Source organism: Pseudomonas putida (assembly GCF_030159595.1).
Classification (GTDB): domain Bacteria; phylum Pseudomonadota; class Gammaproteobacteria; order Pseudomonadales; family Pseudomonadaceae; genus Aquipseudomonas; species Aquipseudomonas putida_AC.
The window spans coordinates 1-55156 of record NZ_BSKJ01000016.1 but is presented as its reverse complement, the minus strand read 5'-3'; the positions used below and the strand labels follow the sequence as shown (position 1 = coordinate 55156).

Annotated in this window: 57 protein-coding genes and 2 pseudogenes (1 of these 59 cut by a window edge); 26 read left to right on the top strand and 33 right to left on the bottom strand. The window is 62.8% G+C overall.

Annotated features, from left to right (window positions below):
• Window positions 1–485, bottom strand: partial view of a LysR family transcriptional regulator gene (locus tag QQL85_RS25600; RefSeq protein ID WP_284357149.1) — the 5' portion only. It extends 466 nt beyond the left edge of the window; only the first 485 of its 951 coding nucleotides appear in the window; the start codon lies at window positions 483–485; the stop codon falls past the left edge of the window.
• A gap of 132 nt (window positions 486–617) precedes the next feature.
• On the opposite strand from QQL85_RS25600, the gene QQL85_RS25595 reads away from it, so the two are divergent.
• Window positions 618–2144, top strand: a complete 1527-nt coding sequence (locus QQL85_RS25595; RefSeq protein ID WP_284357150.1) for a CoA-acylating methylmalonate-semialdehyde dehydrogenase — start codon at window positions 618–620, stop codon at window positions 2142–2144.
• Between the two features lie 9 nt (window positions 2145–2153).
• Window positions 2154–3041: a 3-hydroxyisobutyrate dehydrogenase gene (gene mmsB, locus QQL85_RS25590; RefSeq protein WP_284357151.1), complete on the top strand. Its 888-nt coding sequence runs from the start codon at window positions 2154–2156 to the stop codon at window positions 3039–3041.
• Between the two features lie 89 nt (window positions 3042–3130).
• Here the strand turns inward: mmsB and QQL85_RS25585 are convergent, their stop codons facing one another.
• Window positions 3131–3475, bottom strand: a complete 345-nt coding sequence (locus tag QQL85_RS25585) for a cupin domain-containing protein (protein WP_003258412.1) — start codon at window positions 3473–3475, stop codon at window positions 3131–3133.
• A gap of 96 nt (window positions 3476–3571) precedes the next feature.
• Window positions 3572–4504 carry a CDF family Co(II)/Ni(II) efflux transporter DmeF gene (dmeF, locus tag QQL85_RS25580; protein ID WP_284357152.1) on the bottom strand — a complete coding sequence of 311 codons (933 nt, stop codon included), beginning with the start codon at window positions 4502–4504 and terminating at the stop codon, window positions 3572–3574.
• A gap of 70 nt (window positions 4505–4574) precedes the next feature.
• Here dmeF and QQL85_RS25575 point away from each other — a divergent pair, with 70 nt between their 5' ends.
• A complete protein-coding gene (locus QQL85_RS25575; RefSeq protein WP_264360794.1) occupies window positions 4575–4850 on the top strand; it encodes a metal/formaldehyde-sensitive transcriptional repressor in 276 nt (91 codons plus the stop codon).
• Window positions 4851–5067: 217 nt separating this feature from the next.
• On the opposite strand, the gene QQL85_RS25570 is transcribed toward QQL85_RS25575, so the two are convergent.
• Genes QQL85_RS25570 through QQL85_RS25545 form a run of 6 tightly spaced genes read right to left on the bottom strand, consistent with a single transcriptional unit; the run spans window position 5068 to window position 10768 of the window.
• A complete protein-coding gene (locus QQL85_RS25570; RefSeq protein ID WP_119371443.1) occupies window positions 5068–6000 on the bottom strand; it encodes a phosphatidate cytidylyltransferase in 933 nt (310 codons plus the stop codon).
• A 1-nt stretch (window position 6001) separates the two neighbouring features.
• A complete protein-coding gene (locus tag QQL85_RS25565; RefSeq protein ID WP_284357153.1) occupies window positions 6002–6625 on the bottom strand; it encodes a lysophospholipid acyltransferase family protein in 624 nt (207 codons plus the stop codon).
• Between the two features lie 10 nt (window positions 6626–6635).
• Window positions 6636–7067 carry a hypothetical protein gene (locus tag QQL85_RS25560; protein WP_284357154.1) on the bottom strand — a complete coding sequence of 144 codons (432 nt, stop codon included), beginning with the start codon at window positions 7065–7067 and terminating at the stop codon, window positions 6636–6638.
• Window positions 7064–8377, bottom strand: a complete 1314-nt coding sequence (locus QQL85_RS25555; protein ID WP_284357155.1) for a phosphatase PAP2/dual specificity phosphatase family protein — start codon at window positions 8375–8377, stop codon at window positions 7064–7066. Before QQL85_RS25555 ends, QQL85_RS25560 begins: the two co-directional genes overlap by 4 nt.
• Complete coding sequence (locus QQL85_RS25550; protein WP_284357156.1) at window positions 8378–10132, bottom strand: bifunctional alpha/beta hydrolase/class I SAM-dependent methyltransferase; 1755 nt, start codon at window positions 10130–10132, stop codon at window positions 8378–8380.
• Window positions 10133–10162: 30 nt separating this feature from the next.
• Window positions 10163–10768, bottom strand: coding sequence for a CDP-alcohol phosphatidyltransferase family protein (locus tag QQL85_RS25545; protein WP_284357157.1), 606 nt, complete (start codon window positions 10766–10768; stop codon window positions 10163–10165).
• A 139-nt stretch (window positions 10769–10907) separates the two neighbouring features.
• Between QQL85_RS25545 and QQL85_RS25540 the strand changes: the two genes are divergently transcribed.
• A complete protein-coding gene (locus QQL85_RS25540; RefSeq protein WP_284357158.1) occupies window positions 10908–11672 on the top strand; it encodes a sulfite exporter TauE/SafE family protein in 765 nt (254 codons plus the stop codon).
• Here the strand turns inward: QQL85_RS25540 and QQL85_RS25535 are convergent.
• The gene (locus tag QQL85_RS25535; protein WP_016713437.1) at window positions 11662–11976 is read right to left on the bottom strand and encodes a putative quinol monooxygenase; all 315 of its coding nucleotides are present in this window, start codon (window positions 11974–11976) and stop codon (window positions 11662–11664) included. The two genes, QQL85_RS25540 and QQL85_RS25535, sit on opposite strands and share 11 nt — an antisense overlap.
• Window positions 11977–12139: 163 nt before the next feature.
• Here QQL85_RS25535 and QQL85_RS25530 point away from each other — a divergent pair, with 163 nt between their 5' ends.
• From QQL85_RS25530 to QQL85_RS25520, 3 genes and pseudogenes are all read left to right on the top strand, one after another.
• Window positions 12140–12730 carry an NAD(P)H-dependent oxidoreductase gene (locus tag QQL85_RS25530; RefSeq protein ID WP_060500016.1) on the top strand — a complete coding sequence of 197 codons (591 nt, stop codon included), beginning with the start codon at window positions 12140–12142 and terminating at the stop codon, window positions 12728–12730.
• Window positions 12731–12760: 30 nt separating this feature from the next.
• Window positions 12761–13657, top strand: a complete 897-nt coding sequence (locus QQL85_RS25525) for a LysR family transcriptional regulator (RefSeq protein WP_284357159.1) — start codon at window positions 12761–12763, stop codon at window positions 13655–13657.
• Between the two features lie 14 nt (window positions 13658–13671).
• Window positions 13672–14439: pseudogene (locus QQL85_RS25520) on the top strand (gamma-glutamyltransferase); the annotation flags it as partial.
• A 145-nt stretch (window positions 14440–14584) separates the two neighbouring features.
• Here the strand turns inward: QQL85_RS25520 and QQL85_RS26885 are convergent.
• The 3 genes and pseudogenes from QQL85_RS26885 to ypfJ form a co-directional block, all read right to left on the bottom strand.
• A complete protein-coding gene (locus QQL85_RS26885) occupies window positions 14585–15448 on the bottom strand; it encodes a methyl-accepting chemotaxis protein (RefSeq protein WP_434482179.1) in 864 nt (287 codons plus the stop codon).
• Window positions 15440–16369: pseudogene (locus QQL85_RS26880) on the bottom strand (methyl-accepting chemotaxis protein); the annotation flags it as partial. The pseudogene QQL85_RS26880 and the gene QQL85_RS26885, both read right to left, overlap by 9 nt.
• A 309-nt stretch (window positions 16370–16678) precedes the next feature.
• Window positions 16679–17569: a KPN_02809 family neutral zinc metallopeptidase gene (gene ypfJ, locus QQL85_RS25510; protein ID WP_284357161.1), complete on the bottom strand. Its 891-nt coding sequence runs from the start codon at window positions 17567–17569 to the stop codon at window positions 16679–16681.
• Window positions 17570–17769: 200 nt separating this feature from the next.
• On the opposite strand from ypfJ, the gene pcaH reads away from it, so the two are divergent.
• A complete protein-coding gene (gene pcaH, locus QQL85_RS25505; RefSeq protein ID WP_284357162.1) occupies window positions 17770–18489 on the top strand; it encodes a protocatechuate 3,4-dioxygenase subunit beta in 720 nt (239 codons plus the stop codon).
• 10 nt (window positions 18490–18499) lie between these two features.
• Window positions 18500–19105 (top strand): protocatechuate 3,4-dioxygenase subunit alpha, encoded by a 606-nt coding sequence (pcaG, locus tag QQL85_RS25500; RefSeq protein ID WP_284357163.1) that lies wholly within the window; start codon window positions 18500–18502, stop codon window positions 19103–19105.
• 109 nt (window positions 19106–19214) lie between these two features.
• On the opposite strand, the gene trmA is transcribed toward pcaG, so the two are convergent.
• The 3 genes from trmA to QQL85_RS25485 form a co-directional block, all read right to left on the bottom strand.
• Window positions 19215–20300, bottom strand: coding sequence for a tRNA (uridine(54)-C5)-methyltransferase TrmA (gene trmA / locus QQL85_RS25495; protein WP_284357164.1), 1086 nt, complete (start codon window positions 20298–20300; stop codon window positions 19215–19217).
• On the bottom strand, window positions 20297–21592 hold the full coding sequence (locus QQL85_RS25490; protein ID WP_284357165.1) for an NCS2 family permease: 1296 nt from the start codon (window positions 21590–21592) through the stop codon (window positions 20297–20299). The genes trmA and QQL85_RS25490 overlap by 4 nt, the downstream gene beginning before the upstream one ends.
• Before the next feature lie 281 nt (window positions 21593–21873).
• A complete protein-coding gene (locus QQL85_RS25485; protein WP_284357166.1) occupies window positions 21874–23094 on the bottom strand; it encodes an MFS transporter in 1221 nt (406 codons plus the stop codon).
• 345 nt (window positions 23095–23439) lie between these two features.
• Between QQL85_RS25485 and QQL85_RS25480 the strand changes: the two genes are divergently transcribed.
• Genes QQL85_RS25480 through QQL85_RS25470 form a run of 3 tightly spaced genes read left to right on the top strand, consistent with a single transcriptional unit; the run spans window position 23440 to window position 26052 of the window.
• The gene (locus QQL85_RS25480; RefSeq protein WP_284357167.1) at window positions 23440–24876 is read left to right on the top strand and encodes a cytochrome ubiquinol oxidase subunit I; all 1437 of its coding nucleotides are present in this window, start codon (window positions 23440–23442) and stop codon (window positions 24874–24876) included.
• A 3-nt stretch (window positions 24877–24879) separates the two neighbouring features.
• Window positions 24880–25887, top strand: coding sequence for a cytochrome d ubiquinol oxidase subunit II (gene cydB / locus QQL85_RS25475; protein ID WP_284357168.1), 1008 nt, complete (start codon window positions 24880–24882; stop codon window positions 25885–25887).
• 9 nt (window positions 25888–25896) lie between these two features.
• Window positions 25897–26052 (top strand): DUF2474 domain-containing protein, encoded by a 156-nt coding sequence (locus QQL85_RS25470; protein ID WP_043197828.1) that lies wholly within the window; start codon window positions 25897–25899, stop codon window positions 26050–26052.
• 117 nt (window positions 26053–26169) lie between these two features.
• Here QQL85_RS25470 and QQL85_RS25465 read toward each other — a convergent pair whose 3' ends face one another.
• Window positions 26170–27294, bottom strand: coding sequence for a methyltransferase (locus tag QQL85_RS25465; RefSeq protein ID WP_284357169.1), 1125 nt, complete (start codon window positions 27292–27294; stop codon window positions 26170–26172).
• 96 nt (window positions 27295–27390) lie between these two features.
• The gene (locus QQL85_RS25460) at window positions 27391–28098 is read right to left on the bottom strand and encodes an autoinducer binding domain-containing protein (RefSeq protein WP_284357170.1); all 708 of its coding nucleotides are present in this window, start codon (window positions 28096–28098) and stop codon (window positions 27391–27393) included.
• A gap of 213 nt (window positions 28099–28311) precedes the next feature.
• On the opposite strand from QQL85_RS25460, the gene QQL85_RS25455 reads away from it, so the two are divergent.
• Complete coding sequence (locus QQL85_RS25455) at window positions 28312–29088, top strand: ferredoxin--NADP reductase (protein ID WP_284357171.1); 777 nt, start codon at window positions 28312–28314, stop codon at window positions 29086–29088.
• A gap of 26 nt (window positions 29089–29114) precedes the next feature.
• Here the strand turns inward: QQL85_RS25455 and mscL are convergent, their stop codons facing one another.
• Window positions 29115–29534 carry a large-conductance mechanosensitive channel protein MscL gene (gene mscL, locus QQL85_RS25450; RefSeq protein WP_284357172.1) on the bottom strand — a complete coding sequence of 140 codons (420 nt, stop codon included), beginning with the start codon at window positions 29532–29534 and terminating at the stop codon, window positions 29115–29117.
• 176 nt (window positions 29535–29710) lie between these two features.
• On the opposite strand from mscL, the gene radA reads away from it, so the two are divergent.
• Entirely contained in the window at window positions 29711–31081 is a 1371-nt protein-coding gene (radA, locus tag QQL85_RS25445; protein WP_012274175.1) for a DNA repair protein RadA, read from the top strand.
• A gap of 177 nt (window positions 31082–31258) precedes the next feature.
• On the opposite strand, the gene QQL85_RS25440 is transcribed toward radA, so the two are convergent.
• Together QQL85_RS25440 and QQL85_RS25435 are read right to left on the bottom strand one after the other, a co-directional pair.
• Entirely contained in the window at window positions 31259–32776 is a 1518-nt protein-coding gene (locus tag QQL85_RS25440; protein WP_284357173.1) for a nucleobase:cation symporter-2 family protein, read from the bottom strand.
• 263 nt (window positions 32777–33039) lie between these two features.
• Complete coding sequence (locus QQL85_RS25435; RefSeq protein ID WP_284357174.1) at window positions 33040–33405, bottom strand: PilZ domain-containing protein; 366 nt, start codon at window positions 33403–33405, stop codon at window positions 33040–33042.
• A gap of 177 nt (window positions 33406–33582) precedes the next feature.
• Between QQL85_RS25435 and QQL85_RS25430 the strand changes: the two genes are divergently transcribed.
• From QQL85_RS25430 to yjiA, 3 genes are all read left to right on the top strand, one after another.
• A complete protein-coding gene (locus QQL85_RS25430) occupies window positions 33583–35649 on the top strand; it encodes a carbon starvation CstA family protein (RefSeq protein WP_284357175.1) in 2067 nt (688 codons plus the stop codon).
• Window positions 35650–35666: 17 nt separating this feature from the next.
• Entirely contained in the window at window positions 35667–35864 is a 198-nt protein-coding gene (locus tag QQL85_RS25425) for a YbdD/YjiX family protein (protein ID WP_016713459.1), read from the top strand.
• A gap of 146 nt (window positions 35865–36010) precedes the next feature.
• Window positions 36011–36988, top strand: coding sequence for a GTPase (gene yjiA / locus QQL85_RS25420; RefSeq protein ID WP_284357176.1), 978 nt, complete (start codon window positions 36011–36013; stop codon window positions 36986–36988).
• Here yjiA and QQL85_RS25415 read toward each other — a convergent pair.
• Window positions 36948–38435, bottom strand: a complete 1488-nt coding sequence (locus QQL85_RS25415) for a methylenetetrahydrofolate reductase C-terminal domain-containing protein (RefSeq protein WP_284357177.1) — start codon at window positions 38433–38435, stop codon at window positions 36948–36950. The genes yjiA and QQL85_RS25415 overlap by 41 nt on opposite strands.
• 208 nt (window positions 38436–38643) lie before the next feature.
• On the opposite strand from QQL85_RS25415, the gene QQL85_RS25410 reads away from it, so the two are divergent.
• Both QQL85_RS25410 and QQL85_RS25405 read left to right on the top strand, forming a co-directional pair.
• On the top strand, window positions 38644–39468 hold the full coding sequence (locus tag QQL85_RS25410; RefSeq protein ID WP_284357178.1) for a 5-methyltetrahydropteroyltriglutamate--homocysteine methyltransferase: 825 nt from the start codon (window positions 38644–38646) through the stop codon (window positions 39466–39468).
• A 54-nt stretch (window positions 39469–39522) separates the two neighbouring features.
• On the top strand, window positions 39523–40242 hold the full coding sequence (locus QQL85_RS25405; protein ID WP_284357179.1) for an SDR family NAD(P)-dependent oxidoreductase: 720 nt from the start codon (window positions 39523–39525) through the stop codon (window positions 40240–40242).
• Window positions 40243–40326: 84 nt separating this feature from the next.
• Here the strand turns inward: QQL85_RS25405 and QQL85_RS25400 are convergent, their stop codons facing one another.
• The gene (locus QQL85_RS25400) at window positions 40327–41505 is read right to left on the bottom strand and encodes an acetyl-CoA C-acetyltransferase (RefSeq protein ID WP_284357180.1); all 1179 of its coding nucleotides are present in this window, start codon (window positions 41503–41505) and stop codon (window positions 40327–40329) included.
• A 176-nt stretch (window positions 41506–41681) separates the two neighbouring features.
• Here QQL85_RS25400 and QQL85_RS25395 point away from each other — a divergent pair, with 176 nt between their 5' ends.
• On the top strand, window positions 41682–41948 hold the full coding sequence (locus QQL85_RS25395) for a PepSY domain-containing protein (protein ID WP_284357181.1): 267 nt from the start codon (window positions 41682–41684) through the stop codon (window positions 41946–41948).
• Window positions 41945–42478 (top strand): cytochrome b/b6 domain-containing protein, encoded by a 534-nt coding sequence (locus QQL85_RS25390; protein WP_284357182.1) that lies wholly within the window; start codon window positions 41945–41947, stop codon window positions 42476–42478. The genes QQL85_RS25395 and QQL85_RS25390 overlap by 4 nt, the downstream gene beginning before the upstream one ends.
• Before the next feature lie 123 nt (window positions 42479–42601).
• Here the strand turns inward: QQL85_RS25390 and QQL85_RS25385 are convergent, their stop codons facing one another.
• Genes QQL85_RS25385 through QQL85_RS25370 form a run of 4 tightly spaced genes read right to left on the bottom strand, consistent with a single transcriptional unit; the run spans window position 42602 to window position 46736 of the window.
• Window positions 42602–43711, bottom strand: coding sequence for an agmatine deiminase family protein (locus QQL85_RS25385; RefSeq protein ID WP_284357183.1), 1110 nt, complete (start codon window positions 43709–43711; stop codon window positions 42602–42604).
• Between the two features lie 3 nt (window positions 43712–43714).
• Window positions 43715–44800, bottom strand: a complete 1086-nt coding sequence (locus tag QQL85_RS25380) for an extracellular solute-binding protein (protein WP_284357184.1) — start codon at window positions 44798–44800, stop codon at window positions 43715–43717.
• A gap of 2 nt (window positions 44801–44802) precedes the next feature.
• Window positions 44803–45699: an N-carbamoylputrescine amidase gene (gene aguB, locus QQL85_RS25375; protein WP_284357185.1), complete on the bottom strand. Its 897-nt coding sequence runs from the start codon at window positions 45697–45699 to the stop codon at window positions 44803–44805.
• On the bottom strand, window positions 45696–46736 hold the full coding sequence (locus tag QQL85_RS25370) for an agmatine deiminase family protein (RefSeq protein ID WP_284357186.1): 1041 nt from the start codon (window positions 46734–46736) through the stop codon (window positions 45696–45698). Before QQL85_RS25370 ends, aguB begins: the two co-directional genes overlap by 4 nt.
• A gap of 135 nt (window positions 46737–46871) precedes the next feature.
• On the opposite strand from QQL85_RS25370, the gene QQL85_RS25365 reads away from it, so the two are divergent.
• The 3 genes from QQL85_RS25365 to QQL85_RS25355 all read left to right on the top strand — a co-directional run bounded on the left by QQL85_RS25365 (window position 46872) and on the right by QQL85_RS25355 (window position 50208).
• The gene (locus tag QQL85_RS25365; protein WP_284357187.1) at window positions 46872–47726 is read left to right on the top strand and encodes a LysR substrate-binding domain-containing protein; all 855 of its coding nucleotides are present in this window, start codon (window positions 46872–46874) and stop codon (window positions 47724–47726) included.
• A 250-nt stretch (window positions 47727–47976) separates the two neighbouring features.
• Window positions 47977–49188, top strand: a complete 1212-nt coding sequence (fabV, locus tag QQL85_RS25360) for an enoyl-ACP reductase FabV (RefSeq protein ID WP_284357188.1) — start codon at window positions 47977–47979, stop codon at window positions 49186–49188.
• Between the two features lie 105 nt (window positions 49189–49293).
• Window positions 49294–50208 (top strand): alpha/beta hydrolase family protein, encoded by a 915-nt coding sequence (locus QQL85_RS25355; RefSeq protein WP_284357189.1) that lies wholly within the window; start codon window positions 49294–49296, stop codon window positions 50206–50208.
• A gap of 46 nt (window positions 50209–50254) precedes the next feature.
• Here QQL85_RS25355 and QQL85_RS25350 read toward each other — a convergent pair whose 3' ends face one another.
• From QQL85_RS25350 to QQL85_RS25335, 4 genes are all read right to left on the bottom strand, one after another.
• Window positions 50255–50596, bottom strand: a complete 342-nt coding sequence (locus QQL85_RS25350) for a HopJ type III effector protein (protein ID WP_284357190.1) — start codon at window positions 50594–50596, stop codon at window positions 50255–50257.
• Entirely contained in the window at window positions 50589–50885 is a 297-nt protein-coding gene (locus tag QQL85_RS25345; RefSeq protein ID WP_012274156.1) for a DUF1244 domain-containing protein, read from the bottom strand. The genes QQL85_RS25350 and QQL85_RS25345 overlap by 8 nt, the downstream gene beginning before the upstream one ends.
• 9 nt (window positions 50886–50894) lie before the next feature.
• Window positions 50895–51587 (bottom strand): dihydromonapterin reductase, encoded by a 693-nt coding sequence (folM, locus tag QQL85_RS25340; protein ID WP_284357191.1) that lies wholly within the window; start codon window positions 51585–51587, stop codon window positions 50895–50897.
• Between the two features lie 77 nt (window positions 51588–51664).
• Complete coding sequence (locus QQL85_RS25335; RefSeq protein WP_284357192.1) at window positions 51665–52225, bottom strand: antibiotic biosynthesis monooxygenase; 561 nt, start codon at window positions 52223–52225, stop codon at window positions 51665–51667.
• Between the two features lie 218 nt (window positions 52226–52443).
• Between QQL85_RS25335 and QQL85_RS25330 the strand changes: the two genes are divergently transcribed.
• A complete protein-coding gene (locus tag QQL85_RS25330; RefSeq protein ID WP_284357193.1) occupies window positions 52444–53379 on the top strand; it encodes a MerR family transcriptional regulator in 936 nt (311 codons plus the stop codon).
• Here the strand turns inward: QQL85_RS25330 and QQL85_RS25325 are convergent.
• Window positions 53364–53981, bottom strand: a complete 618-nt coding sequence (locus tag QQL85_RS25325; protein WP_284357194.1) for a hypothetical protein — start codon at window positions 53979–53981, stop codon at window positions 53364–53366. The genes QQL85_RS25330 and QQL85_RS25325 overlap by 16 nt on opposite strands.
• A gap of 59 nt (window positions 53982–54040) precedes the next feature.
• Entirely contained in the window at window positions 54041–54469 is a 429-nt protein-coding gene (locus QQL85_RS25320) for a PAS domain S-box protein (protein WP_284357195.1), read from the bottom strand.
• Window positions 54470–54585: 116 nt separating this feature from the next.
• On the opposite strand from QQL85_RS25320, the gene QQL85_RS25315 reads away from it, so the two are divergent.
• Window positions 54586–55041: a flavodoxin gene (locus tag QQL85_RS25315; protein ID WP_284357196.1), complete on the top strand. Its 456-nt coding sequence runs from the start codon at window positions 54586–54588 to the stop codon at window positions 55039–55041.
• The last annotated feature ends 115 nt before the right edge of the window (window positions 55042–55156 follow it).

Here is a 55156-nt window from a genome sequence, read left to right as displayed (position 1 = left end):
GGCCCATGCTCCGGTCGCTCCAGCGCGATGACAATGTCCGCCTCACGCTTGGACAGGCTGATGAAGTGTGGCAGCGGCAGTATATCCACCGAAATCGCCGGGTAGGCATCAACGAAGTGGCTCAGCTGCGGGGTAATGAAGAAGCTGCCAAAGCCTTCGGTGCAACCCATGCGTACATGCCCCGACAGCGCCACCCCCGACCCGGACACCTGCTCGCAGGCCATGTGCAGCGTGCTTTCGATCGACTCGGCATACCCCAGCAAGCGTTGGCCTTCGGCGGTCAGCACAAAGCCGTTGGTCCGCGACTTCTCGAACAGCAAGGTACCCAGCGCCCCCTCCAGCGAGCTGATGCGCCGCGACACCGTGGTGTAGTCCACGCTCAGGCGTTTGGCGGCACTGCTGGCCTTGCGGGTGCGGGCCACTTCGAGGAAAAACTTCAGGTCGTCCCAGTTGAGGGCGCTCAGGGATGTGAGGTCTTTTTGCATGATGATCCGGTTTTTTTGTGCGTTCTTGTTGGATGTTTGCACATCTATACTCGAAACAAGCCTCAGGACGCCACCTTGCGTTTGCTTGGCGCTGGCGATCTCGTCCCGACAATAATTCCAAGGAGAACGCAGATGAACGCACCGCAATCCCCAAACCAGACCAAGGTCGAGCAGGTGAAGCTGCTGATCGATGGCCAATGGGTCGAGTCGAAGACCACCGAATGGCGCGACATCGTCAACCCGGCCACCCAGGAAGTGCTGGCACGTGTCCCGTTCGCCACCGTCGAAGAAGTCGACGCTGCCGTGGCCGCTGCTCACCGCGCCTTCAAGACCTGGCGCGACACCCCGATCGGCGCACGCATGCGCATCATGCTCAAGCTGCAGGCCCTGATCCGCGAACACACCAAACGCATTGCCCAAGTGCTCAGTGCCGAGCAGGGCAAGACCCTGGCCGACGCCGAAGGCGATATCTTCCGTGGCCTGGAAGTGGTCGAGCACGCTGCGTCCATCGGCACGTTGCAGATGGGCGAGTTTGCCGAGAACGTCGCCGGCGGCGTCGATACCTACACCCTGCGCCAACCTATCGGCGTATGCGCCGGCATCACCCCGTTCAACTTCCCGGCGATGATCCCGCTGTGGATGTTCCCCATGGCCATCGTTTGCGGCAACACCTTCGTGCTCAAGCCGTCCGAACAAGACCCGCTGTCGACCATGCTGCTGGTAGAGCTGGCGCTGGAAGCCGGTGTACCGGCTGGCGTGCTGAACGTAGTGCACGGTGGCAAGCAAGTGGTAGATGCCATCTGCACCCACCAGGACATCAAGGCCATTTCGTTCGTTGGCTCTACCGAAGTGGGCACCCATGTGTACAACCTGGGCAGCCAGCACGGCAAGCGCGTGCAGTCGATGATGGGCGCCAAGAACCACGCAGTGGTGCTGCCCGACGCCAACCGCACACAAACCATCAACGCCCTGGTCGGTGCCGCCTTCGGCGCGGCGGGCCAGCGCTGCATGGCTACCTCGGTGGCAGTGCTGGTAGGCAAGGCTCGCGAATGGCTGCCTGATATCAAGGACGCGGCCAGCAAGCTCAAGGTCAATGCCGGTTGTGAGCCTGGCACCGATGTTGGCCCGGTGGTTTCCAAGCGCGCCAAGGAGCGTGTGCTGGGCCTGATCGAAAGTGGCATCAAGGAAGGCGCCAAGCTGGAACTCGACGGCCGTGACGTCAAGGTGCCGGGTTACGAGCAAGGCAACTTCGTTGGCCCAACCCTGTTCTCGGGTGTGAAGACCGACATGCAGGTGTACACCCAGGAAATCTTCGGCCCGGTGCTGGTGACCCTGGAGGTCGATACGCTCGACGAGGCTATTGCCTTGGTCAATGCCAACCCGTTCGGTAATGGCACCGGCCTGTTCACCCAAAGCGGCGCGGCCGCGCGCAAGTTCCAGAGCGAAATCGATATCGGCCAAGTCGGCATCAACATCCCGATCCCGGTGCCGGTGCCGTACTTCAGCTTCACCGGTTCGCGCGGCTCCAAGCTTGGCGACCTCGGCCCGTACGGCAAGCAAGTGGTGCAGTTCTACACTCAGACCAAGACCGTCACCGCCCGCTGGTTCGATGACGACAGTGTCAATGACGGTGTGAACACCACCATCAGTCTGCGCTAAGGAGACGTCATGCGTATTGCATTCATCGGCCTGGGCAACATGGGCGCGCCCATGGCCCGCAACCTGATCAAGGCCGGGCATCAGCTGAACCTGTTCGACCTGAACAAAACCGTGCTGGCCGAGCTGGCAGGGCTGGGTGGGCAGATCAGCCCGTCACCCAAGGACGCGGCGGCCAACAGCGAGCTGGTGATCACCATGTTGCCGGCTGCAGCCCATGTGCGCAGCGTTTACCTGAACGAAGACGGCGTGTTGGCCGGCATTCGCCCCGGCACGCCAACCGTGGACTGCAGCACCATCGACCCGCAGACCGCACGTGATGTGTCCAAGGCCGCAGTGGCCAAGGGCGTGGACATGGGCGACGCGCCGGTGTCCGGTGGCACTGGCGGCGCGGCAGCCGGCACCCTGACGTTCATGGTTGGTGCCAGCGCCGAGCTGTTCGCCACCCTCAAGCCGGTGCTGGAGCAGATGGGGCGCAACATCGTGCACTGCGGTGAAGTCGGCACCGGGCAGATCGCCAAGATCTGCAACAACCTGCTGCTGGGCATCTCCATGATCGGCGTGTCCGAGGCTATGGCCTTGGGTAACGCGCTGGGCATCGACACCAAGGTGCTGGCCGGCATCATCAACAGCTCGACCGGGCGTTGCTGGAGTTCGGACACCTACAACCCGTGGCCGGGCATTATCGAAACGGCGCCGGCATCGCGTGGCTACACGGGTGGCTTTGGCGCCGAGCTGATGCTCAAGGACCTGGGGCTGGCCACCGAAGCGGCACGCCAGGCACACCAACCGGTGATCCTGGGGGCCGTGGCCCAGCAGCTGTATCAGGCCATGAGCCTGCGCGGCGAGGGGGGCAAGGACTTCTCGGCCATCGTCGAGGGATATCGCAAGAAGGATTGACGAGCGAGGTGGACTTCATCGCGGGCCAGGTGGCCTTCCCTCTGTAACTGCGCACCAGAGGGAAGGGCGCCTGCCCCGCGATTTTTTTGTCAGGCGAAGACGAAATACTTGCGCACGGTCTCGACCACTTCCCAGGTGCCTTTCATCCCCGGTTCGATGACGAACACGTCACCGGCCTTCAGGTGCTTAGGCTCTTCGCCTTCCGGGGTGATGATGCAGTAGCCATCGAGGAAGTGGCAGAACTCCCACTTCTCATAGTTGACCTCGAACTTGCCCGGGGTGCAGATCCAGGTGCCCATGATCTTGCTGCCGTCGGCCGACAGGTAGGCATTGAGGTTGACGGTGTGCGGGTCGCCGCCGATGCGCTTCCACTTGGTGGCGTCCACGACCGGCGTCGGGCAGGTCTCGCGCAGGACGGTGATGAAATCGGACATGGCACAACTCCTGGTGACTGGCTGAATGACTGGTCACCATAGGCCCAACCGCCGAGCCGCAGTTGCCTGGGCTCGACGTCCAGCTGTCTGGTCGCGCTATGCCAGGCGGTTTACCTCGACGGTGATGTGCGCCAGTTCTTCATGTACACCCAAGGCCTGACGCACGCTGTCGGCGCTGAGGTCACCTTGCGTGGCCAGGCCGAGAATGCAGGCGTACTGGTCCTTGCCCACCCGCCACACATGCAGATCGGTGATGTTGGTCGGCACTGGCAGCTGCGCCACCACGTCGCGGATTTCTTCCACCACCGGCGCGTCCATCTCCGCATCCAGCAGCACCCGCCCGGTATCGCGCAGCAGGCCGCGGGCCCACAGCGCCACCAGCAGCGCACCCACCAGGCCCATGACCGGGTCGAGCCAGCTCGCGCCCCAGAACTTGCCGGCCAGCAGGGCAACGATGGCCAGTACCGAGGTGGCGGCATCGGCTACCACATGCAGGTAGGCCGAGCGCAGGTTCAGGTCGTGGTGATGATGGTCGTGGTCATGGGGATGCTCGTGCCCATGATGATCATGATGATGGCCATCGTGCAGCAGCCAGGCGCAGATCAGGTTGACGGCAAGGCCGATCACAGCGATGAAGATGGCCTCGTCATAGTGAATCGGCCCCGGTGTCAGCAGCCGTTGCACAGACTGGAACACCATCAGCCCGGCTACGCCCAGCAACAGCAACGCGCTGGAGTAGCCGCCGAGAATCTCGATTTTCCAGGTGCCAAAGGCAAAGCGTCGATCAGCGGCATAACGCCTTGCGGCGGCGTAGGCCAGCAGTGACAGGCCCAAGGCCAGGGCGTGGGAACTCATGTGCCAGCCATCGGCCAGCAGTGCCATGGAGTTGAAGAACCAGCCACCGGCAATTTCCGCCACCATCATCACGGCGGTAAGCCACACCGCCAGACGCGTCTTGCGCTCGGCGCCCAGGTTGCTGGTGTGGAACTGATGGCTGTGCTGCCAACGGTCTGAGGTTTGTGCCGCCATGGTTTATCATGCTCCCGGAAGATCGAGAAATATACTATACCCCAGTATACCTAGCATGGTGTGAAACCCAATGGCACATACCCACAAGAGCAAGAAGCAACTGCTGACCCGGGTGCGCAAGATCAAGGGCCAGGCGGCTGCGCTTGAGACGGCGCTGGAGCAGGACAAGGACTGCCTGGCGATCCTGCAGCAGATTGCGGCTGTGCGCGGCGCGGTGAACGGGCTGATGGCAGAAGTGATGGAAGGGCATATTCGCGAGCACCTGGTGGCAGACGGGCTGAGTGCCGAGGAGCGGCAGGATGAGGCTGACAAGGTGGCGGCGTTGTTGCGGTCTTACCTCAAGTGAATTCTATGGCGCACCAATTCCCTTAATGAAGGCAACTATCTTGTTCCAAATCTGAGGCTTGCGCGGTCTCTGTGGGAGCGGGCTTGCCCGCGAACACCGGCGAAGCCGGTGCCATATACCGTGTCGCATTCTTCGCGGGCAAGCCCGCTCCCACAGGAATCGTGCTGGTTTCCGGATTTTGGGCAGGGTCGTTCATCTATACCCCCAGGGGGTATGACTATGCCCACCAGTACCGCACAAAGTGGAAGAACACCGGCGCCGCAAAGCACACCGAGTCCATACGGTCGAGCATGCCGCCGTGGCCTTCGATCATGTGGCCCCAGTCCTTCACCCCGCGGTCGCGCTTGATTGCCGACATCACCAGCCCGCCGAAGAAGCCCATGGTGTTCACGGTCAGCGCCATCAGTGCGGCCTGCCAGAAGGTAAACGGGGTGATCCAGCACAGCAGGGCACCAATCAGCGTGGCCAGTGCCACGCCGCCGGCCAGGCCTTCGACAGTCTTGGACGGGGACAGGTTGGGCGCTACCTTGTGCTTGCCGAACAGCTTGCCGCACACATACTGCAGCACGTCGCTGATCTGCACCACCAGGATCAGCCAGGCGATCAGCAGCAGGTTGCGCCCCTCGTAGCCCGGGATGTCCAGCGTCATCAAGGCCGGTACCGATGACACGCAGTACACCGCGATCATCAACCCCCACTGCACCTTTGACGCACGTTCAAGGAAGCGTGTGGTATCGCCGCCAAAGCTGGCCAATATCGGCAGCAGCAAAAACAGGTACACCGGGATAAAGATGCTGAACAGGCCGTACCAGTCCATGGCGATGAGCACATATTGCACGGGCAGCGCCACATAGAACGCCGCCACCAGCGCCGGGTAGTCGCTGCGCCGGGTCGGGGTCAGGGTCATGAATTCGCGCAGGGCGTAGAACGACACGCCGTAGAACAGCACGATCACACCATACTTGCCGAACAGGAAGGCGATGCCGATCACCAGCACCATCACCCACCAGGCGTTGATGCGAGCGTTGAGGTTGTCGATTACCGCGTGCGGTGCCGGGCCAGCGCGCCATTTGAGCAGGCGGCCGATCACGCTGGCGAGCAGCAGCAGGGCGCCGATGCCGGTGAACAGGGAAAGGGTATTGTCGTCCATGTCAGGCATCCTTCGGGGCCAGGTTCAGCAGGGCCTGGCTGGCCCGCTCGAGAAAGGCCTGCTTGCTTTCATCAGCGTGCAGGTGCAGTGGTTCGCCAAAGCTCAGTGTGCACAGCAACGGCAGGGGCAAGGCGCGTCCCTTGGGCATCACCCGGTTGAGGTTGGCGATCCATACGGGTACCAGCTCGACATCGGGGTTGGCTGCAGCCAGGTGGTACAACCCGCTTCTGAACGGCATCAGAGGCTCATCCCCCAGGTTGCGGGTGCCCTCCGGGAAGAAGATCAGCGAGTCGCCATTGGCCACGGCTTCGAGGATCGGTTGCAGCGGGCTACCCTGGCCTTCACTGCGTTGCCGATCAATCAGCACGCCATTGAACACCTTGCGAATGAGGAAATCACGGATGCCCGGTTTGGCCCAGTAGTCCGCGCCAGCCACCGGGCGGGTGCGCTTGCGCAGGGGCTGCGGCAGTGATGCCCACAGCAGCACGAAGTCACCGTGGCTGCTGTGGTTGGCAAAGTACAGGCGCTGCACAGGTAGCGGCGTGCAACCCAGCCACAAGGCCCGGGCGCCCGTGATCAGGCGGGCGGCGGAGGTGATGGCGTAAGCGGTCAGGTTGGCGAGCATGGGGCGGTCGTTATCCCTTCAAAGGCAGTGTCAGCAGGGTAGCCAAGGCCAGCGACAGCTGCAGGCCCAGGCACACCGCCTGGCGGCGCAACAGGCCCAGCGCGGCTTGGCTGCGGTCAGGCCAGGCGCGGGCGTCCGTGGCCTGTGGTTTGAGTTTCAGCTCGAACAGGGCGCGGTCCAGCGCCTGGGTGTCTGCCGCCAGGTCACCGCTATTGGCGAGGTGGGCAAACAGTTCGGCATCGATTGCCACGCGGATGGCCCAGTACTTGTGCAGCACGCCGAGCGCCAGCAGCGCGCAGCACAACAGGCTGACCAGCGGTTGCAGCGAGGTACCCAGCAAGGGGGCAAGGCCATAGGCCAGGGCCAGCAGGGTGAGGCCGTCGGACAGGCACTCCAGCTGTTTGCCTCGGCCCAGCAGGCTGGCCACTACGCGCAGGTTCATGGCTGTGCTCCCAGTTGCTGGAGCGCCTGGCGATGCGCGCTGTGCAGGACGATGCCGGGGCGGGCTTTGCGGATAAGGGATTCTGCCTGCTGGGCGTCATTGCAGCGGCCGGTAACCACCAGCCAGGCCGCCACGGCGCTGGCGCTGCGTGAATAACCCAACGCACAGCACACCAGCACAGGGCCTTTGGCATGGAAGTGTTCGATGGCGTTAGCGGCCTGCAGCAGCAGGGGGCTGTCGGGTGCTATCAGGTCAAGGGTGGGGAAATGCAGGTAATCCTGCGTAGCCAATACTGTGCACGGCAGCTCCGCACACACATCGACAATCGCAGCAAATTGCGCCCCCTCGCCACGTCCTGGAATCCGCCCAAGGTACACGCCATTGCAGACCTCATCCGCTTGCGGGTGGCGCCTCGTCCACAGCCGCGAATTGAGCCACGCGCCCACCCGATAGGGTGCCAGCAGCCACCAGCCAGCATTCGACAAGCGCCCGTCGGTATCCTTTTGAAAACCGCCCGCCCCGAACACGGCATAGTTCAGCGCCACCAGCCCCAGGGACACCGACGGCCAACCCAGCCACAGCCAGGCTCCGCCCAGCGTAGCGACAGGGAGCCCACACAACAGCGCGCCGATGGCATAACAACAGGCTACCCGCCAACGCTTGGCATCCCGTGCAAGGTGGGCCGCCTGAAAGGGCAGGCGCCCTTGATACGGCCACAGCCACAGGCAGGCAAATCCTGCCAGCGCCCCCGTGGGTACATCGATGAAATGATGCTGCCAGGTGGTCAGCACCGACACCCCGATCAACGCCATCCAGCCATGCATCAGCCAGCGCAAGGACTGGCGCTGCACATGGCGGGCAAACATCGTCCAGATGATGACCAGCAGCGCAATGTGCAGCGAGGGCGCCTGGTTGAACGGCTTGTCGAAGCCCATCAGCACATCGAACAGCCAGCCAAACAGCCCATCCAGCTCCGGCCGCTCGAAGGTGAAGCGCAGCGGCCACAGCAAGAAGCAGCTGACGCTGATCACCTGTGCGCTGAGCAGTGCCAGCGCGTGCCGGTCCATTTCCTGGCGTGTGCGCGGCAGCAGGAAGGACAACCCGTAGAGCAGGTCGATCGACCAGTACGGGATGATCGTCCAGGGCCACAGCGGCATGCCGCGCTCCCAGCCGAACACCAGGCTGCCGACATCACTGCGCCCGGCCGTGTAATTGTTCACCAGCCCGTAGCTGAGGAAGAAAAACGGCCCCAGCAGCAGAAGCCAGAACACGCCCCGGCGGATCAGCCCTGGCTCGCGTGGCGGGCTCATTCAGCGCACCCGTTGTGCCAGGCTGACGCTGAAAATGCCCCATTCATCGATACGCTGGGCCAGCTTGCGGAAGCCCGCAGCCTCGACCAGCTGGTCCATTTCGGCCTGGCTGCGGCGGCGCATCACCCAAGCCTCGCCACCACGATGGCTGGTGAGGGCGCGGGCAATCATCTCAAGTTGCGGGTGCCATGGCTGGCCGGTGTAGATCAGGTAGCCGCCATCCTCCATGGCATCGGCCAGGCCCGCCAGCGAGTTGCCCACCAACTGGTTGCTGGGGAACAGTTCGTACAGCCCCGAAACCACGGCCAGTGTTGGGGGCTGTTCTAGCGTGGCCAGGCTCTGGCGATCGAAAGCGTCGCCTTGGACGAAGCGGGCGATATCGACCACGCCTTTCTCGGCGATCAGCGCGCGACCTTGTTGCACGTTCAGCTCGCTGTAGTCGCGCAGCAGGATCGAGTCCGGCAGCTGCTCAAGGTCTTGCAGGGCTTCGAGGATGTAGCGGCCATGGCCGGCGGCGATATCGACAATATGCACAGGCCGTTGTTGTTCGCGCAGGCGGGTGATGGCCAGGCGCAGTAGCGCTTCAACATGCAGCTTGCGCTGGCGAATGCCACGCCAGCCAATGGCGTTGAGGTAGTTCTGGTCGACCAGGCGGCCCAGCTTGCCCTTGCCGGTCGGTTGGTTGCGGTAAACGTAGTCGAGTGTGCTGCCCGAATCGAAGCCGGTGTCGAAGCCCAGTTTCACACCCGCAGAAAGCCCCTTGCCCAGGCTCAGCCCGGCGCGGGTGGCGCGCCAGTAAAGGTCACGAGGCGAGTGGCGTGGCAACGGTGCGGCCAGGCTTTCGGCCTCGGCGCAAGTGGCCCCGGTCTTGTCGGCATCCAGCAGTGAGGGCAGGGCTGCGGGCCTGGCGAAACAGTGTTCAACAAACCGTTCGATGCGCCTCAGGGCATGGGCCCGCTCCCGCTCGCCGAGGGTGTCGTGGAAGAAGCCCGGCAGGATGTGCATTTCCTTGCGCGCGCTGCCGAGGCGTTCAAAAAAGCGTTCCTGTGGCTGGCGCTCGACCACGAAGTCGGCACCGGATACCAGCAACTGGGTCGGTACCTGAATGGCCTGGGCGTCCGCCACCACCCGATCGGCGGCTTCGTAAAGGCCCAGCAGCATGGTCACCGAAATCGGCCGGCTGATCAGCGGGTCGGCCACATATGACATCACCCGCTCTGGGTCGTGAGTGAGCAGGCGTGGCTTGACGTAGCTGTTGACGAAGAAGTTGCCGCGCAAAGCCTTGAGCAGCTTCAGGCCGGGGCGGGCGAACGGCACATACAGTTTTACCTTGAATGCTGGCGAGGCCAGCACCAGGCAGCGCACCTTGGGCGCGTAGTCGTGGGCCCAGGTGGCAATCAGCACAGCGCCAACGCTTTGCGCCAGCACCACCAGGTCCTGCTCGGCGATGCCGTGGTGGGCCTGGATATGTTCGATGAAGGTCTGCACGTCGCGCACGCTGGTGGCAAACCCCGGGCTGTCGCCACGTGCACCTGGCGACTGGCCGTGGCCGCGCGCATCCCAGGCGAAGAAGTCATAGCCCGGCATGTCCAGCTCATCGGCCAGGTGGGCCATGCGCCCGCCGTGTTCATGGCCGCGGTGGAACATCACCACGGCCCGGCGTGGCTGGTGTTCGTTGCGGGTGGCAGGCCAATGACGGTAGTGCAGCTCGACACCGTCATGGGTGGAGAAATGCAGCGCTTGCGCTTGGCGCATGGTCAACGTCCTTTTGCGACGACTATAGGCTCAGCGGGTTTCGGCCAGCCCCTGGCGAACCCGGTTGTAGAGGGTATAGAGCGAGAGCGCGAGGATGACCAGCAGCAAGCCATTGATCCAGCTGCCGTTCAGCAGGCCAAAGGCAACGCCGGTGCCCAGTACGCCGAAGGCAAAGGCCCGGTCGCTTTTGCCCATGGGGCCGTCATAACGCCGCGAGGCACCGGCCAGTGGGCCCATGACGCCGGCGTATTCGCTGAACGTGGCACACAGCACCACCAGCACCACCAGCGTCGGTGATACCCCGGTCAGCAGGGCGAAGGGCAGGTACAGGGCGGCGTCAGCGATCACGTCGCAAAGTTCGTTGAGGTAGGCGCCGAGGGTAGATTGCTGGCCGAACTCCCGGGCCAGCATGCCGTCCACGGCGTTCAGTGCCATGCGCAGGAGCATCCATATCGGCACCAGGATGAACAACCAGGTGATAGGGGACAGGACGGCCAGCAGCAGGCCCAGCAGAATCGACACCACGGCGGCGGCGACGGTGACCTGGTTGGCGGTGACGCCCCGGTCGTAAAGGCGCTGGACTGCCGGGCGCAGCAGGGCCTGGAAGCGCGGTTTGAGCTGGTAGATCGATGCCACTGGAAAATCCTTTTTTCGTGGTGCGATGTGCCGATTGTGTGCTGAGGGTTTTGCTGGCTGCAAGTGAGTGGCCGAGAAATTGCGCACATCTGTTGAGGCCAGGGTTTTCAGCGCGCCCGGCGCACGCCATTATCGGCCCATGACTACCTTGCTCGCTTTCTACCAGAACATTGGCCCAGCGCTGTCGCTGCTGGTGGTGCTGACCTTCTTGCTGGCTGGCGCCGTCAAAGGGGTGATCGGCTTGGGCCTGCCGACCATCGCCATGGGCCTGCTGGGCCTGGCGATGCCACCGGCGCAGGCAGCAGCGCTACTGATCGTGCCCTCGACCCTCACCAACCTATGGCAACTGGCCAGCGGCGGGCACTTGCGGGCGTTGTTGGCGCGGTTGGGGCCGATGCTGGCGCTGATCTTCATGGGCACCTTGCTGGGCAGTGCCTGGTTGGGGATCAACAGTGGTCCATGGGCCGTGCACGCGTTGGGTGCGGCCTTGCTGGTGTATGCGTTGTACGGGCTGGTCGGCCCGGGCTTGCATTTGGTGGCGGGGCACGAACGTTGGCTGGGGCCGGTTTGTGGGCTGGTGACGGGGGTAGTCACGGCGGCAACCGGGGTGTTCGTGATACCTGCTGTGCCCTACTTGCAGAGCCTGGGCCTGAGCCGTGAACAGATGATCCAGGCCCTGGGCCTGTCGTTCACGGTTTCAACCCTGGCACTGGCCATCGGCCTGGCCGGGCAGGATGCCCTCGGAGGCCAGGCGCTGGGGGCTTCGCTGCTGATGCTGGCGCCAGCTTTGCTCGGCATGTTGGCCGGACAGTGGTTGCGTCAGCGCATCAGCGCGTTGCTGTTCAAGCGTTGCTTCTTTATTGGCCTGGCCGCGCTGGGCGGCCACTTGCTGATCAACGGCTAGCGCTTGAGGCGCTGAGCATGTCGACCCGCTGGATATCGAAATCGCGCTCCAGGTAGTCCATGCGTTTTTCGAAGAAGGCGGCCATGTGCGGCAGGGCCGAATGCACATCCAGCGCGGCCTGGTCGGCCCACACTTCGAAGAACACGAACAGGCTCGGGTCCTGCTGGTCACGCAGCATGTGGTACTCGATGCAGCCCGGCTCCTGACGGCTGGGTTCGACGTAAGGGCGGAACAGGTTTTCGAACGCATCAGCCATTTCCGGTCGGGTCTTGGCTTTGAGGATGAAGGCGAACTGCTCACTCATGGGGCGCTACTCGGTGATGGAGGGTGAACCGATTCTACGGCAATAATGTGTTGCTCATTCGTGACTTCTGGTCAATTGTATTTTGCCCTGTGACCGCTGTATCCCACCCCAGCGAGTCTCTAACCTGCCGGCATGAATTTCCGATCCGGCCGGGGAGGCCAGCATGAAAAAGATCCTTCTGCTCAATGGTGGTAAACAGTTCGCTCACTCTGATGGCCGCCTCAACGCGACCTTGCACGAAGCAGCCATCGCTCACCTGGACCGTGCCGGTTTCGATGTGCAGGAGACGTTCATCGACGGCGGCTACGACGTGCAGGCCGAAGTAGAGAAGTTCCTCTGGGCCGATGTCATCATCTATCAAATGCCGGGGTGGTGGATGGGCGCGCCCTGGACCGTGAAGAAGTACATCGACGAAGTCTTCACCGCTGGCCATGGCAGCCTTTACGCCAACGATGGCCGCACCCGCTCGGACCACTCGCAAAAGTACGGCAGCGGTGGTTTGGTGCATGGCAAGCAGTACATGCTGTCCCTGACCTGGAACGCGCCGCAGCAGGCATTCGATGACCCTGCCGATTTCTTCGAAGGCAAGGGGGTGGATGCGGTGTACTTCCCGTTCCACAAGGCCAACCAGTTCCTTGGCATGACCGGCCTGCCAACCTTCCTGGCAGTGGATGTGATGAAGCGCCCGGATGTACCGGCGGCATTGGCGGCTTATGAGGCACATCTGGACAAGGTGTTCGGCAAGGCGATCTAATCCAGGCAAGTAGCAGCCGCAGGCCAGAATGTGAAAACCCGATCCGAAGAACTCCAGGTGTTCGTCGCCGTCATCGACTGCGGCTCGATCTCGGCCGCTGCCGAGCAGATGGGCCAGACCCCGTCCGCCGTCAGCCGTACCTTGTCGCGTCTGGAGGGCAAGCTCGGCACCACCTTGGTCAACCGCACCACCCGGCGTATGGACCTGACCGAGGAAGGGCGCTTTTTCCTAGAGCGTTCGCGCCAGGTGCTGGAGCAGATGGACGAGATGGAAGAGCGCTTGTCGATGAACCGGCAGACCGCCACCGGGCGCCTGCGTATCAATGCGGCCGCGCCGTTCATGCTGCATGCCATCTTGCCGTGGATCGGCGAGTTTCGCCGCCAGTACCCAGGTATCGAGCTGGAGCTGAACACCGACGACCTGATCATCGACCTGCTGGAGCAGCGCACAGACGTGGCGATCCGCATCGGTGAACTGGCCGATTCCAGCCTGCATGCACGCAACCTGGGTTGCAGCCCGGTGCAGGTGTTGGCCAGCCCGGCCTACCTTGAGCAGCACGGTACGCCGCAGCGGGTCGAAGACTTGGCCAACCACTGTCTGCTGGGCTTCAGCCAGCCCGAATCGCTCAACCATTGGCCGCTGCGCCATGCCCAGGGTGACCGTTGGAGCATTCGCCCGGCGCTGATCGCCTCCAGCGGCGAGACCCTGCGTCAGCTGGCGCTGGCCGGCGAGGGTATCGTCAGCCTGTCGCACTTCATGACCCACGAGGACATCCGCTCAGGGCGCCTGCAGGTGCTCCTGAGCGAGGCCAACAATGGCTATCGCCAGCCGATTCACGCGGTGTACTACCGCAATACCCAGCTGGCACTGCGCATCCAGTGCTTCCTTGATTTCATCCAGCGCAAGCTGGCGATGTACGCCTGCTGAGTTGCCTGAACGCGACAGCGCCTGTCCACAGGCGGCGAAACTTTGAAAACCTCAGCCTGGTGGGGGTATGTGCTGCAGGTGTGCCTGGCACGGTGATGGGCCTGTGGGAGGCGCACAAGAAGTTCGGCAAGCTGCCCTGGAGCGAGCTGCTGACCCCGGCCATCGGCTATGCGAAAAACGGCTTCAAGGTCGCGGAAAAGCAGTACCAGTACCGCAACGATGCCCAAGGCATGTTCAAGACGGCGACCAACTTCAACGACTACTTCGGCAACATGAAGGTCGGTGAGCTGTTCAAACAGCCAGAGATGGCCCAGACCCTGGAACGTATCGCCGACAAAGGCGTGAGCGAGTTCTACCAGGGCAAGACCGCCGACCTGTTGGTGGCGCAGATGCAGGCAGACAAGCGCATGCTGTCGTCGATGAGCCCCAGCCTGATGACCCGTGATGGCAAGGTCGAGCTGGTGATCGGTACCCCGGGTGGCTCGCGGATCTTTACCTCGATCTTCCAGGTGATGAACAACCTGTACGACTACGGCATGCCGCTGGACAAGGCGGTGGCGGCGCAGCGCGTGCACCATCAGTTGCTGCCCAAGGACACCATTTACTTTGATGCCTATGCGCCGTTGACCGGGCCGGAGGCTGATAAGTTGAAGAAAATGGGTTATGTGCTGGAGGATCAGGGCTGGGAGATGGGGGATATCCAGGCGATCCATGTAGAAGGGACGAAGCTTGAGACCGCCTCCGATCCGCGTGGGCGTGGGGTTGGGATGATCGTCAAGTAATACCTGCCAGATTGCTGGGAGGGCTTTGCCCTCCTATCCGACCGGTCCGGCGCCCCGGCAAGGCCGCTCCTACAGGGTTCCGCGATCTCCTGTAGGAGCGGCCTTGTGTCGCGATGGGCCGCAAAGCGGCCCCACAATCTTAAGGTCAGACGCGGAACTGGCTGACCAGCGTCTGCAACTGCCCACCCAGCCGCGCCAGTTCCACACTGGACGCCGCCGTCTCGTCACTGGCCGCCGCCGTCTGTTCCGACACATCGCGCACATTCAAAATGCTGCGGCTGATCTCTTCAGCCACCGCACTCTGCTGCTCTGCCGCCGCCGCAATCTGCTGGTTCATCGACTGGATGCTCGACACCGTGCTGGTGATGCTCTCAAGCGAGGCCCCGGCCTTGCGCGCCAGATCAACACTGCTGTCGGTCAGGGTGCGGCTGCCCTGCATGGCGTTCGCCACTTGCTGGGTACCCTCCTGCAGGCTGGCAATCAGCGCTTCGATCTCTTCGGTGGACTTCTGCGTGCGCTGAGCCAGGCCGCGCACTTCGTCGGCCACCACGGCAAATCCACGGCCGGCCTCGCCGGCACGCGCCGCCTCGATCGCCGCATTGAGCGCCAGCAGGTTGGTCTGTTCGGCCACCGACTTGATCACGTCCATCACGCTGCCGATCTTCTGGCTTTCCTGCTGCAGCAGGTTCATGGCCTCGGTGGAGCGGTGCATGTCTTCGGCCAGGCGCTCGATCTGGCCAATCGCCTCGCCGACCACGCGGTCGCCGGCGCGGGCTTCGTCGTCGGCACCAGTGGCGGCATGCGACGCCTGCTCGGCATTGCGTGCCACCTCCTGAACGGTGGCGGCCATTTCGTGCATGGCGGTGGCTACCTGGTCGGTCTCGACCTTCTGGCTGTTGGCGCCTGCGCTGGTCTGCTCGGTCACTGCCGACAGCTCTTCGGCGGCGCTGGCAATCTGGGTGACGCCATCACGGATGCCGGTGATCAGCTCGCGCAGCGTAGTACCCATGCGCGCGATGCCTTGTTGCAGCACGCCCAGTTCGTCGCGGCGGGTGACACGCATGTGTTGGGTAAGGTCGCCGCTGGCGATCTTTTCCACCGCTACCAGGGTTTCACGCAGCGGGCCGGTGATCTGGCGGGTGATCAGCACCGCTGCCAGCACGCCGACCAACAGCGCCAGCAACGTGGCGATGGCCTGCAGGCTGCGGGCCTGAGTGCTTTCGATGTCGCGGCGCTCCAACTGGAGCTGATACAGCGCATCGCTGCGCTTGACGATGTCGGCGCCCTGTACGGTCATTTCGGCGCGTGAGGTGGTGATGTCGGTGACTGCGTCGCGGAATTGGCGCACGGCGTCGCGGTAGGCCAGCACCGAGCGCTCGAACTGTTGCAGACGGGCGTCTTCGGCGGGCAGCTGACGCTTGAGATTGTCGATGTCGGCCAGTGCCGCGTCCAGCTGGCGCAGGGCGGCCTGTTCGTTGGCGGCAGTGTTGTCGGCAATGTAGCCACGCACATCGATGCGCACCTGCAGCAGTTGCTGGCGGGCCTTGCTGATCAGCTGGTACTGGGCCAGGCGTACGCTGTCGGCCTCGGGGCGCGCCATGACTTCCTGGCTGAGCACATCCATGGCCTGGTCGGCGCGGGTTGCCGAGCTGTCCATCGCCGCGCGAGCGGTACGGGTGGCGTCGTAGCCCTGGCGCATCTTGTTCAGCGACAGCTTGTAGGCGCTGATGGTTTCGCCCAGTTCATTCAGCAGCTTGATGTTATCCGGGCTCTTGAAGGTGCTGGCCAGGTAAGCCTGCTGCTTGCTGAAGGCGTCCAGCTTGGCCTGGGTGTTGGCGGCTGCAGTATCGTCGCCGTTGGCGATCATGTACTGCAGGCGCGCTATGCGCAGGTCGGTGAGGTCCTTGTTCAACTGACCGATGTCGCCCATCCAGTTGCTGCGATCGATCAGGCTGCCCAGGCTGGTCCAGCCGGTGAGGGCCAGCAGGCCGGTGAGGACCAGCACCAGGCCGAAGCCCAGGCCGAGTTTGAGGTTGACGCTGATGTTGGCGAACCAGCTGTTCATGCACGCTCTCCAGAAGTAGTTTTCGCTCTCTTGATCTTCGATCGCCAGGCGTTGTTGTTCTGGATGCCCGCTGACTCGTGCAGGGGTTATCGGCAATGATGGGGGAAGCTGAAACGCTTTTTCAGCCGATTTGTAACTGGATAAATTGGGGCCGCAACGCGGCCCCAATCAGTCTCAAAGGTTACGCGCACTGAAGGTGTCGCAGCTGTTCACCTCTCCTTGGGCAAACCCGGCCTTGAACCAGCGCACGCGCTGCGCCGAGGTGCCATGGGTGAACGAGTCCGGCACTACGCGCCCGCGACCTTGCTGCTGCAAGCGATCATCACCAATGGCGTTGGCCGCGTTCAGCGCCTCCTCGACGTCACCTGGCTCCAGCCAGTTCAGGCGCTTCTGCGCCTGGTAGGCCCATACTCCGGCCAGGCAGTCGGCCTGCAGTTCCTGGCGCACCAGCAGGCCATTGTCGCCTTCCATGCGCTGGCCGTTGCGGCGCGCAGCATCGACCTTGGCCGAAACGCCCAGCAGGGTCTGCACATGGTGGCCGATTTCGTGAGCGATCACATAGGCCTGGGCGAAGTCGCCGGCCGCCGCGAAGCGGGTTTCCATTTCGCGGAAGAACGACATGTCCAGGTAAACCCGCTGGTCTGCCGGGCAGTAGAACGGCCCCACCGCCGCCGAGGCAAAGCCACAGGCCGAATTGACCTGGCCGCTGAACAGCACCAGCTTGGGGTCACGGTACTGCTTGCCCGCTTCGGCGAACAGCGCTTTCCAGGTGTCTTCGGTGTCGCCCAGGATCGAGGCGACAAAGTCAGCCTGCTGATCGTTGGCCGGTGGTGCCTTGCCACCCGCACCACTGGGTGCCGTTTGCTGTTGCTGCTGTTCCAGCTGGCCTGTGAGCTGGCCGAGAATCTGCAGCGGGTCCTGCCCGGTGAGCCAGCCGATGCCGACGATCAGCAGAATCGCCCCAAGCCCCAGCCCCTTGCCGCCGCCAAAACGCATGCCACCGCCGCCACCTTCGCCTCGGGCATCGACCACGTTGTCGCTGCGTCGGCCTTTTCGCCATTCCATGAGTGCTCTCCCGAGCGTGAAACAAGAAGACAAAGATTAGTTCACGACAGCGGCAGGTGTCAGGCCAAGGTGTTAATCCATAACCATATGGTTATGTTTGAGGTGGTTGATTTCAATATTCATCACGCGCGACATGCCTGAAACTGCAAGTCCGCCTGCCACGCCCAGGCGTTCACATAATTCCAAGAGAGGAAACCGGCATGCCCGCACAGGACAACAGCCGCTTCGTGATCCGTGATCGCAACTGGCACCCCAAAGCCCTTACGCCTGATTACAAGACGTCCATTGCCCGCTCGCCGCGCCAGGCGCTGGTCAGCATTCCACAGTCGATCAGCGAAACCACGGGGCCAGACTTCACCCATCTGGGCTTCGGCGCCCATGACCATGACCTGCTGCTGAACTTCAACAACGGTGGCCTGCCGATCGGCGAGCGCATCATCGTTGCCGGCCGCGTCGTCGACCAGTACGGCAAGCCTGTGCCGAACACCCTGGTGGAAATGTGGCAAGCCAACGCTGGCGGCCGCTACCGCCACAAGAACGACCGTTATCTGGCACCGCTGGACCCGAACTTCGGTGGTGTTGGCCGCTGCCTGACCGACAGTGACGGTTACTACAGCTTCCGCACCATCAAGCCGGGCCCGTACCCATGGCGCAACGGCCCGAACGACTGGCGCCCGGCGCACATCCACTTCGGCATCAGCGGCCCGTCGATTGCCACCAAGCTGATCACCCAGCTGTACTTCGAGGGTGACCCGCTGATCCCGATGTGCCCGATCGTCAAGTCGATCGCCAACCCGGAAGCTGTACAGCAGTTGATCGCCAAGCTCGACATGAGCAACGCCAACCCGATGGACTGCCTGGCCTACCGCTTCGACATCGTGCTGCGCGGCCAGCGCAAGACCCACTTCGAAAACTGCTGAGGACACCGCCATGCCAATCGAACTGCTGCCGGAAACCCCTTCGCAGACCGCCGGCCCCTATGTGCACATCGGCCTGGCCCTGGAAGCGGCCGGCAACCCGACGCGTGACCAGGAAATCTGGAACCGCCTGGCCAAGCCAGACGCCGCGGGCGAGCACATTCTGCTGATCGGCCAGGTGTATGACGGTAACGGTCACCTGGTACGCGACTCGTTCCTGGAAGTGTGGCAAGCCGACGCCAATGGCGAGTACCAGGATGCCTACAACCTGGAAAACGCCTTCAACAGCTTTGGCCGTACCGCCACCACCTTCGACGCGGGCGAGTGGACGCTGCACACGGTCAAACCGGGTGTGGTGAACAACGCGGCTGGCGTGCCGATGGCGCCGCACATCAACATCAGCCTGTTTGCCCGAGGCATCAACATTCACCTGCACACGCGGCTGTACTTCGATGACGAAGCCCAGGCCAACGCCAAGTGCCCGGTGCTGAACCTGATCGAGCAGCCGCAGCGGCGTGAAACCTTGATTGCCAAGCGTTGCGAAGTGGACGGGAAAACGGCGTATCGCTTTGATATCCGTATTCAGGGGGAAGGGGAGACAGTCTTCTTCGACTTCTGAGCCTGTGGGCCGCGATGCGGCCCATTCGCGGGCACGCCCGCTCCCACAGGGTTACCGCTTCCTTCAGTTGAGCGGTGATCCTGTGGGAGCGGGCGTGCCCGCGAATGATTTAACGCCGAACCAGCAGAACCCCACTCTCCATATGGTGGGTATAGGGGAACTGGTCAAACAACGCACACCGCTCGATACGGTGGGTGTCCTGCAACTGGGCAATGTTCGCCGCCAGCGTTTCCGGGTTGCACGAGATGTACAGAATCCGCTCGAAACGCCGGGTCAGCTCGCAGGTGTCCGGGTCCATCCCCGCGCGCGGCGGGTCGACGAACACTGTGCCGAAGTCATAGCTTTTCAGGTCGATGCCTTCCAGGCGACGGAACGGGCGCACCTCATTCAGCGCCTGGGTCAGCTCTTCGGCTGACAAACGCACCAAACGCACGTTATCCACAGCGTTCTCGTCGAGGTTGCTCAGCGCGGCATTGACCGAGGTCTTGCTGATCTCTGTAGCCAGCACCTGGCGCACGCGGGTGGCCAGCGGCAGGGTGAAGTTGCCATTACCGCAGTACAGCTCCAGCAAATCGTCTTCACGCTCGCCGATGGCATCAAATGCCCAGCTCAACATCTTCTGGTTCACCGCGCCATTGGGCTGGGTGAACGCGCCTTCCGGCTGGCGATAGCTGAACACACGGCCCGCCACGTCGAGTTTTTCCACCGCGTAGTCGCGGCCGATCACCAGGCGTTTGCCTTTGGAGCGGCCAATGACGCTAACGCCCAGCTCTTCGGACAGTTGCCGTGCGGCCACTTCCCACGCCTCGTCCAACGGGCGGTGGTAGCACATGGTGATCATGGCATCGCCGGCCAGAGTGGTCAGGAACTCCACCTGGAACAGGCGGTTGCCCAGTTCCTCGCTGGCCTGCCAGGCCGCCTTCAGGCGAGGCATCAGCGCATTGATGCGCTGGCTGGCAATGGGGAAATCGTCGATCAGGATTGCCTTGTGCTTTTCGCCCGGGGCAAACATGGCGTAGTGGCGCTGGCCATCCTCGCGCCACAGGCGGAACTCGGCGCGCAGGCGGTAGTGCTCGCGCGGGGAGTCGAAAACAGCCGGCTCCGGCGCGCCGAAGGGCGCCAGCAGCTCGCGCAGCCGGGCCACCTTGGCGTCCAGCTGGGTGGCGTAGGAGGAGGGGTCGAAAGCAGCACTCATGCGTTGAACCAGCCCAGCTTGATGACGAACAGGATGGAAAGGATCACCAGGGCCGGGTTCAGGTCGCGGTAGCGGCCGGAGATCAGCTTGACGGCGGTCCAGGAAATGAAGCCGAAGGCGATACCGTTGGCGATCGAGTAGGTCAGCGGCATGGCCAGGGCGGTCACTACCACCGGTGCGGCTTCGGTGACGTCGTCCCAGTTTATTTCTGCCAGGCCCGAGGCCATCAGCACAGCGACGAACAGCAGCGCCGGCGCGGTGGCGAACGCCGGCACGCTACCTGCCAGCGGAGCGAAGAACAGCGCCAGCAGGAACAGCACGGCAACCACGATGGCGGTCAGGCCGGTGCGGCCACCGGCGCTCACGCCCGCAGCGGACTCGATGTAGCTGGTGGTGGTCGAGGTGCCCAGCAGCGAACCGGCCATGGCGGCGGTGCTGTCGGCGATCAGGGCACGGCCCATTTTCGGCATGTGACCGTCTTTGCCCATCAAACCGGCGCGCTTGGCCACGCCGATCAGGGTGCCGGAGTTGTCGAACAGGTCGACGAACAGGAAGGCGAAGATCACGCTGACCAGGCCCACGTCCAGCGCTCCGGCGATATCCAGCTGCAGGAAGGTCGGGGCCAGCGACGGCGGCATGGAGACGATGCCGCCGAACGGCGTCACGCCCATCACGATCGAGGCGATGGTCACCGCCAGGATGCCGATCAGCACGGCGCCGCGCACTTTCAGCGACTCCAGGCCCACGATCAGGAAGAAGCCCAGGGTGGCGAGGATCGGTGCCGGCTGCTTGAGGTCGCCAAGGCCCACCAGGGTAGCCGGGTTATCGACGACGATGCCGGCGTTATGCAGGGCGATCAGCGCCAGGAACAGGCCGATACCCGCAGCGATCGCCGAGCGCAGTGGCAGTGGAATGCTGTTCACGATCCATTCACGGATGCGGAAGATCGACAGCAGGAAGAACATCACCGCCGACAGGAACACCGCGCCCAGCGCCACTTGCCAGGTGTGGCCCATGTGCAGCACTACGGTGTAGGTGAAGAACGCGTTCAGGCCCATGCCCGGCGCCAGGGCGATCGGGTAGTTGGCGATCAGGCCCATGGTGGTGGAGCCGATGGCTGCCGCCAGGCAGGTGGCGACGAAGATCGCGCCCTTGTCCATGCCAGTCTCGCCGAGGATGCTCGGGTTGACGAACAGGATGTAGGCCATGGCCAGGAAGGTGGTGACGCCCGCGAGAATCTCGGTGCGCACGTTGGTGTTGTGTGCTCTTAGTTGAAACAGCCTTTCCAGCATGCCCGCTCCCCAAGGCGCCCCCGGCGCCATGAATATATCGACCCCATCAGCAAAGCACAGACCGTACCGGTTGCCGTGGTTTTGTGTGGGGAGGAAAAAAGCCGCGCATCATACCAGCATGCATGGCGGGGGCCTATGGCCGTTGGGAATGGGATTTTCTATCGCCTGTGCCGGCCTCTTCGCGGGTAAACCCGCTCCCACAGGTACAGCACAGGGCCTGAGGGCGGCGTGGTCCCTGTGGGAGCGGGTTCACCCGCGAAGAGGCCGGTACAGGTTAACGATCAACCGTTATGCAACCGATCCCGCTTGGCCAGTGTCGGGAACAGTTTTATCCACACGCCGGTCACCACCAACGTGCCCACTCCGCCCATCACCACCGCCGGCACTGTGCCAAACCAGTGCGCCGTCACCCCCGATTCGAATTCGCCGAGCTGGTTCGAGGCACCGATGAACAACCCGTTCACCGCGCTTACCCGCCCGCGCATTTCATCTGGTGTTTCCAGCTGCACGAACGAACTGCGAATCACCATGCTGATCATGTCCGCCGCGCCCAGCACCACCAGTACGGCCAGCGAGAACCAGAACGAGGTCGACAGGCCAAAGGCAATGGTCGCCACGCCGAACACGCCGACCGCGGTGAACATGGTGCGCCCCACTTTCCGCTCGAACGGGAAGCGCGCCAGCCACAGCGACATCAGCAACGCCCCCACCGCTGGCGCCGAGCGCAGCAGGCCGAGGCCCATCGGGCCGGTCAGCAGGATGTCCTTGGCGAACACCGGCAGCAGCGCGGTGGCCCCGCCCAGCAGCACGGCGAACAGGTCCAGCGAAATGGCACCGAGGATATCGGGTCGGCTGCGGATGAAGCGAATGCCGGCCAGCAGTGATTCGATGCTGGCGCGCCCGCGTTGCACGACCTGGCCGCGTGCTTGCAGGCTCAAGGTGAGTACACAGGCGATGGCGTACAAGGCCACGGTGGGGCCATACACCCAGATGCTGCCGAAGGCATACAGGAAACCGCCCACGGCTGGCGCCACGATGGTTGCTGACTGGGTGGCGGAGGCCGAAGCCGCCACTGCCCGTGGGAACAGCCCTGGCGGCACGACGTTGGGCAACAGCGCCTGAGTCGCCGGCATTTCGAATGAGCGCGTGGCACCGAGCAGGAAGGCGAGGGCGAAGATCAGTTCGCGGGTGACGTTGTCGGTAGCGCTGCCCACTGCCAGCGCCAAGGCAATCAGCCCTTGCAGGCTCTGGCACAGGGCAGCGACCTTGCGCCGGTCATAGCGGTCGGCCACATGCCCGGTGTGCAGCATGAACAGCACCCGTGGGGCAAATTCCACCAGGCCGACCAGGCCCAGGTCCAGCACGTTGCCGGTCAACTGATAGAGGTGCCAGCCGATGGCCACGGTGAGCATCTGGAAGCCGCTGGCGGTGAAAACACGGGCCAGCCAAAAGGCCAGGAAGGGACGATGGTGGCGCAGCAACTGCGGTGCGGAATCGGACATCGGAAACCAGGGGCCTCGGCGCAGTAGAGGGGTGCGCAGCGTATCATCTGTTTGTAACAAGCAGTTACTGTTTGCCCGGATCGGCACTTTCTCACGCTTTATGAAAGAGGGTGGGGCAACCGGTCACGCGGCAATCAACCACACGGCCCGCCGGGCCATTCGGGACTATGCTTCCTAGCATTCGTTGATCTGGATCAATCGTTCCAGATTCAACGAATTGGCCCTCTGGGCCGGAATCCCTGCGATCGAACAGAACAATTCCAACGCGCCGTACTCGACCCAGTGGGGGCAGTGGGCGACTGGGGCCACAAGCCCGGACGCCGGATTATCTGAAGAGGAAGCACCATGTTCGGAATAGAGGCCCTAGAGCTCGCCCGAATGCAGTTTGCCTTTACCGTGTCGTTCCACATCCTGTTCCCGGCCATCACCATTGGCCTGGCGAGCTACCTGGCAGTCCTCGAAGGCCTCTGGCTGCGGACCCACAACCAGGTCTACCGTGACCTCTATCACTTCTGGTCGAAAATCTTCGCCGTCAACTTCGGCATGGGCGTGGTCTCGGGCCTGGTCATGGCCTACCAGTTCGGTACCAACTGGAGCCGCTTCTCCGAGTTCGCAGGCGCCGTGACCGGGCCACTGCTGACCTACGAGGTGCTGACTGCCTTCTTCCTCGAAGCCGGCTTCCTCGGCGTCATGCTGTTCGGCTGGAATCGTGTGGGCCGTGGCTTGCATTTCTTTTCCACCTGCATGGTGGCGCTGGGCACCCTGGTATCGACCTTCTGGATTCTCGCTTCCAACAGTTGGATGCAGACGCCCCAAGGCCACGAAATCATCGATGGTCGGGTGGTGCCGGTGGACTGGTTTGCGGTGGTGTTCAACCCCTCGTTCCCCTACCGGCTGATGCACATGGCCACGGCCGCGTTTGTCTCCACGGCGTTCTTCGTCGGCGCCTCGGCGGCCTGGCACCTGCTGCGCGGGCGTGACAATCCGGCGGTGCGCAAGATGCTGTCGATGGCCATGTGGATGGCGTTGATCGTTGCCCCGATCCAGGCGGTGATCGGTGACTTCCACGGCCTCAATACGCTCAAGCACCAGCCGGTGAAAATCGCGGCGATCGAAGGTCACTGGGAGAATGTGCCTGGCGAGCCGACCCCGCTGATCCTGTTCGGTATCCCCGACATGAAGGCGGAGACCACACGCTTCAAGGTAGAGATTCCGGCGCTTGGCAGCCTGATCCTGACCCACAGCCTGGACAAACAGGTGCCGGCGATGAAGGAGTTCCCACCCGAGGACCGGCCCAACTCGACCATCGTCTTCTGGTCGTTCCGGATCATGGTCGGGCTCGGCTTCCTGATGATCTTCGTCGGCCTGTGGAGCCTGTGGCTGCGCAAGCGCGGCACGCTCTACACCTCGCGCCCGTTCCTGTACCTGGCGCTATGGATGGGGCCTTCCGGGCTGATCGCCTTGCTGGCCGGCTGGTTCACCACCGAGATCGGCCGCCAGCCCTGGGTGGTGTATGGCCTGATGCGCACGGCGGATGGCGTGTCCAACCATAGTTATGCACAGCTGGGCTTCACCCTGGTGGCCTTCGTAGTGGTGTACTTCGCCCTGTTCGGCACCGGTCTTGGCTACATGATGCGCCTGGTGCGCAAAGGGCCGCAGACCGGCGAAGGCGACGAACACACACCGGGCGGCCCTGGCCAGCAGCGCACGCCGGCGCGGCCGTTGTCTGCCGCCGATGATGGCCATGAGGCCAAGACTGCCAACCTGAGCAAGGAGGACTGAGCCATGGGTATCGACCTTCCGCTGATCTGGGCGGTGATCATCATCTTCGGCGTCATGATGTATGTGGTGATGGACGGTTTCGACCTGGGGATCGGCATGCTCTTTCCCTTCGTCAAGGGCGAGCAGGACCGCGATGTAATGATGAACACCGTCGCTCCGGTGTGGGACGGCAATGAAACCTGGCTGATCCTGGGGGGGGCCGGGTTGTTCGGGGCGTTCCCGATGGCCTATGCAGTGATACTCGAAGCCCTGTACCTGCCGCTGATCCTGATGTTGATCGGTTTGATCTTCCGCGGCGTGGCCTTCGAGTTTCGCTTCAAGGCCAAGGCCGACAAGCGGCATATCTGGGACAAGGCGTTCATCTGGGGTTCGCTGGTCGCCACCTTCTTCCAAGGTGTGGCTTTGGGCGCCTTCCTTGAAGGCTTCAAGGTGGTCGACCGCCACTTCGCCGGTGGCACCCTCGACTGGCTCACCCCGTTCAGCCTGTTTTGCGGGCTGGGGCTGATCGTTGCCTACACGCTGTTGGGCTGCACTTGGCTGATCATGAAGACCGAAGGGCCGCTGCAACAGAAGATGCACGACATGGCCCGGCCGCTGGCGCTGGTGCTGCTGGTGGTGATTGGCATCGTCAGCCTGTGGACACCGATCGCTTATCCACAGATCGCCGACCGCTGGTTCAGCATGCCTAACCTGATCTGGTTCATGCCGGTGCCGCTGCTGGTACTGGTGACGTTCTACGCGTTGCTCAAGGCGGTGGCGCGCAATGCGCACTACACGCCGTTCCTGCTCACCCTGGTGTTGATCTTCCTCGGCTACAGCGGCTTGGGTATCAGCTTATGGCCGAACATCATCCCGCCGTCGGTCTCGATCTGGGAGGCTGCGGCGCCACCGCAAAGCCAGGGCTTCATGCTGGTGGGCACGTTATTCATCCTGCCGTTCATCCTCATGTACACCTTCTGGAGCTACTACGTGTTCCGCGGCAAGGTGACCCCTGAAGACGGCTATCACTAGGAGGGCCGCATGATGACCGGCAAACATGGCTTTGAAGAGAAGAAACCGCTGTGGCAGCGGCTGGGTTGGCTGCTGCTGATCTGGGCGATGAGCGTGGCGGCGCTGGGTGTGGCGGCGTGGGTGATGCGCTTGTTCATGGGGGCTGCGGGCCTTACCACCCATTGATGTAAACCTGCAATGGCCCTATCGCCGGCAAGCCAGCTCCCACAGGTACTGCACAGCTTTCAAGGGCAGTGAGTATCCTGTGGGAGCTGACTTGCCGGCGATAGGGCCGGTACAGGGTTACTTACGGGCTTTCAGGATGACGAACTTGGGTGTAGCGGCCACCTGCTCCACCCCTCGGAACAATCGCGCCAGTTTGCTGTGATAGCCCAGGTGACGGTTGCCCACGATGTACAGCGCCCCCCCGACTACCAGTGCCTCACGCGCCTGCTGGAACATGCGCCAGGCAAGGAAGTCGCCCACCACTTGCTGCTGGTGGAACGGCGGGTTGCACAGCACCACGTCCAGCGATTGCTTCTCCACCCCGGCCAACCCATCGGCTGCAACGAAGGTCGCCGGGCGCTCGCCCAGTGCGGCCTGCCAGTTCTCCCGTGCCGATTGCACCGCCATGTACGACTCGTCGACCAGTGTGTATTCAGCATCGGGGTTCGCCAGTGCACTGGCAATCGCCAGCACGCCATTGCCGCAACCCAGGTCGGCCACCCGCGCACGGCCCACGTCGCGTGGCAGGTGCGGCAGGAACGCCCGGGTGCCGATATCCAGGCCTTCACGGCAGAACACATTGGCGTGGTTGACCAACTCCAGCGCCGGCGCGTCGTGGCGATAGCGGCTAGGGTAGGGCGAGCGGGCGACCGGCCGTTCGGCCGCTGTTGCCGTCAGCAGACGGGCCTTTTTCTGCGCCAGCGAGGCCTGCACCGGGCCGATGTACTTTTCCATCAGGTCGCCGGCTGCGTGTGGCAAGTGTTTGATCATCGCCCCGGCAATCACCTGCGCGCCAGGCGCCAGGTGGCCCTGCAGGCGAATCAGTTGTTCCTCAAGCAGGGCCAGGGTCTTGGGCACGCGCACCAGCACCCGGTCGAAAGGGCCTTGCCAGTGTTCGCTGGCCGGTACGAAGGGCACGCTGTCAAACGGCAAGCCATTGCGCGCCAGGTTTTTTTCCAGGGCCAGGTGTGCCAGGTGCGAATCGCCGCTACTGACCACCTGCAACTGGCCCGCCAGGCTGGCGGCCAGGGCACCGAAGCTGTCATTGAGCACCAGCACGCGGCAGTTGGCGTCGGGTGCCTGTTCGTGCAGCTGCGCAAGCAGGTACTCGTCGGCGGCATCGAATGCCTGCAGCGGGTCGTTGGCCTGCTCCGGCTGGCGGATCAGGTCGAGTTCGGCGTAGGGGGTGGTCAACAGGGGCATGGCGTCTGGCTCGGGTATGAAACTGCCCGTTGCGGTTCGCCCCGGGCTTTGCCGGGCGATTCTACAGGGCTTTGCCCAAGGTCGCAGGTTTGAAGGTCAGATCCAGCCACGCAGGGCGGCGATGGCGACGGCACCGGCTTTGTTTGCGGCGTTGGTCTTGGTGATCACGCTGCGGATATGGAAGTTAACCGTGCTTTGCGACAGCGACAGAATGCAGGCCACGTCGGCGGCGGTCTTGCCGGCGGCCGACCACTTCAACACTTCCAGTTCCCGCTCGCTCATTTTCGGCTGCGGTGGGCACAGCGCGTTCAGGTGATGTTCGCCAAGTACTGCATGGAGGGTGTGGCATAGCCACTGCACACTGCCGGCCTTGTCATAGAGTTCGGCGATGTCGATGTCGCCGATGGGCCTGGCTACGCTGATCTGGCTCTCGTTGTGCTGCAAGTCGTGCAACGACTGCGTCCAGCCATGGCGCAGCCCATGCTGGCAGGCGACTTCTCGAAACTGCGGGGCTTCGCGGTACAGTTCTTCGGTCCACAGCACTGGCAGGGTCGAGCTGTGGCTCACGTTTGCGGCGGGGTCCTGTTTGTAGAACTCGTCGCGCTGATAGCGCTCGATCCATTCATTCGGGTAATTGCTGTAGAGGTAAAGCCTGGGGGTCTGCGTGGCGATCTGAATGCGGATATTCAGCCCGAGGTACTCCATACCCAGTTCCTGAGCCAGGTGCACCGCAATGTCGAACAACTTCTGTGGGCATCGCTCGCTGACGAACACATGAAGATGCTCGGGTCTCCAATGAAGCATTTGAAGAACTCCTTGGGTGACAGGATCCAATCCGTTTGAGTACCCGGATGATTGTAGGAAAAGTCCTACCACCTTGTTGGGATTTTTTTGTTATAGCGATCAGGAATTTCTGAGAGTTCGGCACGATCGCCCTTGATGAGGCCCTACAAAGCGGTGGTTTTTATCCAGGCCACTTTAGGCGACACTGTGCACTCGCCAACCCTGGAGCCCGATATGACCGCAAGCGCCGAAAAGTTCACCCGCCAGACCCTGCTCGATGTTCAGCCGTTGACGCCGAACCTCTTCAGCCTGCGGGTTACGCGCGATGCGGGCTTCCGCTTCCGTTCCGGCCAGTTCGCCCGACTGGGTGTGACCAAGGCCGATGGCAGCGTGGTGTGGCGTGCCTACTCCATGGTCAGCGCACCGCATGACGAGCACCTCGACTTCTTCTCCATCGTTGTACCCGGCGGTGAATTCACCAGCGAGCTGAGCCGGTTGGGCGCAGGCGATACCTTGCTGATCGATCGCCAGGCCTTTGGCTTCCTTACCCTTGACCGCTTCGTCGGCGGTCGTGACTTGTGGTTACTGGCGACCGGTACTGGCATTGCGCCCTTTATGTCGATCCTGCAGGACTTCGAGGCTTGGGAGCGTTTTGACAGCATCAAGTTGGTGTATTCGGTGCGCGAAGCGAAAGAGCTGGCCTATGTGGATGAAATCGCCGGGTTGGAACAGCGCGATTACCTGGCCGAGTACGCCGGCAAGTTGCAGTTCATACCGGTAGTAACGCGTGAACACCACCCAGGGGCGCTGAATCAGCGTATTACCACGTTGATCGAGAATGGTGAGCTGGAGAAGGCGGCGGGGCTTGAGCTGTCACCGGAGCATTCGCGGGTGATGCTGTGCGGTAACCCGGAAATGATCGACGAGACGCGCAAGGTGCTGAAGGCGCGTGACCTGCAACTGAGCCTGAGCAAGCGGCCCGGGCAGGTGGCGGTAGAAAATTATTGGTAATTGGGGCTGCAAAGCAGCCCCAACGCTCAAGGCAGGCGATTCTGGTTCTGCGTCTTGAGCAAATCGCGAATCTCGGTCAGCAGCGTTTCTTCGGCAGTCGGCACAGGTGGAACAGTCGGCGCCACGGCCTCTTCACGCTTGAGTCGGTTGATCGCCTTCACGCCCATGAAGATGGCAAAGGCTACGATCACGAAGTCGATCACGGTCTGGATGAACTTGCCGTACGCCAGCACCACTGCCGGAACATCACCTTCGGCAGCCTTCAGGGTAATCGCCAGGTCACTGAAGTCCACCCCCCCGATCAACAGGCCCAGTGGCGGCATGACCACGTCTCCGACGAAGGACGAGACGATCTTGCCGAAGGCTGCGCCAATGATGATACCGACCGCCATGTCGACGACATTGCCTTTGACCGCGAAGGCCTTGAACTCACTGATCATGCCCATGTCTGGTTCCTTGTAACAAAAGGTAAGGTTAACGCAGTGTAAGCCACTTAAACGCTTCATGCGTTGTGTTCAGGCCTACTGACTGCAGTTAGAACGAATAGTTTTGTCGCATCCCGAAGCGTTCGAGACACGTTCGGCTCGGCTATCATGGCGGTTTTTTCCAGGAGACCCCAGCCATGGCCAAGGCCAAGCGCTTGTATGGCTGCACCGAGTGCGGTGCGACCTTCCCCAAATGGGCCGGCCAGTGCGGCGAATGCGGGGCCTGGAACACCCTGGTCGAGACCATGATCGAAAGCGGTGGTGCCGCTGCGCCCAGCAGTGGCCGCGCCGGCTGGACCGGGCAGCAAGCGCAGATCAAGACCCTGGCCGAAGTCAGCGTCGAGGAAATCCCGCGCTTCACCACCAGCAGCACCGAGCTGGATCGTGTGCTGGGTGGCGGCCTGGTGGATGGCTCAGTGGTGCTGATTGGTGGCGACCCCGGCATCGGCAAGTCGACCATCCTGCTGCAGACCTTGTGCAACATCGCCGTGGGCATGCCCGCGCTGTATGTCACGGGTGAGGAATCGCAGCAGCAGGTGGCCATGCGTTCGCGGCGCCTGGGCTTGCCCCAGGACCAACTCAAGGTGATGACCGAAACCTGCATCGAGACCATCATTGCCACGGCACGCGTCGAGAAACCACGCGTAATGGTGATCGACTCGATCCAGACCATCTTCACCGAGCAACTGCAATCAGCGCCAGGTGGCGTGGCCCAGGTGCGTGAGAGCACGGCGCTGCTGGTGCGTTACGCCAAGCAAAGCGGTACGGCCATTTTCCTGGTTGGTCATGTGACCAAGGAGGGCTCGTTGGCTGGCCCGCGGGTACTGGAGCACATGGTCGACACCGTGTTGTATTTCGAGGGTGAGTCCGATGGCCGCCTGCGTTTGCTGCGGGCGGTGAAGAACCGCTTTGGCGCCGTCAACGAGCTGGGCGTGTTCGGCATGACCGACCGTGGCCTGAAAGAAGTCTCCAACCCTTCGGCGATCTTCCTCAATCGCACCCAGGAGGAAGTACCGGGCAGCGTGGTCATGGCGACCTGGGAAGGCACCCGGCCAATGCTGGTCGAGGTGCAGGCACTGGTCGATGACAGCCACCTGGCCAACCCGCGCCGGGTGACCTTGGGCCTGGACCAGAACCGCCTGGCCATGTTGCTGGCGGTGCTGCACCGCCATGGCGGGATTCCGACCCACGACCAGGACGTGTTCCTCAACGTGGTGGGCGGGGTCAAGGTGTTGGAGACAGCCTCGGACCTGGCGTTGCTGGCGGCGGTGATGTCCAGCTTGCGTAACCGGCCACTCGCCCATGGGCTGCTGGTGTTTGGCGAGATTGGCTTGTCGGGCGAGGTGCGGCCTGTGCCCAGTGGCCAGGAGCGGTTGAAGGAGGCGGCCAAGCACGGTTTCAAGCGTGCCATCGTGCCCAAGGGCAATGCGCCGAAAGAACCGCCGGCAGGGTTGCAGGTGATTGCCGTGACTCGGCTGGAGCAGGCTCTGGATGCACTGTTTGAATAGTGTTTAGCCAGTGCCGGCCTCTTCGCGGGTGAACCCGCTCCCACAGGAATATCACAGGGCCTGTAACTTGTGCGGTCCCTGTGGGAGCGGGTTTACCCGCGAAAGGGCCCGAACGGGCGAACGAAAAAGGGGCCGACGATGCGCGTCGGCCCCTCCACTTCACCGCTCAGTCAGCAGTCAATGCTCGGCAACCGCCGCCCGCCTGACCGTTTCATTGCCATGCTCGTCCACCTCCAGCATCGGCACTTCATTACCCTCGGCATCGAACAGCTTGCCATCCTTGAAGTAGTCGCCATCACGCAGCGCGGAAATATCCGAATACTGGATGGTGCGCTCGTAGGCCGCAGCGAACACCGACTGGTTTTCCGAGTTGCCGGTGGTGAAGTGGTTGAAGATCAGGTTCAGCAGGATGGCCATGATTGCCGCCGAGCTGATGCCCGAGTGGAAGATGGTCTCGAACCAGTTCGGGAAGTGGTGGTAGAAGGTTGGCGCGGCAATCGGGATCATGCCGAAGCCCAGCGAAGCCGCGACGATGATCAGGTTGACGTTGTTCTTGTAGCTGACCTTGGACAAGGTGCGGATGCCACTGGCTGCCACGGTGCCGAACAGCACGATGCCGGCGCCGCCCAGTACCGGGGTAGGCACGGCAGCAATCACCCGGCCCATGACCGGCAGCAGGCCGAGCACCACCAGGATCACGCCACCGGTGGCTACCACATAGCGGCTCTTCACACCCGTCACGGCTACCAGGCCAACGTTCTGGGCGAACGCGCTCTGGGTGAACGAGCCGAAAATCGGCGCCAGGATGCTCGATGCCATGTCGGCGCGCAGGCCGTTGCCCAGGCGCTTGGAGTCGACCTTGGTGTCGATGATCTCACCGACGGCGAGGATGTCGGCCGAGGTTTCCACCAGGGTCACCATGATCACGATGCACATCGACAGGATGGCGGCGATGTGGAACTCCGGCATGCCGAAGTGGAACGGCGTGGGGAAGGCGAACATCGGGCCTTCAGTGACCTTGCTGAAGTCGGTCATGCCCAGCGCCCAGGCGATCAGGGTGCCGACCACCATGGCCAGCAGGATCGACAGGCGCGAGATGGTCGCGCTGCCCAGCTTGCTCAGCAGCAGCACGATGGCGAAGGTGAGCCCGGCCAGGCCGATGTTGGCCACGCTGCCGAATTCCGGCGAAGCGCTGTTGCCGCCCATCACCCAGCGGGCGGCCACTGGCATCAGGGTCAGGCCGATGGTGGTGATGACGATACCGGTCACCAGCGGCGGGAAGAACTTGGTGATGCGCGAGAACACCGGGGTGATCAAAAAGCCGATCAGCGACGCCGCCATGACCGCGCCGAGCACGCCTGGCAGGCCTCCGCCACCTTCACTGCTGAGGATGGCACCCATGGTCGCCACACCCGCGAACGATACGCCCTGCACCAGCGGCAACTGGCAGCCGAAGAACGGCAAACCCAGGGTTTGCAGCAGGGTGGCCAGGCCACCGGCAAACAACGAAGCAGCAATCAGCATGCCGATTTCGGCGCCGTTCAGGCCTGCGGCCTGCCCCAGGATCAGGGGTACCGCGACGATCCCCCCGTACATGGTCAATACATGCTGCAGACCATAGGCCAGGTTGGCACCCAGCCCGAGGTTTTCATCCTCGGGGCGCTTGGTGGGAGACGTGCTAGGGGACGTAGTCATGGAGCAGGCTCTCTGTTTATTGTTGTGTCGCTACTGTAGACACTTCCTACAAATGATTGCCACAAGAATTGTATACAATATTTTGATCGTAGCGCGCACAAGGGTGATCGCTGGATGTGCGAAAACCCAATGCAGAAGGCGTACCAACTTGTCAGAAGCTGTACTAGAGGGGTGTGTACAAAGCGCTGCCACCCAGGCTTAAAGCTGTCTGGGTAGACAGGAAACATCAGGTGGGAAGGCTATTAGCTAGCTAAGAGATTTCATTATTCGATGAGTTCGCGCAGCTCACGCATCATTTCGGTGCTGTCGGCCACGTTCAATTCCACAAGACGGTGCAGATGGCTCATCGAATCGATGTCGATGTACAGGCAGATGAAGCCCAGACGGTCCGGTTCTTCGTGGCGCAGTTCGACCTGCATCTGCACCTCGGTCACTTCATCGTTGAGCACGATGTAGGCTTCGAAATCCTGGGTCAGGTCTGGATCCCAAGGTTGCGGGATTTCGACCAGCAGGCCTTTGAGGGACAGGTCGAGCAGTTTCACCTCCCAGCAACGTTCGCCTTGGCACAGCCGGGTCGGGGCGTCGAACTGGATACGCTGGAAACGGCGGCGTTCGTCGTGATCGCTCATGGCATGGATCCTCGGGTAGGTCCTAAAGAGACATCCTGACTATAGTTAGAGTGGTATGTGCATCAGGTACCGCAATCTGGCCGCAGAGGCTCTAGACCAAAGCAAGTGTGGCAATGCGCCTTGACTCGCCCTAGACTCGGTGGGCGGTCTTTCCAATCCACCAGCTGGAAGCTAACCATGAACAACAATAATAGCCTGCTACGCCACATTCCGTGGCTGGCGCTGGCAGTCATAGGGGCCTGCGCGCTGGGTGTGGTTGCCCTGCGTCGCGGTGAGGCGATCAACGCCTTGTGGATCGTGGTCGCGGCAGTGGCCATCTACCTGGTTGCCTACCGTTACTACAGCCTGTTCATCGCCACCAAGGTGATGCAACTCGACCCGCGCCGGGCTACGCCGGCGGTGCTCAACAACGACGGCCTGGACTACGTCCCGACCAACAAACACATTCTTTTCGGTCACCACTTCGCCGCCATCGCGGGTGCAGGCCCCCTGGTCGGCCCTGTACTCGCCGCGCAAATGGGTTACCTGCCCGGCACACTGTGGCTGATCGCCGGCGTGGTGCTGGCCGGTGCGGTGCAGGACTTCATGGTCCTGTTCCTGTCCACCCGCCGCAACGGTCGCTCGCTGGGCGACATGGTGCGCGAAGAGATGGGCCGCATTCCGGGCACCATCGCCCTGTTCGGCTGCTTCCTGATCATGATCATCATCCTCGCGGTGCTGGCGCTGATCGTGGTCAAGGCCCTGGCCGAAAGTCCATGGGGCATGTTCACGGTGATGGCGACCATCCCGATCGCGATGTTCATGGGCATCTACATGCGCTATATCCGCCCGGGCCGCATTGGCGAGATCTCGGTCGTTGGCGTGGTATTGCTGCTGGCCTCGATCTGGCTGGGCGGTGTGATCGCTGCCGACCCGGTGTGGGGCCCGGCATTCACCTTCACCGGCGTGCAGATCACCTGGATGCTGGTGGGCTACGGCTTTGTCGCTGCGGTGCTGCCGGTGTGGCTGGTGCTGGCGCCGCGTGACTACCTGTCCACCTTCCTCAAGATCGGCACCATCGTTGGCCTGGCCATCGGTATCCTGATCATTGCGCCCGAGTTGAAAATGCCGGCGCTGACCCAGTTCACCGACGGCACCGGCCCGGTGTGGAAGGGCACCCTGTTCCCGTTCCTGTTCATCACCATCGCTTGTGGTGCGGTGTCCGGCTTCCACGCGCTGATCTCTTCGGGGACCACGCCCAAGCTGCTGGACAACGAAACCAACGCCCGCTATATCGGCTACGGCGGCATGCTGATGGAGTCGTTCGTGGCCATCATGGCCATGGTCGCCGCTTCGGTGATCGAACCGGGCGTGTACTTCGCCATGAACAGCCCCGCCGCAGTGGTGGGCGCAGACGTTGCCTCGGTGGCGCAGACAGTCAGCAGCTGGGGTTTCCTGATTACCCCTGAGCAGCTAGAAGCCGTCGCCCGTGACATCGGCGAGCACACCATCCTGGCCCGTGCCGGCGGTGCGCCGACCCTGGCGGTCGGTATCGCGCAGATCCTGCACCAGGTGTTGCCGGGTGAGAACACCATGGCCTTCTGGTACCACTTCGCAATCCTGTTCGAAGCCTTGTTCATCCTCACTGCAGTGGATGCCGGTACCCGTGCCGGGCGCTTCATGCTGCAGGACTTGCTGGGCAGTTTCGTGCCGGCGCTCAAGCGCACCGAGTCGTGGGGTGCCAACCTGCTCGCCACGGCTGGCTGCGTGGCACTCTGGGGCTACCTGCTGTATCAGGGCGTGATCGACCCGCTGGGTGGCATCAATACCCTGTGGCCGCTGTTTGGTATCTCCAACCAGATGCTGGCCGGTATTGCCCTGATGCTGGGCACCGTAGTGCTGATCAAGATGAAGCGTCAGCGCTACATCTGGGTCACCCTGCTGCCGGCTGTCTGGCTGCTGATCTGCACCACCGCCGCTGGCCTGATCAAGTTGTTCGACCCGAACCCGGCGGTTGGCTTCCTGGCCCTGGCCAAGAAATACAGCACTGCGCTGGACGCCGGCCAGGTATTGGCCCCGGCCAAGGACATTGGTCAGATGCAACATGTGATCTTCAACGCCTACACCAACGCGGGCCTGACGATCCTGTTCCTGCTGGTGGTGTTCAGCATCCTGTTCTTCGCCATCAAGGTTGGTTACGCCGCCCTGGGCCGCAAGGAGCGCAGCGACAAGGAAACCCCGTTCCAGGCGCTGCCTGACGCGTAAACGAGAGGACTGCAGTTATGTTCAACGACTTGGGTCGACTGGGTAAGTACCTGGGGCAGGCAGCCCGCCTGATGGTCGGCATGCCCGACTACGACAACTATGTCGAGCACATGCAGAAGACGCACCCGGACAAGCCGGTGATGACGTACGAGGAATTCTTCCGCGAACGTCAGGAAGCGCGTTACGGTGGCAAGTCCGGGCCCAAGTGCTGTTGAGCCTTCAGCGTTAACCTGTCCCGGCCTCATCGCCGGCAAGCCAGCTCCCCCAGGGACTCCACAGGCCTCAAGGTTTGTGCAGTCCCTGGGGGAGCTGGCTTGCCGGCGATGAGGCCACTGTTTTTTCCGCACAGGAGATTTTCTGCGTGCAGACGCCCATTCCCGTAACCGTACTCACTGGCTTCCTTGGTGCCGGCAAGACCACCTTGCTCAAGCACATGCTCAAGGCCGAGCACGGCCTGAAACTCGCCGTGATCGAAAACGAGTTCAGCGAGGCTGGCATTGACAGCCAACTGCTGGGCGACGAACCGGTGCAGGTGATGACCCTGGCCAACGGCTGCGTATGCTGCAGCATCCACGGCGACCTGACTCGCGCGCTGTACCTGCTGCTCGAACGCCTGGACGCTGGCGAAATCGCTTTCGACCGCCTGGTGATTGAATGCACCGGCCTGGCCGACCCGGCACCGGTGGCGCAGACCTTTTTCATCGACGAGGAACTGCGTGAGCGCTACATCCTCGACGGCATCATTACCCTGGTTGACGCCGCTCATGCCGAACTGCACCTGACCCAAACCATCGCACAGGCTCAGGTCGGCTTTGCCGATCGCTTGCTGTTGAGCAAGACCGACCTGGTGGACGCGGCGGCGGTAGAAGCCCTGCGCGAGCGCCTGGCCCGCATCAATGGTCGGGCCGCAATCCGGGTGGTCGAACACGGACGCATCGACCTGGCTGAGTTACTGGATGTGCGTGGATTCAACCTCAACCCCGACCTGGGCGCGAACCTGAAACCGGTGCTGCGCCCGATGCTCAAGCCCGCCACCCCGGACCGTATCTCCACGATGGTGCTGCGCACGGAAACCGCGCTGGATATCGACCGCCTCAGCGACTTCATGAACGAACTGCTGGAAACCCACGGCAAGCAGCTGTTGCGCTACAAAGGCGTGCTGAACATTGCCGGCGAGGGCCGCAAGCTGGTGTTCCAGGGCGTGCTCAAGCTCTACGGCTTCGACTGGGACGCCGAGTGGGCCGACGGTGAAACCCGCGAAAGCGTGATGGTGTTCATCGCCGATGAACTGCCCGAAGCTAGGATTCGGGCTGGCTTCGAGGCACTGGCTGCGGGCTGAGCCGGCGCGGTGTTTGCGGTGCGAACCACTGCGGCCACGAGCTGCGGTGGCGGCTTTCGACCTCGATGCACGGGATCAGGCGCTCGGTCAGCACCGCGGTTTGCCGCACGGCCTTGGCAGTGCGGTACTTGACGCTGTGGATGCACTCGCGGTCGCCGAACTCGCAGCGGTTCAGCGCGGTACCGCCGCAGGGGCCGTTGGCCAGGCCCTTGGGGCAGGTTTCCGGGCAGATGTACAACGTGTCTTCGAGGCGGCAGCGGCCACAGGTGTCGCAGCCCACCAATGGCCGTTTCACTGCGCGCTCCACCGTGTGCAACACTTGCGCGCCAACCTGTGTGCCCCACAGCGGCTGGCGCACCGCCCAGCCAAATGCCTTGCTCAGGCTATTGCGACGGCTGAACAGCAATGAATGCATGCCGTGCATCAGGTGATAGCGCGCTTTCTCTTTGAGCGAAGCATCGACCCGTGATTCGCCTTGGCGCCAGCCGGCTTGCGGTGGGTGGAAGGTGACTGCCGGCAGGCCGGGCATCTGCCAACTGGCGCGCCAGGCGGGCGCCCATTGCGCCAGCGTGTGGACCTGGGTTTGCCAGTGCTCGATGCGGGCCTCAAGGGCGAGCAGTTGTTTGAGCTCGTGAACCCCTGACAGGTGCACACCGGCGTAACCCATCAGCTTCACGCCGATGATCTGCAAGGCCAGGCGGTCAACGCTGCGTGTCTGGGCAAAGGCCTTGGACTGCGCTGCCTCCGCTTCGAGCATCTCGCGCATGGACGGTGTGACGGTAACGCCGGCCACATGGTCGAGCATTGCCGCGCGCCCGTGGGTAAGGCTCATCAGGCAGGCCAGCATGGGCTTGGGCGTGGCCTGGCGCCGCATCCAGTGCATGGCTTCCTGATGTTTGTCTGCATCGAACCCCAGTTGCAGGGTGAGGAAGTCGGCACCTGCAGTCAGTTTTTTCTCAGCCTTGAAATACTGGGCGCCGCCTTCTTCCTCGTGGTATTTGAATGGGTTCAGTGCAGCGCCCAGCAACCAGTGCGGGCAAGCCTGGCGAGCGATCTGCAGGGCAGCGACCGATTCCAGATAGCGCACCGGGCGCTGGCCAGGCGTGTGACCGGGCAGGCGGTCGCCGGTTAGCAGCAACAGCTGGTCGAGGCCGGCGGCGTCCATGCGTTGCAGCTGGGCAAGCAGGTGGTGGCGTTCGCGGTCCTTGCCGGAAAAGTGCGGCAAGGCCGGCACCGGGTTGCCAAACGAGGCGAGGGCGTCCAGCGGCGACATGTCCAGCGGGCTGCCGACGCGATCGCCGATGGCCACGGTCATCGGCCAGCCACACAGGTGCGCACGGGCCATGATCGCTTCCATGGCGGCGAAGCGTTCTGCGGAAGGCTTGGGGACGAACTCCATCACACAGACGAAATTCTGGTCGCGCAGCGCAGTTTTCAACAGGCTCATGTGGCCGGGCACCTGGTGTGGTCAGGGTGGCATTGTGCGGCAGAAGGGGGACCGGGTCATGTCCGGATGCGCAGGATGGTGCTCTGATTGAGACATGAACATGATCATGAAGAATTCTTGAGTTCATCTCAAATTTAATGAGTTTGTCTCAACGGCCCGCGAACCGGAAAATCCCCTCATTCATTTATGCATGCTGAAGGGACAAGACATGGCACTGGCACACAACCTGGGCTTTCCACACACCGGCCGCGACCATGAGCTGTGGCAGGTGCAGAAAGACGCCGGCATTGAACTGCTGCCAGTCGGCGAAATTGCCTGGTACGGCCAAGTGTTGGCCGGTGACCACCAGCCGTTTGCCCAGAACTGGGAACAGCTTTTCGAGGAAGTAGCGCAAGCCACAGCCCTGGGCCATGCGGTCAAGCCGGTGTTGCTGGGCCCGTTGAGCTACCTGTGGCAGGCCAAAGCCAAGGCCGGTGATGTCGACAAGCTGGAGCTGCTCGACAGCCTGCTGCCACTGTATGACCAAACCCTCAACCGCCTGGCTGCCCTGGGCGTTGAGTGGGTGCAGATCGACGAACCGATTCTCGCCCTTGAGTTGCCGCAAGATTGGAAAAACGCCTACGAGCGCGTTTACAACATTCTTCAGCGCGCACCTTTGAAGAAGTTGATCGCCACTTACGCGGGTGGCCTTGAAGGCAACCTTGGCCTGGCCGCGAACCTGCCGGTCGATGGCTTGCACATCGACCTGGTGCAGGCGCCCGAGCAGTACACCACCATGCTCGACCGCCTGCCGGCCTACAAGGTACTGTCGCTGGGCCTGGTCGATGGCCGCGACGCCTCGCGTTGCAATCAGGAAAAGACCCTGGACCTGCTACGCGATGCCCACGAGCGTCTGGGTGAGCGGCTGTGGGTGGCGCCATCGTGCGCGTTGCTGCACAGCCCACTGGACCTGGCTGTGCAGAAGTGCCAGGAAGTGGCCGTACTGGTCAAGGCCCTGAATGACTCGCTGAAACAGATCGCTGTCGCCGCTTGATCTGTAAACCCCCTAGAATGCCGACTCTGATTCAAATCGACAGGGAGTGATGCGATGCGAGTTCTGGTAGTCGGCGCCAGCAAGGGGCTGGGCAAGGCTTTCATGGAAGGTTTGGGCAAGCCGGGTGACACATTGATGGGTGTCTCTCGCACCCGGCCAGCAGACGTGAACGCCGGCAAGGATATCGAGGCTCGGTGGATTGAGGCCGATCTTGGCCAGCCTGCTGCCGCCGTCGAGGCGATTGCCGAAGCACTGGCCGATGGTGGCGTAGATACGCTGATCTACAACCTCGGGCTCTGGGAAACCGGAGCGTTCGAAGCACACTACAGCTTCCTCGAAGACCGTGATGTGGAATTGCAGCGCATGGTCGACTGCAACATCACGGCGCCCATCCTGCTGATCAAGCGGCTGCTGCCGTTGCTGCTTGAAAGCGAAAAACCACGGATCATTCTGACGGGCTCCACCTCGGGCTTGCCCCAGAGTGGCCGCCCGGAAGTGACTTTTGCTGCCTCAAAATTCGCCCTGCGCGGTATCGCCGAGGCGTTGCGCGAAGGTTATCGGGGGCAGGGCCTTGGGGTGACGTGCCTGAACCTGGGGTATCTGAATACCGAAGACAGCCTGGATGTGCCGTTGGCCGAGGCTGTCGCGCGTGGGGACGGGGGGCTGATACCGCTGCACGATGTGGTGCTGATGGTACGCACGCTGCTGGAGCTGTCGGCGGCGAGCTATGTGCGGGAACTGACCTTACCGGCCATTGCCGATGAACGGTTCTGAAGGCTGAGATGGCCAAGTAGACAGGCCTGGCCCTATCGCCGGCAAGCCAGCGATAGGGCCGGGCCTGCTTGCATCAATCCCGACTCAACGCTCGATCGCCAGCGCCACCCCTTGCCCACCGCCAATGCACAAGGTGGCCAGGCCTTTCTTGACATCCCGCTTGATCATCTCGTGCAGCAAGGTCACCAGCACCCGGCAGCCGGACGCACCAATCGGGTGGCCTAACGCAATTGCTCCGCCATTCACGTTGACCCGCGCAGCATCCCACTCCAGTGCCTTGCCCACCGCCAGCGCTTGCGCGGCGAATGCTTCGTTGGCCTCGATCAGGTCCAGTTCGGCCAACTGCCAGCCCGCCTTGCTCAGGCAGCGCTGGGTCGCGGAAACCGGGCCGATCCCCATGATCGCCGGGTCTACCCCGGCACTGGCATAGGCCGCAATCTTCGCCAGCACCGGCAGGCCAAGTGCCTTGGCCTTGGCGGCGCTCATCAGCAGCACGGCGGCTGCGCCGTCATTCAGGCTGGAGGCGTTGCCGGCGGTGACGCTGCCGTCCTTCTTGAAGGCCGGGCGCAGTTTGGCCAGCGAGTCAGCAGTGGTACCCGGGCGTGGCTGTTCGTCACGCGCGAACACGTTGGGCTCGCCCTTTTTCTGCGGCATCACGATCGGCGTGATTTCATCATCGAAACGCCCGGCCTCGATAGCCGCCACTGCCTTGCGCTGCGATTCAGCGGCAAAGGCGTCCTGCTGTTCACGGCTGAGGTTGTACTTGTCCACAAGGTTCTCGGCGGTGATACCCATGTGGTAATCGTTGAAGGCATCCCACAGGCCGTCGGTGATCATGCTGTCGATCAACTGGCCATGGCCCATGCGTTGGCCGGTACGCGCCGAAGGCATTACATACGGCGCAAGGCTCATGTTCTCTTGGCCGCCGGCAATCACCACGTCTGCGTCGCCGCAGCGAATGGCCTGGGCGGCCAGGTGCAAGGCCTTGAGGCCCGAGCCGCAGACCTTGTTCAGGGTCAGTGCCGGTACGCTGTAGGGCAGGCCGGCCTTGATCGCGGCCTGGCGTGCCGGGTTCTGGCCGGCGCCTGCGGTGAGCACCTGGCCAAGGATTACTTCGTCGACCTGCGCCGGGTCTAGCCCGGTCTGCTCCAGCAGGCGTTTGATCACAGCGGCACCGAGGTCGACGGCAGGTACCGTCGCCAGGGCGCCCTGGAAGCTGCCGATGGCGGTACGGGTTGCGGCGACGATGACCACGTCGTTCATGTTGTTGTTCTCCGTATGGTGGGCGAAATGCCCCAAGCATCGGCGGCTTTGGCTCATTTGTTAAGTTTGTTTTTCTTTGGGATTGATGTGAAAAACAAATCAATGGGCGCCGACCGAACAATCCAACTAAGCTGAGTTTCGTGCTGTTTTCACTCAACTGAATGGAGCTCATTCCAATGCGCATTCTGATAGCCCTGTTTTTCCTGATCGGCAGCAGCACAGCATTCGCCGCCACCCAATGCACCAGCGCTGACAAAAGCACTTGGCAAGACGCGGACAAGTTCCAGGCGCAGCTCAAGGAACAGGGCTACAAGATCAACAAGTTCAAGGTGACCAAGGGCAACTGCTATGAGATCTACGGTTTCGACAAGGATGGCCGCAAGGTCGAGATCTACCATGATCCGGTGACCGGCAAGGCGGTCAAGTCCGAGTACCACGATTGAACAGCAACGGTACGGTGCAGCTGTGGGACCCGCTCCTGCGGCTGTGCCATCTCTCCATCGCCGGCGTGTTCTTCGCGGATTATTTTTTCAACGAAGAAGGTGACGACTGGCACCAGTGGCTCGGTTACTACGCATTGGCCTGCGTGATGCTGCGCCTGGTGTGGGGCTTTGTCGGGCCACGCAGTGCGCGCTGGGCCGATTTCTGGCCAACCCCGGCGCGCCTGGCAGGGCATGCCCGCAAGCTGCTGCGGGGGGAGCCTTGTCATCGCCTGGGGCATTCGCCGATTGGCGCCCTGGTGATGATGCTGATGCTGACCGGCATTGTCGGCCTGGTCCTGACTGGGTGGGCATCGCAGGAGGTGGATGCCTTGTGGGGCGAGGACTGGCCTACCGACTTGCACAGCTGGTTGGCCGATGCGGTGCTGGTGCTGGTTTGCGTGCATGTGCTGGCGGCCGTTTACGAGAGCGTGCGCCTGCGAGAGAATTTGCCACTTTCGATGATCACCGGGCGGCGTCGGCGCCGAGATTGAGGGAGCCTGTACCGGCCTCTTCGCGGGCAAGCCCGCTCCCACAGGAGAACCACAGGATCAAGGTCTGTGGAGTACCTGTGGGAGCGGGCTTGCCCGCGAAGAGGCCGGTACAGGCGACATCAATCAGACAGCCGGACACTGATGGGTCACACAGTGAATCCCCCCACCCCCGGCCGCAATGGCATCAATGTCCAGCTGCACAACATCGCGCTCAGGGTACAAAGCTGCCAGCAACGCCCGTGCCTTCTCATCTGCCTGCGCATCGCCAAACTGCGGCGCAATGATCGCGTCATTGATCACGAAGTAATTGATATACCCCGCCGCAAAGTCGTCATTGCCTTTGCTGAACCTGTTACGCCGCCCGCGCATTGGTGGTGACACCGCATGTATCTGCAATCTGCGCCCCTCGGCATCGGTGGCCCGCTTGAGGATCTCCAGGTGCTTGCGCGTTACGGCGTAGTCATATGAATCCGGGTCATTGTCCAAGTTGGCAATCACCACCCCTGGCCGCACGAAGCGGGCATAGAAGTCCACATGCCCGTCGGTAATGTCCTTGCCGGCAATACCCGGCAGCCAGATCACCTTGCTCAACCCCAGGCGCGCCTTGAGCTCGGCCTCGACGTCGGCTTTGCTCCAGTCCGGGTTGCGGTTGGCATTCACCCAACTGCTTTCGGTCATGATGCCAGTGCCATGGCCATCCACTTCAATGGCGCCACCTTCACCTACCAGCTCGCTGCGCTGGTAATGGCCGCCGGCCAGGGTGGCGACACGCTTGGCCAGCTGCGCATCGTTGCGGTGGCGCTGCTTGTTGCCCCAGCCGTTGAAGTTGAAGTCGACCGCGCCCAGCGCGCCGTCGTCATCGAGCACAAAGTTGGCGCCGATGTCGCGCATCCAGATGTCGTCCAGGTCGCACTCGACAAAGCTTGTGCGCGAGCTGCCACAGTGCTGCTCGGCCAGCTTGCGTTCGCTGGCCCGGCAGAACACGGTGACTGGCTGATAACGCGCGATGGCTTGGGCGATGCGGCCCAGGGCGGTTTGCACATCGGCAGTGAAGTCTTCCCAGATGGCATCCTGGGCGCCGAAGGCGATGAAGGCGCGTTGCTGCGGCTCGCCCTCGTCGGGCATGAACCAGCGCCCTGGCTCTTCGGCGCGGGCCAGGCTCAGTGGCAGGCCAAGGCCAGCACCGAGGCCGGCGGCCAGTGACAGTTGCAGGAAGTTTCTACGGCTTGGCATGGGTCAGTCCTGTGCAGTCTTGAAGCGCGTCCACACGCGCATGCGTGCGCGCATGTCGGCCTGTGGAATATCGCGGCCCGGGATCAGCCGGGCATAGGTGGCTTCGTCGAGATAGATATCGGGGTTGTCACGCATGCGCGGGTCCACCGCCTGGCGCGCCTTGGCGCTGGCGGTGGGATAACCGGTGAAGTTGCTGATGGCGGCCATGTTTGCCGGGCGCATGACGAAGTTGATGAAACGATAGGCGTATTCCGGGTGTTTGGCATCGGCAGGGATGGCCATGGTGTCCATCCACACCGTAGTGCCTTGGCGGGGGACGCGGTACTGGAAGTCGAGGTGCTTGCCTGCGGCATCGGCGGTACGTTGGGCCTGGATCACGTCGCCGCTGTAGCCCAGCGATACGCACAGGTTCTCGTTGACCAGTTCGGTCACCGGCTGCGACTGGAACTTGCGCACATATGGGCGTATGGACTTGAGCAATTCGCTGGCGGCGGCCAGGTCTTCACGCTTGGCGCTGCGTGGCTCACGGCCCAGGTAGTTGAGGACCACGGCCAGCACTTCGTCAGGCGAGTCGATCACCGAGATGCCACAGTCGGCGAACTTGGCGGCCAGCTCTGGCTTGAACAGCAGGTCGAGGTTGTCCAGCGGCGCATCGGGCATGCGCTGGCGGACTTTTTCGGCATTCACCGTCAGGCCGATGGTGCCCCAGGTGTAGGGCACGGTGGCCTGGCTGGCCTTGGGGTAACGCGCATGCAGCTGGCGCAGGCCGGGCTCGATGTCGTCCAACGCCTCAAGGCGGCTATGGTCCAGCGGCTGCAGGCTGCCGGCGCGCATCAGCCGCTCGGCAACGGTGTCACCGGGGAACACCAGGTCGTAGCCACTGCGCCCTGACATCAGCTTGGCTTCGAGCACTTCACTGCCGTCCATGACGTCGTAGATCACCTGGATGCCGGTTTCGGCGGTGAACTGCTTGAGGGTGTCCTCGGCAAAATAGTCGGCCCAGTTGTACAGGCGCAGCGCGGGCTGCTCGGCCTGGGCGTGGCTGGCGCAGAGGGCCAGCGCCATTGCGGCTAGAACGTGGCGTTTCATGCTCAGGCCCTCAGCGTATGTGGATGCTTGCCGTCCAGGGTCAGCAGGGCGGCGTACATTTCCGGGCGACGATCGCGGTAGATGCCCCAGCTCAGGCGGTCTTCGCGCATGCCTGTCAGGTCCAGGTCGTGCAGCCAGATGCCGCTGCTGGTACGGTCGGCTTCGGCGAGCATGGCGCCCTTGTGGTCACAGATGAACGACGAACCGTAGAAGTGCATGGTCAACGACGCATCGCTGGCGGCGACTTCCTCGCCAACGCGATTGGCCGCCACCACCGGCAGCAGGTTGGCGGCCGCGTGGCCGCGCATGACCACTTGCCAATGGTCGCGCGAGTCCAGTTCGGCGCAACCGGGCTCAGAGCCGATAGCGGTAGGGAACAGGAGCACTTCGGCGCCCATCAGTGCCAGGCAGCGGGCCGTTTCGGGAAACCATTGGTCCCAGCAGATGCCGATACCCAGGCGGCCAAAGGCGGTATCCCAGACCTTGAAACCTGTGTCGCCGGGGCTGAAGTACTCCTTCTCCTGGTAGCCGATGGCGTTGGGGATGTGAGTCTTGCGGTACACGCCCAGCAGGCGGCCATCGGCATCCGCCACGGTCAGCGAGTTGAAGAAGGCATTGCCGGCGCGCTCGTACCAGCTCAGCGGCAGCACGACGCCCAGCTCGCCGGCCAGCGCGGCGAAGCGTTGCAGGATCGGGCTGTCGGGGTAGGGCTGGGCGAGGGCCTGGTGCTGGTGGTCCTGCTCGATGCAGAAGTACGGTGTGGCGAACAGTTCTTGCAGCAGGATCACCTGGGCGCCTTTGGCTGCAGCCTGGCGCACCAGTCGTTCGGCACGGTCGAGGTTATCGGGCAGGTTCCAGCTGCACGGCATTTGCGTGGTGGCCACGCGCAGCAGGCTCATGGCTGCACCTCCGGCTGTTGCTGGGTGATGCAGTGAATGCCGCCACCACCGTGGGCAATGTGGTCGATGCGCACCGGCACGATCTCCCGACCCGGGAAGGCGTGGGCCAGTTGCTTAGCCGCTTCCTGGTCGGCAGCGATGCCATAGGCCGGCATGATGATCGCGCCGTTGGCGATGTAGAAGTTGGTGTAGGAGGCGCAGAACACTTCGGCGTCCTGGTCGACCGCAGCGCTGGCCTCGTACAGGTCGAGCAGTTCGAAGTGGCGGCCCTGGGCGTCGGTAGCCAGTTCCAGGGCGCGACGGTTCTCTCGCACGACTTCGGCGTACACCGAGTGCGTATCATGGGTGGCATCGACCAGCAGCGCGCCAGGACGGGCGAAGGCACACACGCCATCCACATGGCCGTCGGTCATGTCGCCAGTGACGTACTGCGGGTCACCCGGCAGCCAGATGGTCTTGCGGATGCCCAGGTGGCGGGCAAAGCAGGCCTCGAACTCGGCCTTGCTCACGCCAGGGTTGCGGTTGGGGTTGAGCAGCACCGACTCGGTGGTGATCAGCGTACCTTCGCCATCGACATGAATCGCACCGCCCTCGTTGCACAGCGCAGTGCTGAAACCGTCCAGGCCCAGGTGGTCGAGGATGCGCCGGCCCAGGCTGCGGTCCAGGCTGTGCTGCGACTTGCCACCCCAGGCATTGAAGCGCCAGCTCAGGCCGGCCAGTCCATGCTGCGGGTGGCAGACGAAGCTCGGGCCGCTGTCACGGCACCAGCTGTCGTCCACGGCCAGTTCGATCAGTTCGATGTTGGCACCGCAGAGGGCGCGGGCGCTGGCCATGGCAGACGGGTCGACCACCATTTTCACCGGCTCGAAACGGGCGATGGCCGCCGCGACACGGGCGTAGTCCTGCTGTACATCGGCCAGGCGCACGTTCCAGCCGCTTTCCCACAGGGCCTGATTGTGTGGCCAGACCATCCAGGTTGCCGCGTGGCGTGCCCATTCGGCGGGCATGCGCCAGCCGCTGTCGAGGGACAGGTGCATAGTGAACTCCGATCTATTAAGGATTTTTATCTACGAAGCCCGCCGTCGCGGGTGTTGGTATCCATGCTATGGCTAGGCTTGGCCGGCGACAAACGATAGATTTAGCGCACATCTGATCAGCAGGGCTTATCAATCATGCTTAAACACTGGCCACCCCTTAATGCCCTGCGCGGTTTCGAGGCTGCGGCGCGGCTGGGCAGCTTCCACAAGGCTGCCGAGGCGCTGAACCTGACGCAGTCGGCCATCAGCCAGCAGATCCGCAGCCTGGAAACCTACCTGGAGCAGCCGCTGTTCCACCGAAGCGGGCGTAGCGTGAGCCTGACCGACGCCGGGCATGACCTGCTCAGCACCACGCAATCGCTGTTGCAGCACCTGGCCGTGGGCATTCGCCGGCTTGACCAGTACCGCAAGCCCAACCAGCTGGTGGTCAACACCAGCCCGGCGTTCGCCAGGCACTGGCTGTTGCCGCGGCTGGCGGACTTTCACCAGCGTTGCCCGGAGGTGGACTTGTGGTTGTTCACCAGCTTCGAGGTGCCGGACATGGCCACCGAAACCATCGACCTGGCCGTCCGCGATGACCTCAGCGCCCAGGCCGAGTGCAGCTTCAGCGTGCTGCATCAGGACCAGCTGTACCCGGCCTGCCACCCTGCACTGGCGTCTTCGGCTGCGCGCACGACCTTGCACGGCGAACGGGAAATGGACTGGAGCCATTGGCAGCTGGAAGGTGGCGAAAATGTCGGGCAGCAGGGCAAGGGGCTGAATTTTTCCGACCCCGGGCTGTTGCTGGATGCGGCGAGCGAGGGGCTGGGGGTGGCGCTGGTCAGCCAGTTGTTGGCGCGGCGGGCAGTGGAGGAGGGGCGATTGCAGGCGTTGTCGGCGCAGCGGGTGCGGGGGCCAGCGTGGGCTTGCCTGGTGCATCGGGATAGCCAGGATGATCCGCTGGCCAGGCAGTTTCTGGACTGGTTGAAAGGTGCTTTGGCTTTGGATTGATGCGGTCTGTACCGGCCTCTTCGCGGGTAAACCCGCTCCCACAGAGCGTGTGCAAATCTTGAGGGCTGCACAGTACCTGTGGGAGCGGGCTTGCCCGCGAAGAGGCCAGAACAGGTTATCCCCGGTTTTGCATCCCCATGATCACCCCGTAATATGTGTCGGATAACCTGCGGGGGTAGTCTCACCCTCTGATCAATCGGAATCGCCCGTGGCGGCGCTTCCCCGGCATAAACCTGACGAGGTACAGACATTGGCCATCATTCATCCTAAGGTTCGCGGTTTCATCTGCACCACGACTCACCCGAAGGGCTGCGAGCTCAACGTCCGTGACCAGATCGAAGCCACCCGCAAGCTGGGCGTGCGCGAGGATGGCCCGAAGAAGGTCCTGGTCATCGGCGCTTCCAGCGGCTACGGCCTGGCAGCCCGCATCACCGCGGCATTCGGCTTCAAGGCCGACACCCTGGGCGTGTTCTTCGAAAAGCCAGGCACCGAGACCAAGGCCGGCACCGCGGGCTGGTACAACTCCGCTGCCTTCGACAAGTTTGCCAAGGCCGAGGGCCTGTACAGCAAGTCGATCAACGGCGACGCCTTCTCTGACGAAGCCCGTGCCCAAGTGATCGAGCTGATCAAGAACGAAATGGGTGGCAAGGTCGACCTGGTCATCTACTCGCTGGCATCGCCTGTGCGCAAGCTGCCGCAGACTGGTGAAGTCATTCGCTCGGCACTGAAGCCGATCGGCCAGCCGTACAAGTCGACCGCCATCGACACCAACAAAGACACCATCATCGAGGCCAGCATCGAGCCGGCCACCGAGCAGGAAATCGCCGATACCGTCACCGTCATGGGTGGCCAGGACTGGCAGCTGTGGATCGATGCCCTGGCCGGCGCCGACGTACTGGCCGAAGGCGCCCGTACCGTAGCCTTCAGCTACATTGGCAGCGATATCACCTGGCCGATCTACTGGCACGGCGCACTGGGCCAGGCCAAGCAGGACCTGGACGAAACTGCCGTACGCCTGAACCAGAAGCTGGCCGGTGAAGTGAAAGGCGGCGCCAACGTGGCCGTGCTGAAATCGGTGGTCACCCAGGCCAGTTCGGCCATTCCGGTGATGCCGCTGTACCTGTCGATGGTCTTCAAGATCATGCAGGAGAAAGGCGTTCACGAAGGCACACAGGACCAGCTGGACCGCATGTACCGCGACCGTCTGTATCGCGCCGACGGAGCACCGGCCGAAGTCGACGAGAAGGGCCGCCTGCGCCTGGACGACTGGGAACTGCGCAACGATGTGCAGGATGCCTGCAAGGCCCTGTGGCCGCAAGTGACCACCGAGAACCTGTTCGAACTGACCGACTACGCCGGTTACAAGAAGCAGTTCCTCAACCTGTTCGGCTTCGAGCGCGCTGACGTCAACTACGACGAAGACGTGGCTACCGATGTGAAGTTCGACTGCGTCGAGCTGTAATCGGCGTTAGCCTGAACCGACCCTTTCGCGGGCAAGCCCGCGAAGAGGCCGGTACAGGCTATAAAATATTTGCTAGGTTTGGCGCACAACAACAGGGAACGCGCCATGAGCAGCCTCACCCAACCCGCCACTGCCTTTCGCCACCCCGCAGCCGACGGCTACAGCCTCGGCGGTTTCTGCTGGCGCCACGCCCAGCCAGACCCCCAGCGCCCGCTGGTGATCATCAACGCTGCCACGTCGGTACGCTGCCGCTATTACTCCCGCTTTGCCGACTACCTGTTTGCCCAGGGTTGCGATGTGCTGACCTACGACTACCGTGGCATCGGCGAATCCCGCCCGGCTTCGTTGCGCGGCTTCCAGGCATCGTGGAGCGACTGGGGTCGGCTGGATTTCGAAGCGATGCTGGCGCATGCGGCCGAGCATTTCCCCGGCCAGCCAATAGACGTGGTGGGGCACAGTTTCGGCGGCTGCGCAGTGGGGTTGGCACCGTCCGCCGGCCAGGTACGTCGCGTGGTGATGGTAGGCGCGCAGTTCGCCTACTGGCGCGACTATGCGGCCGAACAGCGCTGGCAACTGTTCGGCAAGTGGCATGTGGTCATGCCGCTGCTGACCCGGGTGTTCGGCTACTTCCCCGGCAAGCGCCTGGGGTGGCTGGAGGACACGCCGTCCGGCGTGGTGCATGACTGGACCACGCGAACCCCACGTTACGAACACAGGCCCAGCGGCCGTGGCCTGGGGGCGTTACCATTCGCCCAGGTGAGGGCTGCAACGCTGGCCATCAGCCTGACCGATGACCCCTTTGGCACTGTGGCGGCAACCGAGCGTTTACTGGGTTATCTACAGGGTGCCGAGCGTAGGCACCTGCGTATCGCGCCTGTGGATATCTCGGTCGAGGAGATCGGCCATTTCGCGTTCTTCCATGACCGCTTTCGCGAAAGCCTGTGGCCGTTGGCCTTGCAGTGGTTGCAGCAGGGCCGCTTGGCAGCAGAGGTTCCGGGCAGGTTTCACGGTCCCCTGTAGGAGCGGCCTTGCGCCGCGAAAGGGCCGCAAAGCGGCCCCGGCTATCTCAAACCTTGCGCGAAAGCGGCTGCCCGGCAAACTTCACCCCAGCCAGCCCATGCTTGATCAACGCCCGGATATTGCCATGGTCGCTGCCTTCAGGCGTGGCCACCACATCACGGTAGTGTTCGCCAAAGGCCAGCAGCGCTTCCTGGTCGCTCAGCCCTTCCAGCAAAGCCAGGCCCAAGGTCTTGCACGACCCTTCGTTCTGCCCGGCCGCATTTTCCACGCCACCATTGTTGAAGGCCTGAGGCTGGTAGCTGTAATTGTCGGCAATGAACGCCAGGGTATCGGCAAATGCATGCTGGCCGCTGGCCAGGCTGGCGCGCAGGGTGTTCAGATCAGTCACGAGGTTTTCCTTTTTCGAACGCCGCTTGTTGTTCGGCGCTGGCTTCTTTCTGGTGTTGGGCTTTCCACTCGGCATAGGGCATGCCATACACCGCTTCGCGGGCGTCATCCAGGCTCAGGTCGAGCTGGCGCTCGTCTGCCGCGGCCTTGTACCACTTGGACAGGCAGTTGCGGCAGAAACCGGACAGGTTCATCAGGTCGATGTTCTGCACATCGGTGCGCTTTTGCAGGTGTTCGACCAGGCGCCGGAACGCGGCGGCTTCGAGTTCGAGCTGTTGTTGTGGGGTCATGGGCATCTCTCAAGTCATGCGGTTCTTCAGGTGGCGGCCACCGTTGATGACCACCTGGCTGCCGGTGCTGTACTGGCTGGCGAGCAGGTACTTGACTGTCTCGATCAGCGGGCCGGCGCCGGGTTCGAACTCCAGCAGGGCCTTTTTCAGGGTTTGCTGGCGGTAGGCGTCGTCACCCCCTTCCTTGAGGATCAGCAGCCCGGGCAGGATACCGTTCACATGCACCTTGGGCGCATATTTTTCGGCGAACGACAGCACCATGTTCTGCAACGCGGCCTTGGTGGCGGCATAGCCGATGTGGCTCTTGCTGCCGCGCGAGGACGTCTCATCGCAGATGTGGATGATGTCGGCCTTGTCCACCTTGGCCAGCAGGTCACCCAGGGCCAGGTTGAGGTGGTAGGGTGCTTCGACATGCAGGCGGAACATGGTTTCGAGGTTGTCGAGCCCGTCATCAAGCCACAGCGAGGCGTTGTGGATGATGGCGCGCAGGCCGTCGTAATGGGTTTGCAGGTGCTCGATCAGCGCCTGGCGATCGGCCGCCAGGCACAGGTCGGCCTGGAACTGCACGATATTGGGGTGGGCCGTGTGGGGTTGGACGCTGCGGCTGGCACTGACCACCGTATGGCCGGCCTGTGCCAGTTCAAGGGCCAGGGCCAGCCCGACGCGCTGGCTGGCTCCGGTAACGAGAATGGGGCTGTTCATGTTCAGGCGGTCAACTTGTCTGTCCTTTGGTTGCCACCCAGCATACCCGAACTGTTTCCCTGTTGTATGGCCTGCCCTCAGCGGCTGCGCAGGGCGCCAGCGGTGGCTGGGGTGGCATGCAGCCAGCCGGCCAGCAGGCGGGTGGACAGGGGGATGAACAGGTACACCATCACCGGGGTCAGTGCCAAAGTGCTGAGCAGTACTCGGGGCACCAGGTCCAATGCTGCCAACCAGTGGCCGAACAGCAAGTTGAACAGCAGCGAGACCGGGAAGAATGCCAGCCAGATGGCGACGGCCTGCTTCCAACGGGGTGGTTTTTGCACCATGTTGGTGCCAAACCAGTCGTCTATGCCGCTTACGCGCGCCTCTTTGGGGCGTTCGAACAGGCCGTTGCCGCGTTGCAACCAAGCCCGGCGCGAGGCCGAATGTTCCCAGGCATGCAGGGTGGGCTCGTCGCTGAAGCGGAAGATGATCTGGAATTCGTCGCCATCGCGGGGCGGGGCGAGGATGCCCGAGCCGAGGTAGCCGGGGAAGTCGGTGGCCAGTTGCTCGCCTTCATGCAGCCAGGCCAGCAGGTCCTGGTAGCGGCCATGGGCGGCGCGGCGCGACACCATCAGGGTGACGGGTGGGGTAGACATCGTGTATCTCCTGGCAACGGGGCTGGCGGGTAGCTGGCCCCTTTGGCTGCGTGGCCCGGGGTGGTGGGCAACGCAGGCGTGCATGCAAGAATCGGGCGCGGATTATCGCGCATGTGCGATCTGCAGCAAATTTCAGCCGGCAAACGGTTGCACCCTGTGCCCGATGCCGTCGTAGTAGAATATGTGTTCAACTTCCGCACTCAGGGTACCCCTTGCAGATGAACGAACAGGGACGTAATCCGGTGATCGATGCGAGCTTCGAACAGCAGGAGCTGTTTCCAATTCGTGAAGTTTCCCGTCTGACCGGTGTCAACGCCGTGACCCTGCGCGCCTGGGAGCGCCGTTATGGCCTGATTCAGCCAATCCGTACCGACAGTGGCCACCGCCTGTATTCCCAGGCCGATATCGATGAAATCCGCCGTATCCTCGGGTGGCTGGAGCGCGGTGTGGCGGTCAGCAAGGTGGGCAGTATTCTCGCGCGTGGTCATGCCCTTGCCGGCCAGGCGGGTGGCGCGACGGATGCTTGGCTGCGCTGGCAGCACCAGATTCGTCTGGCGGTGCAGCGTTTCGACGTGGCAGGTCTGGATCTCCTTTACCAGGAGGTGTTTGCCGCCAGCCCCCTGGACCAGGTATTCAGCGAAGTGTTCATGCCGGTATGGCACGACATGGCAGTCCGCCAGGGCGGCTATGGGCAGGCCAGCGAATGGCTGTTTTTTGACCAGTTCCTGCGCGGTCGGGTGTTCGCTCGTTTGCAGCTAGCCCATGTGCCGCGTAGCCGTACCGTGCTGTTGGCGCCGTTGCCGGGGCAGTGCCATGAGCTTGAGCTGCTGGTCACCAGCCTGATCCTGGGCAGCGACGAAACCCGTGTGACCCCGTTGGTGAACGGGCAGCCATTGCAGGAGCTGGCGCTGGTTTGCGAGCGCCTGAAGCCGGACGCCTTGGTGCTGTTTTCCCATCAGCCGCCTACAGCAGAACTCACCCGGCACCTGGTTCGCCTGGCGGCGGTACTGGAATGCCCGCTGTTACTGGCTGGTGAAGCGGCGGAAGCGGCACAGGACAACCTGGCTGGCAGCTCTATCGCCTGCCTGGGAGCGCAGGGGAGTGTCATGCGCCAGCGGTTGCGGCAGTTTCTGGCAGGTCAGCTCGATACCTGAGTATGCAGGTCAGGGTGGGCACGACGATGGGCCTGGAGGATGTAGTCGCGCAGACGCTCGATTTCTTCGGCCGGGCTTTGGCTGAGGTCATAGGCCGCCAGGTCCGGGCCGATGCGCCGACCCAGTACGCCATGCAATTCGATCGGGCTGATGCCGCCTGGGGCGAAGCGCAGTTCGAAGCGGGTGGGTGGCACGGGCAGATCACGGACCTCCAGCAGCACACCTTTGAAGGAAATATCACGTACCCACAGGCCGCTGATCTCGTCATGGGCATCGAGCAGTGCGCTCGGCTGGTCCATCGACAGGCGCCAAGGACGCAGCATGGGGCCGTCTTCGTAGATTTCTGGTAAACCCAGTTGCAGGTGCAGGGCGTGGAACTCGTCCTCCACCAATTGCAGCGGGAAGCTGATCTGTTGGTTGTTGAACTGGGCCTGCAAGGTAACCTGCTCGTTGGCCACCAGCCGGGTGAGCAGGCTCTGGATGCGGCGGTCGCCATTGACCAGCAGGCTCGACATGGAGTCGGCCACGTTCAATTGGGGCGAATGCTGCATGTTCTGTATGAAGTCCAGCTCGTCCTGGGTCAGGAGCACGTCTGCTTGCATGATCGAACTCGGTGGTGGCGATTTCTTCATCGGGATTGACCGTGCATGGCGTACTTGGTTCAAGCGCGTTCGTCGGGTTTCGGACGAGCGCGCAGTTCCGCCAGTTGCCGTTCCAGTTCGACCTGGCGGCTGACGTCTTTCTGGATACCGATGAAGTAGGTGCGCTGTTCAGCGTCGTGCCTTACCGGGGTAATCGACAGCTCGTTCCAGAAGGCGCTGCCATCCTTGCGATAATTGCGAAGCACTTCGCGGCAGGGGCGGCCCTCGGCCAAGGCCCTGCGGATGCGTGCACGGCCAAGCTGGTCGCGGTCGTCGGCCTGCAGGAAGCGGCAATCCTGGTAGAGGATTTCATCGCGGCTGTAACCGGTCAGGCGTTCGAAGGCGGCGTTCACATAGATCAGGATGGTGTCGTCGCCTTCCTGTTCGGCAACCACGATCCCGTCATTGGACGCATCGACCATCGATTGCAGCAATTGCGCATTGATCATGTTCGGGCCATTGGGAATGGTAGGGCTGAAGATGGCGACTTTGGTAGAGGCGGCCTTTTGCCAGCGCTGGATGCTAGTATCCTACGTTTTCACTCAGTTTCGGAATCCTCTACCCGATGAAAGTCGCCATTATTTCCGGATCGGTCTATGGCACCGCCGAAGAAGTCGCCCGTCACGCTGAAGCACTGCTCAAGGCTGCGGGCCTGGAGGCCTGGCATGCGGCACGCGCCACCTTGCAGGATCTTCAAGGCTTTGCCCCCGACGCCTTGCTGGCCGTGACCTCGACGACTGGCATGGGCGAACTGCCGGACAACCTCATGCCACTGTACAGCACCCTTCGCGATACCTTGCCTGCGGCCTGGCGTGGTCTGCCGGGGGGGGTGATTGCGCTGGGCGACTCCAGCTATGGCGATACCTATTGTGGCGGTGGCGAGCAAATGCGCGAGCTGTTTGCCGAACTGGGCGTGTGCGAAGTGCAGCCGATGTTGCGGCTGGATGCCAGTGAGACAGTGACCCCGGAGACGGATGCCGAGCCTTGGTTGGCTGAGTTGGCTCAAGCGCTGAAAGCCTGACATATCATTATTGCTGTACTGGCCCTTTCGCGGGTAAACCCGCTTGTATGGTTAGACTTGAAGGGGTGGTGGGACTAAATGCCCGATTCTGACTGTTCACAGCAGTACAGACCGT

Bases quoted from the DNA above. Each gene is read 5' to 3' on its own strand.
- QQL85_RS25585 (WP_003258412.1), bottom strand. From the start codon at position 3,475: ATGTCCGATTTCATCACCGTCCTGCGCGAGACCTGCCCGACGCCGGTC.
- QQL85_RS25370 (WP_284357186.1), bottom strand. From the start codon at position 46,736: ATGCACCTGTCCCTCGACAGCGGCTGGCGCATGCCCGCCGAATGGGCA.
- QQL85_RS25355 (WP_284357189.1), top strand. From the start codon at position 49,294: ATGAGCAGCCTCACCCAACCCGCCACTGCCTTTCGCCACCCCGCAGCC.
- QQL85_RS25460 (WP_284357170.1), bottom strand. From the start codon at position 28,098: ATGCTTCATTGGAGACCCGAGCATCTTCATGTGTTCGTCAGCGAGCGA.
- QQL85_RS25555 (WP_284357155.1), bottom strand. From the start codon at position 8,377: ATGAGCCCGCCACGCGAGCCAGGGCTGATCCGCCGGGGCGTGTTCTGG.
- QQL85_RS25570 (WP_119371443.1), bottom strand. From the start codon at position 6,000: ATGGACGACAATACCCTTTCCCTGTTCACCGGCATCGGCGCCCTGCTG.
- dmeF (WP_284357152.1), bottom strand. From the start codon at position 4,504: ATGGCGGCACAAACCTCAGACCGTTGGCAGCACAGCCATCAGTTCCAC.
- QQL85_RS25335 (WP_284357192.1), bottom strand. From the start codon at position 52,225: ATGTCTACCCCACCCGTCACCCTGATGGTGTCGCGCCGCGCCGCCCAT.
- mscL (WP_284357172.1), bottom strand. From the start codon at position 29,534: ATGGGCATGATCAGTGAGTTCAAGGCCTTCGCGGTCAAAGGCAATGTC.
- QQL85_RS25405 (WP_284357179.1), top strand. From the start codon at position 39,523: ATGCGAGTTCTGGTAGTCGGCGCCAGCAAGGGGCTGGGCAAGGCTTTC.
- QQL85_RS25595 (WP_284357150.1), top strand. From the start codon at position 618: ATGAACGCACCGCAATCCCCAAACCAGACCAAGGTCGAGCAGGTGAAG.
- QQL85_RS25470 (WP_043197828.1), top strand. From the start codon at position 25,897: ATGATGACCGGCAAACATGGCTTTGAAGAGAAGAAACCGCTGTGGCAG.
- folM (WP_284357191.1), bottom strand. From the start codon at position 51,587: ATGAACAGCCCCATTCTCGTTACCGGAGCCAGCCAGCGCGTCGGGCTG.
- cydB (WP_284357168.1), top strand. From the start codon at position 24,880: ATGGGTATCGACCTTCCGCTGATCTGGGCGGTGATCATCATCTTCGGC.
- QQL85_RS25425 (WP_016713459.1), top strand. From the start codon at position 35,667: ATGTTCAACGACTTGGGTCGACTGGGTAAGTACCTGGGGCAGGCAGCC.
- QQL85_RS25575 (WP_264360794.1), top strand. From the start codon at position 4,575: ATGGCACATACCCACAAGAGCAAGAAGCAACTGCTGACCCGGGTGCGC.
- pcaH (WP_284357162.1), top strand. From the start codon at position 17,770: ATGCCCGCACAGGACAACAGCCGCTTCGTGATCCGTGATCGCAACTGG.
- QQL85_RS25540 (WP_284357158.1), top strand. From the start codon at position 10,908: ATGACTACCTTGCTCGCTTTCTACCAGAACATTGGCCCAGCGCTGTCG.
- QQL85_RS25430 (WP_284357175.1), top strand. From the start codon at position 33,583: ATGAACAACAATAATAGCCTGCTACGCCACATTCCGTGGCTGGCGCTG.
- QQL85_RS25315 (WP_284357196.1), top strand. From the start codon at position 54,586: ATGAAAGTCGCCATTATTTCCGGATCGGTCTATGGCACCGCCGAAGAA.
- QQL85_RS25550 (WP_284357156.1), bottom strand. From the start codon at position 10,132: ATGCGCCAAGCGCAAGCGCTGCATTTCTCCACCCATGACGGTGTCGAG.
- QQL85_RS25535 (WP_016713437.1), bottom strand. From the start codon at position 11,976: ATGAGTGAGCAGTTCGCCTTCATCCTCAAAGCCAAGACCCGACCGGAA.
- ypfJ (WP_284357161.1), bottom strand. From the start codon at position 17,569: ATGGAATGGCGAAAAGGCCGACGCAGCGACAACGTGGTCGATGCCCGA.
- aguB (WP_284357185.1), bottom strand. From the start codon at position 45,699: ATGAGCCTGCTGCGCGTGGCCACCACGCAAATGCCGTGCAGCTGGAAC.
- QQL85_RS25320 (WP_284357195.1), bottom strand. From the start codon at position 54,469: ATGATCAATGCGCAATTGCTGCAATCGATGGTCGATGCGTCCAATGAC.
- QQL85_RS25560 (WP_284357154.1), bottom strand. From the start codon at position 7,067: ATGAACCTGCGCGTAGTGGCCAGCCTGCTGGGCCGAGGCAAACAGCTG.
- QQL85_RS26885 (WP_434482179.1), bottom strand. From the start codon at position 15,448: ATGGGTACTACGCTGCGCGAGCTGATCACCGGCATCCGTGATGGCGTC.
- QQL85_RS25440 (WP_284357173.1), bottom strand. From the start codon at position 32,776: ATGACTACGTCCCCTAGCACGTCTCCCACCAAGCGCCCCGAGGATGAA.
- QQL85_RS25385 (WP_284357183.1), bottom strand. From the start codon at position 43,711: ATGCCAAGCCGTAGAAACTTCCTGCAACTGTCACTGGCCGCCGGCCTC.
- QQL85_RS25330 (WP_284357193.1), top strand. From the start codon at position 52,444: ATGAACGAACAGGGACGTAATCCGGTGATCGATGCGAGCTTCGAACAG.
- QQL85_RS25435 (WP_284357174.1), bottom strand. From the start codon at position 33,405: ATGAGCGATCACGACGAACGCCGCCGTTTCCAGCGTATCCAGTTCGAC.
- QQL85_RS25465 (WP_284357169.1), bottom strand. From the start codon at position 27,294: ATGCCCCTGTTGACCACCCCCTACGCCGAACTCGACCTGATCCGCCAG.
- QQL85_RS25480 (WP_284357167.1), top strand. From the start codon at position 23,440: ATGTTCGGAATAGAGGCCCTAGAGCTCGCCCGAATGCAGTTTGCCTTT.
- QQL85_RS25490 (WP_284357165.1), bottom strand. From the start codon at position 21,592: ATGCTGGAAAGGCTGTTTCAACTAAGAGCACACAACACCAACGTGCGC.
- QQL85_RS25485 (WP_284357166.1), bottom strand. From the start codon at position 23,094: ATGTCCGATTCCGCACCGCAGTTGCTGCGCCACCATCGTCCCTTCCTG.
- radA (WP_012274175.1), top strand. From the start codon at position 29,711: ATGGCCAAGGCCAAGCGCTTGTATGGCTGCACCGAGTGCGGTGCGACC.
- QQL85_RS25455 (WP_284357171.1), top strand. From the start codon at position 28,312: ATGACCGCAAGCGCCGAAAAGTTCACCCGCCAGACCCTGCTCGATGTT.
- QQL85_RS25415 (WP_284357177.1), bottom strand. From the start codon at position 38,435: ATGAGCCTGTTGAAAACTGCGCTGCGCGACCAGAATTTCGTCTGTGTG.
- QQL85_RS25400 (WP_284357180.1), bottom strand. From the start codon at position 41,505: ATGAACGACGTGGTCATCGTCGCCGCAACCCGTACCGCCATCGGCAGC.
- QQL85_RS25325 (WP_284357194.1), bottom strand. From the start codon at position 53,981: ATGCAAGCAGACGTGCTCCTGACCCAGGACGAGCTGGACTTCATACAG.
- mmsB (WP_284357151.1), top strand. From the start codon at position 2,154: ATGCGTATTGCATTCATCGGCCTGGGCAACATGGGCGCGCCCATGGCC.
- QQL85_RS25410 (WP_284357178.1), top strand. From the start codon at position 38,644: ATGGCACTGGCACACAACCTGGGCTTTCCACACACCGGCCGCGACCAT.
- trmA (WP_284357164.1), bottom strand. From the start codon at position 20,300: ATGAGTGCTGCTTTCGACCCCTCCTCCTACGCCACCCAGCTGGACGCC.
- QQL85_RS25565 (WP_284357153.1), bottom strand. From the start codon at position 6,625: ATGCTCGCCAACCTGACCGCTTACGCCATCACCTCCGCCGCCCGCCTG.
- QQL85_RS25380 (WP_284357184.1), bottom strand. From the start codon at position 44,800: ATGAAACGCCACGTTCTAGCCGCAATGGCGCTGGCCCTCTGCGCCAGC.
- pcaG (WP_284357163.1), top strand. From the start codon at position 18,500: ATGCCAATCGAACTGCTGCCGGAAACCCCTTCGCAGACCGCCGGCCCC.
- QQL85_RS25530 (WP_060500016.1), top strand. From the start codon at position 12,140: ATGAAAAAGATCCTTCTGCTCAATGGTGGTAAACAGTTCGCTCACTCT.
- QQL85_RS25345 (WP_012274156.1), bottom strand. From the start codon at position 50,885: ATGACCCCACAACAACAGCTCGAACTCGAAGCCGCCGCGTTCCGGCGC.
- QQL85_RS25395 (WP_284357181.1), top strand. From the start codon at position 41,682: ATGCGCATTCTGATAGCCCTGTTTTTCCTGATCGGCAGCAGCACAGCA.
- QQL85_RS25365 (WP_284357187.1), top strand. From the start codon at position 46,872: ATGCTTAAACACTGGCCACCCCTTAATGCCCTGCGCGGTTTCGAGGCT.